The organism is Vibrio sp. 1641 (genome assembly GCF_033339995.1).
GTDB lineage: Bacteria > Pseudomonadota > Gammaproteobacteria > Enterobacterales > Vibrionaceae > Vibrio > Vibrio alginolyticus.
This window is the reverse complement of sequence record NZ_JAWOVP010000001.1, coordinates 55525-112728: the sequence shown is the minus strand read 5'-3', so window position 1 is coordinate 112728 and position 57204 is coordinate 55525. Positions and strand designations below refer to the sequence as shown.

At 44.8% G+C, this 57204-nt stretch carries 54 protein-coding genes (1 of these 54 only partly in view); 27 read left to right on the top strand and 27 right to left on the bottom strand.

The window, feature by feature from the left end; all coding sequences use genetic code 11:
• From R7Z47_RS00565 to R7Z47_RS00550, 4 genes are all read right to left on the bottom strand, one after another.
• Window positions 1–1679, bottom strand: the 5' portion of a protein-coding gene (locus R7Z47_RS00565; RefSeq protein ID WP_258485582.1) for a DUF342 domain-containing protein. Its footprint begins 1 nt before the window's first position; 1679 of the gene's 1680 nt are visible here — the first part of the coding sequence; the start codon lies at window positions 1677–1679; the stop codon is cut by the window's left edge — 2 of its three bases fall inside, at window positions 1–2.
• A gap of 251 nt (window positions 1680–1930) precedes the next feature.
• Window positions 1931–3958, bottom strand: a complete 2028-nt coding sequence (locus R7Z47_RS00560) for a tRNA(Met) cytidine acetyltransferase TmcA (RefSeq protein WP_318113042.1) — start codon at window positions 3956–3958, stop codon at window positions 1931–1933.
• A 105-nt stretch (window positions 3959–4063) separates the two neighbouring features.
• Window positions 4064–5038 (bottom strand): ParB/RepB/Spo0J family partition protein, encoded by a 975-nt coding sequence (locus R7Z47_RS00555; RefSeq protein WP_054729745.1) that lies wholly within the window; start codon window positions 5036–5038, stop codon window positions 4064–4066.
• 7 nt (window positions 5039–5045) lie between these two features.
• On the bottom strand, window positions 5046–6263 hold the full coding sequence (locus R7Z47_RS00550) for an AAA family ATPase (RefSeq protein ID WP_005374503.1): 1218 nt from the start codon (window positions 6261–6263) through the stop codon (window positions 5046–5048).
• 1238 nt (window positions 6264–7501) lie between these two features.
• Between R7Z47_RS00550 and R7Z47_RS00545 the strand changes: the two genes are divergently transcribed.
• Complete coding sequence (locus R7Z47_RS00545) at window positions 7502–9472, top strand: replication initiator protein RctB domain-containing protein (RefSeq protein ID WP_017635223.1); 1971 nt, start codon at window positions 7502–7504, stop codon at window positions 9470–9472.
• A 289-nt stretch (window positions 9473–9761) separates the two neighbouring features.
• On the opposite strand, the gene R7Z47_RS00540 is transcribed toward R7Z47_RS00545, so the two are convergent.
• From R7Z47_RS00540 to R7Z47_RS00530, 3 genes are read right to left on the bottom strand one after another with little or no spacing between them, the layout of a single operon-like run.
• Window positions 9762–10229 carry a hypothetical protein gene (locus tag R7Z47_RS00540; RefSeq protein ID WP_005374501.1) on the bottom strand — a complete coding sequence of 156 codons (468 nt, stop codon included), beginning with the start codon at window positions 10227–10229 and terminating at the stop codon, window positions 9762–9764.
• Complete coding sequence (locus R7Z47_RS00535) at window positions 10229–11161, bottom strand: ATP-binding cassette domain-containing protein (protein WP_025768714.1); 933 nt, start codon at window positions 11159–11161, stop codon at window positions 10229–10231. The genes R7Z47_RS00540 and R7Z47_RS00535 overlap by 1 nt, the downstream gene beginning before the upstream one ends.
• 2 nt (window positions 11162–11163) lie before the next feature.
• Window positions 11164–12012 carry an ABC transporter ATP-binding protein gene (locus R7Z47_RS00530; protein WP_005374497.1) on the bottom strand — a complete coding sequence of 283 codons (849 nt, stop codon included), beginning with the start codon at window positions 12010–12012 and terminating at the stop codon, window positions 11164–11166.
• A 361-nt stretch (window positions 12013–12373) separates the two neighbouring features.
• Here R7Z47_RS00530 and R7Z47_RS00525 point away from each other — a divergent pair, with 361 nt between their 5' ends.
• Window positions 12374–12571 (top strand): PA3496 family putative envelope integrity protein, encoded by a 198-nt coding sequence (locus R7Z47_RS00525; protein WP_005374493.1) that lies wholly within the window; start codon window positions 12374–12376, stop codon window positions 12569–12571.
• A gap of 238 nt (window positions 12572–12809) precedes the next feature.
• Complete coding sequence (ribA, locus tag R7Z47_RS00520) at window positions 12810–13871, top strand: GTP cyclohydrolase II (protein WP_017635221.1); 1062 nt, start codon at window positions 12810–12812, stop codon at window positions 13869–13871.
• Window positions 13872–13939: 68 nt separating this feature from the next.
• Here ribA and R7Z47_RS00515 read toward each other — a convergent pair whose 3' ends face one another.
• Window positions 13940–14695 carry a substrate-binding periplasmic protein gene (locus tag R7Z47_RS00515; protein WP_005383196.1) on the bottom strand — a complete coding sequence of 252 codons (756 nt, stop codon included), beginning with the start codon at window positions 14693–14695 and terminating at the stop codon, window positions 13940–13942.
• Between the two features lie 68 nt (window positions 14696–14763).
• On the opposite strand from R7Z47_RS00515, the gene R7Z47_RS00510 reads away from it, so the two are divergent.
• The 3 genes from R7Z47_RS00510 to R7Z47_RS00500 all read left to right on the top strand — a co-directional run bounded on the left by R7Z47_RS00510 (window position 14764) and on the right by R7Z47_RS00500 (window position 17824).
• Complete coding sequence (locus R7Z47_RS00510; RefSeq protein ID WP_053303972.1) at window positions 14764–16662, top strand: ATP-binding protein; 1899 nt, start codon at window positions 14764–14766, stop codon at window positions 16660–16662.
• A gap of 100 nt (window positions 16663–16762) precedes the next feature.
• Window positions 16763–16972: a DUF3283 family protein gene (locus tag R7Z47_RS00505; RefSeq protein WP_318129747.1), complete on the top strand. Its 210-nt coding sequence runs from the start codon at window positions 16763–16765 to the stop codon at window positions 16970–16972.
• 135 nt (window positions 16973–17107) lie between these two features.
• Entirely contained in the window at window positions 17108–17824 is a 717-nt protein-coding gene (locus R7Z47_RS00500; RefSeq protein ID WP_005374482.1) for a YebC/PmpR family DNA-binding transcriptional regulator, read from the top strand.
• Window positions 17825–17897: 73 nt separating this feature from the next.
• Here the strand turns inward: R7Z47_RS00500 and rodA are convergent, their stop codons facing one another.
• Complete coding sequence (gene rodA, locus R7Z47_RS00495; protein ID WP_318129746.1) at window positions 17898–18980, bottom strand: rod shape-determining protein RodA; 1083 nt, start codon at window positions 18978–18980, stop codon at window positions 17898–17900.
• A 393-nt stretch (window positions 18981–19373) separates the two neighbouring features.
• Here rodA and R7Z47_RS00490 point away from each other — a divergent pair, with 393 nt between their 5' ends.
• From R7Z47_RS00490 to R7Z47_RS00455, 8 genes are all read left to right on the top strand, one after another.
• Entirely contained in the window at window positions 19374–20042 is a 669-nt protein-coding gene (locus R7Z47_RS00490; RefSeq protein WP_137282926.1) for a hypothetical protein, read from the top strand.
• A gap of 9 nt (window positions 20043–20051) precedes the next feature.
• Window positions 20052–20750 (top strand): ABC transporter ATP-binding protein, encoded by a 699-nt coding sequence (locus tag R7Z47_RS00485; protein ID WP_005374479.1) that lies wholly within the window; start codon window positions 20052–20054, stop codon window positions 20748–20750.
• The gene (locus tag R7Z47_RS00480) at window positions 20738–22006 is read left to right on the top strand and encodes an ABC transporter permease (protein ID WP_262606662.1); all 1269 of its coding nucleotides are present in this window, start codon (window positions 20738–20740) and stop codon (window positions 22004–22006) included. The genes R7Z47_RS00485 and R7Z47_RS00480 overlap by 13 nt, the downstream gene beginning before the upstream one ends.
• Entirely contained in the window at window positions 21999–22784 is a 786-nt protein-coding gene (locus R7Z47_RS00475; protein WP_262606663.1) for an outer membrane lipoprotein-sorting protein, read from the top strand. The genes R7Z47_RS00480 and R7Z47_RS00475 overlap by 8 nt, the downstream gene beginning before the upstream one ends.
• Window positions 22785–22829: 45 nt before the next feature.
• Window positions 22830–24158 carry a hypothetical protein gene (locus tag R7Z47_RS00470; protein WP_262606664.1) on the top strand — a complete coding sequence of 443 codons (1329 nt, stop codon included), beginning with the start codon at window positions 22830–22832 and terminating at the stop codon, window positions 24156–24158.
• The gene (locus R7Z47_RS00465; protein ID WP_318129745.1) at window positions 24159–25181 is read left to right on the top strand and encodes a sensor histidine kinase; all 1023 of its coding nucleotides are present in this window, start codon (window positions 24159–24161) and stop codon (window positions 25179–25181) included.
• 15 nt (window positions 25182–25196) lie between these two features.
• Window positions 25197–25988, top strand: a complete 792-nt coding sequence (locus R7Z47_RS00460; RefSeq protein WP_262606665.1) for a LytR/AlgR family response regulator transcription factor — start codon at window positions 25197–25199, stop codon at window positions 25986–25988.
• A gap of 68 nt (window positions 25989–26056) precedes the next feature.
• Complete coding sequence (locus R7Z47_RS00455; RefSeq protein ID WP_171359115.1) at window positions 26057–26692, top strand: DUF2268 domain-containing putative Zn-dependent protease; 636 nt, start codon at window positions 26057–26059, stop codon at window positions 26690–26692.
• A gap of 115 nt (window positions 26693–26807) precedes the next feature.
• Here the strand turns inward: R7Z47_RS00455 and R7Z47_RS00450 are convergent, their stop codons facing one another.
• The 4 genes from R7Z47_RS00450 to R7Z47_RS00435 form a co-directional block, all read right to left on the bottom strand.
• Entirely contained in the window at window positions 26808–27302 is a 495-nt protein-coding gene (locus R7Z47_RS00450) for a peptidylprolyl isomerase (protein WP_109169412.1), read from the bottom strand.
• A 122-nt stretch (window positions 27303–27424) separates the two neighbouring features.
• Entirely contained in the window at window positions 27425–29086 is a 1662-nt protein-coding gene (locus R7Z47_RS00445) for a methyl-accepting chemotaxis protein (protein ID WP_021707578.1), read from the bottom strand.
• Between the two features lie 175 nt (window positions 29087–29261).
• The gene (locus R7Z47_RS00440; RefSeq protein WP_031780806.1) at window positions 29262–29648 is read right to left on the bottom strand and encodes a thiol-disulfide oxidoreductase DCC family protein; all 387 of its coding nucleotides are present in this window, start codon (window positions 29646–29648) and stop codon (window positions 29262–29264) included.
• Between the two features lie 24 nt (window positions 29649–29672).
• Entirely contained in the window at window positions 29673–30467 is a 795-nt protein-coding gene (locus tag R7Z47_RS00435; RefSeq protein WP_053303983.1) for a DUF4344 domain-containing metallopeptidase, read from the bottom strand.
• 862 nt (window positions 30468–31329) lie between these two features.
• On the opposite strand from R7Z47_RS00435, the gene gltS (R7Z47_RS00430) reads away from it, so the two are divergent.
• Entirely contained in the window at window positions 31330–32565 is a 1236-nt protein-coding gene (gltS, locus tag R7Z47_RS00430; protein WP_005374448.1) for a sodium/glutamate symporter, read from the top strand.
• A gap of 101 nt (window positions 32566–32666) precedes the next feature.
• Here gltS (R7Z47_RS00430) and R7Z47_RS00425 read toward each other — a convergent pair whose 3' ends face one another.
• Genes R7Z47_RS00425 through R7Z47_RS00415 form a run of 3 tightly spaced genes read right to left on the bottom strand, consistent with a single transcriptional unit; the run spans window position 32667 to window position 34722 of the window.
• Window positions 32667–33497: a hypothetical protein gene (locus tag R7Z47_RS00425; RefSeq protein WP_213869892.1), complete on the bottom strand. Its 831-nt coding sequence runs from the start codon at window positions 33495–33497 to the stop codon at window positions 32667–32669.
• A complete protein-coding gene (locus tag R7Z47_RS00420) occupies window positions 33497–34354 on the bottom strand; it encodes an ABC transporter ATP-binding protein (protein ID WP_213967955.1) in 858 nt (285 codons plus the stop codon). The genes R7Z47_RS00425 and R7Z47_RS00420 overlap by 1 nt, the downstream gene beginning before the upstream one ends.
• Window positions 34351–34722: a GntR family transcriptional regulator gene (locus R7Z47_RS00415; RefSeq protein WP_005374444.1), complete on the bottom strand. Its 372-nt coding sequence runs from the start codon at window positions 34720–34722 to the stop codon at window positions 34351–34353. The genes R7Z47_RS00420 and R7Z47_RS00415 overlap by 4 nt, the downstream gene beginning before the upstream one ends.
• A 413-nt stretch (window positions 34723–35135) precedes the next feature.
• Here R7Z47_RS00415 and gltS (R7Z47_RS00410) point away from each other — a divergent pair, with 413 nt between their 5' ends.
• Window positions 35136–36362, top strand: a complete 1227-nt coding sequence (gene gltS, locus R7Z47_RS00410; RefSeq protein ID WP_025768732.1) for a sodium/glutamate symporter — start codon at window positions 35136–35138, stop codon at window positions 36360–36362.
• 154 nt (window positions 36363–36516) lie between these two features.
• Window positions 36517–37383: a glycerol kinase gene (locus R7Z47_RS00405; protein WP_154204109.1), complete on the top strand. Its 867-nt coding sequence runs from the start codon at window positions 36517–36519 to the stop codon at window positions 37381–37383.
• A gap of 90 nt (window positions 37384–37473) precedes the next feature.
• Here the strand turns inward: R7Z47_RS00405 and nagB are convergent, their stop codons facing one another.
• Window positions 37474–38274 (bottom strand): glucosamine-6-phosphate deaminase, encoded by an 801-nt coding sequence (nagB, locus tag R7Z47_RS00400; protein ID WP_005374441.1) that lies wholly within the window; start codon window positions 38272–38274, stop codon window positions 37474–37476.
• Between the two features lie 374 nt (window positions 38275–38648).
• Here nagB and R7Z47_RS00395 point away from each other — a divergent pair, with 374 nt between their 5' ends.
• Window positions 38649–38900 carry a DUF3081 domain-containing protein gene (locus R7Z47_RS00395; protein ID WP_005374440.1) on the top strand — a complete coding sequence of 84 codons (252 nt, stop codon included), beginning with the start codon at window positions 38649–38651 and terminating at the stop codon, window positions 38898–38900.
• Between the two features lie 147 nt (window positions 38901–39047).
• On the opposite strand, the gene R7Z47_RS00390 is transcribed toward R7Z47_RS00395, so the two are convergent.
• Window positions 39048–39401: a DUF413 domain-containing protein gene (locus R7Z47_RS00390; protein WP_005374439.1), complete on the bottom strand. Its 354-nt coding sequence runs from the start codon at window positions 39399–39401 to the stop codon at window positions 39048–39050.
• 149 nt (window positions 39402–39550) lie between these two features.
• Between R7Z47_RS00390 and R7Z47_RS00385 the strand changes: the two genes are divergently transcribed.
• Window positions 39551–40444: a LysR family transcriptional regulator gene (locus R7Z47_RS00385; RefSeq protein WP_005374436.1), complete on the top strand. Its 894-nt coding sequence runs from the start codon at window positions 39551–39553 to the stop codon at window positions 40442–40444.
• 81 nt (window positions 40445–40525) lie between these two features.
• Here R7Z47_RS00385 and R7Z47_RS00380 read toward each other — a convergent pair whose 3' ends face one another.
• From R7Z47_RS00380 to R7Z47_RS00370, 3 genes are all read right to left on the bottom strand, one after another.
• Window positions 40526–41221, bottom strand: a complete 696-nt coding sequence (locus tag R7Z47_RS00380) for a pirin family protein (protein ID WP_047102489.1) — start codon at window positions 41219–41221, stop codon at window positions 40526–40528.
• A gap of 9 nt (window positions 41222–41230) precedes the next feature.
• Window positions 41231–41674, bottom strand: coding sequence for a DoxX family protein (locus tag R7Z47_RS00375; RefSeq protein ID WP_064369535.1), 444 nt, complete (start codon window positions 41672–41674; stop codon window positions 41231–41233).
• Between the two features lie 324 nt (window positions 41675–41998).
• Window positions 41999–42202 carry a hypothetical protein gene (locus tag R7Z47_RS00370; protein WP_017633816.1) on the bottom strand — a complete coding sequence of 68 codons (204 nt, stop codon included), beginning with the start codon at window positions 42200–42202 and terminating at the stop codon, window positions 41999–42001.
• Between the two features lie 194 nt (window positions 42203–42396).
• On the opposite strand from R7Z47_RS00370, the gene R7Z47_RS00365 reads away from it, so the two are divergent.
• From R7Z47_RS00365 to R7Z47_RS00355, 3 genes are all read left to right on the top strand, one after another.
• Window positions 42397–43764: an AlkA N-terminal domain-containing protein gene (locus R7Z47_RS00365; protein ID WP_318129744.1), complete on the top strand. Its 1368-nt coding sequence runs from the start codon at window positions 42397–42399 to the stop codon at window positions 43762–43764.
• Window positions 43761–44243 (top strand): methylated-DNA--[protein]-cysteine S-methyltransferase, encoded by a 483-nt coding sequence (locus R7Z47_RS00360; protein WP_115386892.1) that lies wholly within the window; start codon window positions 43761–43763, stop codon window positions 44241–44243. Before R7Z47_RS00365 ends, R7Z47_RS00360 begins: the two co-directional genes overlap by 4 nt.
• A gap of 100 nt (window positions 44244–44343) precedes the next feature.
• Window positions 44344–45162, top strand: coding sequence for a hypothetical protein (locus R7Z47_RS00355; RefSeq protein WP_213914701.1), 819 nt, complete (start codon window positions 44344–44346; stop codon window positions 45160–45162).
• A gap of 72 nt (window positions 45163–45234) precedes the next feature.
• Here the strand turns inward: R7Z47_RS00355 and R7Z47_RS00350 are convergent, their stop codons facing one another.
• The gene (locus R7Z47_RS00350) at window positions 45235–45843 is read right to left on the bottom strand and encodes a YitT family protein (protein WP_005374427.1); all 609 of its coding nucleotides are present in this window, start codon (window positions 45841–45843) and stop codon (window positions 45235–45237) included.
• Window positions 45844–46044: 201 nt separating this feature from the next.
• On the opposite strand from R7Z47_RS00350, the gene R7Z47_RS00345 reads away from it, so the two are divergent.
• Window positions 46045–46440, top strand: a complete 396-nt coding sequence (locus R7Z47_RS00345) for a GFA family protein (RefSeq protein WP_017821038.1) — start codon at window positions 46045–46047, stop codon at window positions 46438–46440.
• A 37-nt stretch (window positions 46441–46477) separates the two neighbouring features.
• On the opposite strand, the gene nhaD is transcribed toward R7Z47_RS00345, so the two are convergent.
• Window positions 46478–47908: a sodium:proton antiporter NhaD gene (gene nhaD, locus R7Z47_RS00340; protein ID WP_213914700.1), complete on the bottom strand. Its 1431-nt coding sequence runs from the start codon at window positions 47906–47908 to the stop codon at window positions 46478–46480.
• 420 nt (window positions 47909–48328) lie between these two features.
• Entirely contained in the window at window positions 48329–49354 is a 1026-nt protein-coding gene (locus R7Z47_RS00335; protein ID WP_318129743.1) for an acyltransferase, read from the bottom strand.
• Window positions 49355–49604: 250 nt separating this feature from the next.
• Here R7Z47_RS00335 and R7Z47_RS00330 point away from each other — a divergent pair, with 250 nt between their 5' ends.
• Both R7Z47_RS00330 and R7Z47_RS00325 read left to right on the top strand, forming a co-directional pair.
• Window positions 49605–50195: a TetR/AcrR family transcriptional regulator gene (locus R7Z47_RS00330; RefSeq protein ID WP_005374416.1), complete on the top strand. Its 591-nt coding sequence runs from the start codon at window positions 49605–49607 to the stop codon at window positions 50193–50195.
• A 128-nt stretch (window positions 50196–50323) separates the two neighbouring features.
• Entirely contained in the window at window positions 50324–51181 is an 858-nt protein-coding gene (locus R7Z47_RS00325; protein ID WP_017633823.1) for an alpha/beta hydrolase, read from the top strand.
• Between the two features lie 168 nt (window positions 51182–51349).
• Here the strand turns inward: R7Z47_RS00325 and R7Z47_RS00320 are convergent, their stop codons facing one another.
• Together R7Z47_RS00320 and R7Z47_RS00315 are read right to left on the bottom strand one after the other, a co-directional pair.
• Window positions 51350–53896, bottom strand: a complete 2547-nt coding sequence (locus tag R7Z47_RS00320) for a glycosyl hydrolase family 18 protein (protein ID WP_318129742.1) — start codon at window positions 53894–53896, stop codon at window positions 51350–51352.
• 369 nt (window positions 53897–54265) lie between these two features.
• Window positions 54266–54769 carry a DUF2850 domain-containing protein gene (locus R7Z47_RS00315; RefSeq protein WP_005374408.1) on the bottom strand — a complete coding sequence of 168 codons (504 nt, stop codon included), beginning with the start codon at window positions 54767–54769 and terminating at the stop codon, window positions 54266–54268.
• 328 nt (window positions 54770–55097) lie between these two features.
• On the opposite strand from R7Z47_RS00315, the gene R7Z47_RS00310 reads away from it, so the two are divergent.
• Both R7Z47_RS00310 and R7Z47_RS00305 read left to right on the top strand, forming a co-directional pair.
• Window positions 55098–55382 carry a pyrimidine/purine nucleoside phosphorylase gene (locus tag R7Z47_RS00310; RefSeq protein ID WP_005383244.1) on the top strand — a complete coding sequence of 95 codons (285 nt, stop codon included), beginning with the start codon at window positions 55098–55100 and terminating at the stop codon, window positions 55380–55382.
• 132 nt (window positions 55383–55514) lie between these two features.
• Entirely contained in the window at window positions 55515–55796 is a 282-nt protein-coding gene (locus R7Z47_RS00305; protein ID WP_005374405.1) for a hypothetical protein, read from the top strand.
• A gap of 3 nt (window positions 55797–55799) precedes the next feature.
• Here R7Z47_RS00305 and R7Z47_RS00300 read toward each other — a convergent pair whose 3' ends face one another.
• Complete coding sequence (locus tag R7Z47_RS00300) at window positions 55800–56948, bottom strand: GGDEF domain-containing protein (RefSeq protein WP_017821033.1); 1149 nt, start codon at window positions 56946–56948, stop codon at window positions 55800–55802.
• Window positions 56949–57204 lie beyond the last annotated feature (256 nt).

The following is a 57204-nucleotide window of genomic DNA, read 5'->3' as shown; positions in this document are numbered from 1 at the left end:
TAAACCGCAGCGACGTCCTCTTCTTCCAAGTTCGCCGAGACTTTAATTTCGTATTGATTGAAACGGAACGAACAACCGCCATGAGTACGCTTTGTCGTTACTTGCTCGTCGCCAAACTGCACCGTCACGCGAGTGAAGACACGCTCTTTGGCTTCGACAATATTTTCTTCTAACGCGACTTCAAAGTCATGTTCCGTTTGTTCTAGCTTTTGCTTTATCGCTTCAAGCTGCTCGTTGTTTTGTGTTTTCATCACATCAATCTGAGCTTGTTCTTCGTCGGTACGTTCGGCTTTAGGACGTTTCTTAAATTCGAGCTCTTTACGAATCACATCCATCGTGCCTTCTTGAGCGCGTTTGTATTGATCTTTGAGCTCTGCTAATCGCTCCTTAAATGCAGAATAGCGCGCGAACGCTTCTACCTTAGTGGCGGTGTCGCCTTCTACGCCCAATTGCAAGCACACCACTTTGTCACCGACTTTTGCATCTCCGCCGCTGAGCGTACCGTTCCTACCGTTCGCATCCAGCACCGTCAGATTGCGCCCACAAACAATATCGTTATTCATGCTGTGCACCGCCAATTCAATATCTTCTCCGGCTTGCAAATCACAATATTGGGCGTAGCTTGCGCGAATCGAACCTTTGGCTTTGACGTGACAACTCTTTGGCTGGCCATCACTCACGGTGTGGCCAATGATCCCTTTACCAACTTGGATGTCGTCTTGCGCTTGTACGTCAGCCGATTCAATGAAGCCGCCTACAGTAATAGAACCCGTCGCTTTAACAATCATGCCAGATTCAATGTTGCCACCGATAATCACATTCCCTTTGAATTTCACGTGGCCTGTATTCACGCCAACGCTATTGAGGCAGAGTGCGTTATCAACTTCGATGGTTTTGTCTTTAATCAGAGGCGTACCGGATACCGATGCAATCAATAGGTTTGGGTCTTGCTTGCTTATCTCAGTGCCCTTGCCTGGCTTCATTGGGCTGTCTTTTCCGGCTTGTGGAGGAATCACTCGCCCTTGAACAGTAAAACCAGGCGTACCTTTGGTCGCAGGCGTGCGGCGCATCACCTCATCGCCTACGTCAACCGCGATAGTTTCACCGAGGTTACGTAAATCAATTTTGTCGCTAGCAGATTGGCCGTCTTTGGGTTTGAGGATGCGTTTGGTGATGTCTTTAACAAGAGGAGTAAAAAGAGCGTCTTTGCCTTTGATAGGTTGCTTACCAACCGCTACAGGTTGAGAAAAAGTTTCGCCGGGTTTGAGCTGAGTGCTGACAACCAACACTTTCTTCAAAGCCAGTTTGTTGATGCCTTTCGAAACTCGCGCTTGAGCAAGGGCTTGAACAATCTCGGGGCCACGTAAACCTCGGCCTCCGTACGCGCCGACAACGTTCATACTGGCGAGCATGTCATTATTCGATAATTCAACCTCAACTTGCGCGTTGTGTTTTTCCGCAATGACGATGCCTTCGTAGGCCTCGGCTTTACGTTCTTTGGCGCAGTTAATGAATCTCACGACTTCCCCCTCAACAACAAACATCTTTTCAGCGTTCATTGCGACGAGCTGCTCGTTTAATTCATTTTGATTTAGCTCACCACCGAGGTCCACTTCTCCCGGAAGACGGGCTATCACCTTGGTCTTATCTTCAGATAACTCAAGACACAGCTTCCACATACCCTTACCACTTTGCTTCCCATCAACACTTTCAGTCTACCCAAATCCGTTTTCTGAACAAACCTCGCATTTCTTATTATAGGGCTCACGTCACTAAAGAAAGTAATCCATCAATAACGGTTAAACAGATATTAAGAGAGCATTTCGATTTAACCTAAAGCTCAATCAAAATACACGCCGAAATAAAAAGGAGCTGGATTTACAGTGTAAAATCAGCTCCTAATAATTTCATTTACAGTGTAAATTTCCCTTTAGTGTTTACAGTGTAAATCGTTCCAAATGTGTCTTACTTCGTCCCTTAACTGCTGCTCAACTTGCCTTCTTCCAGGTAAACCAAATTGCTGAGCACATTCAGTCCAACTACGGTTAAGAAAAAGCTTACTGATCATCAAGTCGGAAGCGGAGTTCAAACCTAAGTTAAGTAACCACTGCTGAAGCCAAGCAGACACGGACTCATAACTGTTACCACCATCAGCATAGCATTCAATTAGTAATAACTTAGCGGGATGAAGTGGACTCATTCCCAAAGGTTGCGGTAATAGAGCTCGAAAAATAGAGGCTTCTAATTTTGGATAGACGTCAGCCACATTGTTAGACAACATTTCTTCAAATAGCGCCTGAGATTGGTCGACCCAAGCCGTCTGTTGGGAATCACAAGGTTTGACCATCAAGACTGAATAACAACCGCTAGCAGCATCGCGCATTGACCCTAAACGAATTGCACGGAAGTTCGATTGTCGCCAGAAATAGAGCAACTCTTCCGTCGCACCGAAACTCGTGGATAAGTAAGCAATGTGTTTAGCCGCCATTTGATCAAGTTGCTGCAGCATTTTTTGACCGATGCCTCTTCCTTGCAATTCCGGATGAACCGCAATTCTCATGACTCGCAGCGTCGATAGATTCGCGACATTCGGAAATCCTAGGTGGTTTGCAATCGTAATGGGCGCTAAGTGTCCTTTAGGACGACGCTTACCAAGCTGGATTTCTTCAACCAATTCATCGTCAAGGCCCCCCTCTTCGACCGTTAATATCACCCCCACAACCGCGTTATCTTGCTTAGCAAAATAGAGCTGACTGTTGTCGTCTTGCAAAAGGTGAATCAAATCATTCGGCGAGGTCTGGTAATGAGCATTCACCAAAAGAGCGAAGCACTCGCGCAGCAAACTAGGCTGCGATATTAAATCGTCCTTATCAGCTTTAGAAAGGGAAGTTGAGTCGACCTGGTTAAGTTGATGGTGCGTTAACTCCGCATCCAACAAAAACGCGTCATAGAGCCATGATTCGAGCGCATCATTCATGCTCCAGCGGATGGGCTGTGTCATGTGCCATGTTTTCATTCCCGAACGCTGTTTCTGAAGCCAATCAACAAATTTAATCGTAAAGCCCCGGCCACAACCTTCATAACCGTGAATAGTCGTAGAAAAAACGAGTCGATGATAATGTTCGGTAATGCTTTTGAGCATAGGAACTGGAATTGCAGCCGCTTCATCGACAAGTAACAAATCACATTCAGGTCTGCTCGATAGAAGTTCGTCAGGAGCAATGAATTGAATGGCTCCCTGCCCTGATTCTAATCTGTCCTTCCTAATACGCTGCGCATTAGGAAGTAGCCGCAAAGCATGTTGGTAAACAGGCTCAACGGCTTTTATAGATGGTGCCGTAATTAAGATTCTAAGCGGCTTCTGCTTTAATAAGTTCGCACACGCAATGCCGAGGGCACTTGTTTTTCCACGCCCACGATCAGCGGTCAAAATTAATGGTCGCTTTCGATGTCCTGTCACCACCTTTTCAATTAGAGAAATGGCATGTTCTTGTTCCCTGTAGTGGCTTTCTTTTTCTGCTTGCTTGATGTCTGGAGCCGTTGGCAATGGTTTGTCTTGCTCAATAACAACGAGCTTCTCCCATTGTTTGTGCATCCATTGCTGAGAAAAATTCGCAGTTTGTCGCAGCTCAGTAATGACAATAAGAAAACCGCCGCCAACCAATGAGCCAAGCGCGGCGGTAAAACTATTGGCGTCAAAGCCATTTCGAGCATCAAACAATAGAACGTCACACTCTCTGCCTAGCAACATGTGCCCTTGTTTAGACGAAACACTGGATACGTTTTTCAAACCAAAATCACCAACAGAAAACCAACGTTGATGGCGCTGCGTTTTATGGAACTCTGACATCAACGCATTTTGCCAAGAAGCCTCGCCTTGAATGACAACACCAATCCTTTGGAAAGATTGGTGAGCTTGATGTTGAAGTGATGAAAGGAAATCAGATTGTGTCTGCATTTTGTCTATCCAACGTTGAACTGACGTAATGGTATCACATCTTTAATTTGACGCTTCTCAGATATAAAAAAACCGCCCGGAGGCGGTTGATTCAATCATCATTTGTTATTGCAGTTTGGTTTGTACAAACGCAAGAATCTCTTCCATTAAGCTGTCGTCAACTTTCTTCAAGTTCAACGCCAGGCTGCTACCTTTTCGGCTATAGCTTGCTCGACCTTTTACTAAGTCGACTTTTTCGGTCTTCTTGCCAGGTTTTGCTGGTGCAAGCTCAGCAATCCAGTTTTCGATGCTTTCCGTGACTTCTTTTGTCAGACGAGCAACGCCTTGAGCTGTGCTTCGCTGCCATAAAAAGCCTTCGCTAGAGCGACACTTATCTAACAGCTCTTGCTGCTGCTCCGGCGTTAGCGTTGAAAACTGTTTGTGCAGTTTCACGATAGTTGGACGACCGAGATCGCCAACATTCGGATACGCTTGAAGCAGTTCTAACGGTAATGCTGCGGCTTTTAAAGCACCACTTACCAACGCTTCACTGCACTGGAACATTTTTGCCAATGCTTTCTGATCCTCAGCTTCACCACTATCAAGCTTAGCCTGCATCTCTTTCCCTTTTTCGTATAAAGAGAGCGGTTTGTGAGCATTTGCCACATCAGACAAAAACTTAGCATGGTCAGTATTGATGTTGTCAGCAACATAAACCAAAAAATCTTGTTCAGCGAGGATACAAGACATGCGACGACGGCTACCATCTAAAACTTCGATCTTGCCATCTTCAGTTCTACGACCCACAGCTGGATATTGTTGGCCACGCTCTTTGAGTGTGACTAAAACATCAGATAAAGCATGTTCGTTTAAGAACGATTGCTCACGAGCGTTATCAACAAATACTGTTGTTTCTGTCGCAACTTTATTTGCAGGAATACGCACAAGTTCAAACTGAACAATATTTTCACCTGCAACTGCTAGTTCAATCGTTTGAGCTTTCTCTTTTGCCGCAGTTTGCGCCTCTTGCGGAGTCACAACACGACGCTTATTCGTTTTGCCAAATAATTTCGCGTTTAATTCAGACGTTTTCAAAGCCATTTACTTATTACCCCTGATTCAATGACGGCCAATTAGAGTGCAGGACACGCTCTAATTCCAGTGCGCTTTTATGAACAGCGTCTTGCGCGGTGGCTAGTGTCTTCTTACCGCCTTCAAAATCGCTTACTGTCAGATCAAATACTGTGCTGTAGGTATCGGCACAGGTTTCAAACGCACGGCTACGAGGAATAGTAGCCATCATAACTTGGTCACCTAGAAGATAGTTCATTTCAGTTAAAACAGAAACTTGCTTCTTATTGTCGTCCTCAAACATGGTTGGCATCAAGCGAACAAACTCAAGACCATTCCAGTCCTCCGGGAACATTTCATATACCGTAGGCAAATGCTGGAAGAAGTTTACTGTTGAAGCCCAGTCCAGACGCTTAGCCGCACAAGGAATTAGCAAGGCATTTGATGCATACATCGCATTCCATACTAATGGGTCAACGTGTGGACCGGTATCAATCATAATGATATCGAAGTCATCAGCAATTTTATCAATCAGTTGCTCTTTCAGCAGACGGACGATATCGAGTGATGGGTCTTCAGATAGCGTTTGCCATGCTTCCGCATTAAACATCGCGTCTTCTGGAAACGCTGAAATCGACTTTAAGTTCGGATATTGCGTTGGCAGCAATACGTTTTTACGTAAGAATTCACTGTCAATTTCCACACCATCAGGCACGTTACCCAACATAATGTCTACCGCAGAATAGATATTATCATGCTCTGCCATGCTGATTTGCGGGTTGAGGAATAAACGTAGCGAGCCTTGTGGGTCTAAGTCGATTAAACAAATACGGTATCGTTTATCCAAATTTAGCGCTAAACATGCCGCTAAATGAACCGCGGTCATTGATTTACCTGTACCGCCCTTTTGGTTCTGCACATTAATAATCCAAGGTTTGTTACCTGAATTCTTTTTACGCTCATGAAATTTAGGCACTTCAGCCGCATCCATGAGCATGTGTGCTTCTTCTAACGTAATTGAATAATGATTCGCGTTGTTTTTAGTAAATTGATGCCCAGCGGCTTCCATTTTACCAATCGCGTCGTCGAGCTTACGGCGAGTTAGACCAGAACGGGTTTCCATCATCGCTTTCGACATTGGTGGGAAGTAGTTATCGCTTCGCTCTTCTAAAACAATTTCAATACGGTCAGCTTGAACCTGCTGAGTCAGCTCCGCTAACTCAAGAAGGTTTTCAATCGTTTTTTCTCTTTTCATGCCAAATTCCGTTGGAAGGATTTATAATTGCAATTGTACAGCAGTAAAGACCAAAAACAACAAAAAGGTGCACGAACATTTTGAATTACCATCACATAAAAAAACACCCAAATCGACGCTTTTATGATTTATGGTCAAAAAGATAACTATTTTTAATCAAATAATCTTCTCATAAGTGGACACCTAAACTTAAAAATAAAAAGTGTTACAGCGTCACTCATTTACAATGTAAATCAATTTTCTACCGGAACGATTATAATCTTAAGCTAAATTACGGATTATGTTAGACCAACCTAATTTAAACGAAAAATAGTAAGTAATATCGGAACAATAAAGACCTGAACACCTTGATCATGTCTCCGAACAAAATAGGGCAGTTCCAGCGAAACATCTATGGAAGTATGATCAAGGTATACTTATGATCATGCTTCCGTGTTAATAAACAAATCCGAAAGCATGATCATGGCAAAATTGAGCAGAGTACGGTGTAAACACGCAAATAAAATAAGATCCATTAATCGGAAATATGATCAAGCCTTAGAATCTCTCGGAAGCATGAGTTTTCTTCTCTGATTTACGGTTGAGTGCAGACAGAATGGGGGATTGAGCAGAAATTGACGTTATAGAAGCCGGAACAATGAAATTGCTCAAGTTGCTATGATAAATCACGCTCTCATGATCATGCTTCCTGTAAATAAGCAGAGACTAGGATTTACTTCTAAATATGAGCGACTTGAATATATTTTAATCAGATGAGTGATATCTCATCAATATGGGCGCCAGAACGATAAATATATTGGCTCTTGATCATCGATCCGAGTATAAATAACATCACCAATGCACAATATAATCATCGTGAAGATCATTATTAAATACTGCATCTGTGGATAACCTGTAAAAACATCATGATCATCGTTTCAAGACTCTTTTGATCATCTTTTCATAACCTTAATGATCATGCTTACGAATAAATATGATCATGCTTTCAGGTTATTGTTGATCATACTTTCAGACTTCTTATGATCATAGTTCCGAAATACATGGAAATAATAGTCTTATAGAACAAAAGCTTAGCAAGAAATTTCAAGCCAGATCATTAGATCATATAATCAATTAAGATCAGATTAATCAAAAAGATCAGTTATTTAAAAAACAATCTTTTTTCTTTATTTATGATCTGTTTTTCTTTATTCTTCGGAACCATAGCACAACTACGGCTAGTGTGATCTGGATCTAAAATGACGGCTGATGAAAAAATTCTGATTAAAGCACCGAGAAGCCACAAAGATGGCCATCTTTTTGAGGTACATGAATCCTCTGCGGATTGGGTAGAGCAGTACCAACATTTCAAAGGGGTGACCAAAAGCATCTTAGAGTTGCTTAATCTGATCTCATTACGAGGCTTCAGCAGCAAGGATGGTTTGGTTTCAACCACAGAGATTGTGGAAGCAACAGATGGGCAACTCACACGTGCAGCTCTGCAACAACGTTTGCGCGCGGCAGTAAATATTGGTTTATTTACTCAAACTCCAGTGCGTTTTGAAGAGGGACTTGCTGGTAAAACGATGCTACATAAATTTGTGAATCCCAATCAGCTTATATCTGTGTTGGGAGCAACAAGTCTTGTTACCGACAAAGTTCGCCAGAACGAGAAACAAAAACGTTCGAAAGCATTGGCTCAGACTCAAGTAAACAAACGTTTGTTGAATGAGCACGGGTTAAACACACCTCCCACGATGAAAGATGAAGCCGATCAATTTGTTGTATCTCCAACAAATTGGGCTGGGATAATTGACCAAGCACTTGCGCCACCAAGAACTCGAAAAAGTTATCAGAAATCCATGGTGTCGATCTCTGGCACAAAAGCCGTTATTGAGACGCGATCATCCAAAAATATCATGACTGTGGATGATCTCATGACCCTGTTCGCTCTCTTCACGTTAACGGTTCAATATCATGATCATCACAAAGATCAGTATCAGCTTGATGCGGCTCACGTACCAAACAAAACGCCGCTATACATCACTGATATTTTGTCGCTCAGAGGCAAAAAAGACAGTGGCCCAGCTCGTGATTCCATTCGCGATAGCATTGATCGCATTGAATTCACTGATTTTCAGCTCCATGAACTTACTGGACGTTGGCTAAGTGAAAACATGCCAGAGGGCTTCAAAAGTGATCGTTTTCGTTTTCTTGCTCGAACCATCACAGCCTCTGAAGAGGCACCAGTGGAGGGAAGCGATGGTGAAATTCGTATCAAGCCAAACTTATATATTTTAGTTTGGGAACCTTCGTTTTATGAAGAGCTGTTAACGCGCGATTATTTCTTCTTGTTTCCGCCAGAGATCTTGAAACAACATACTTTGGTGTTTCAACTGTACTCTTTCTTCCGTAGTCGCATGGTTCGTCGTCACACGGATTGCATGCTATTGAGTGAGTTAAACCAGAAACTTGCACGTAACATTGAATGGCGACGTTTCTCCATGGATCTGATCCGAGAACTAAAGCGTTTGTCTGATGGAAAAGGGAATGATGATCTATTCGTCGTTAATTTGTGGGGTTATCACCTGACGATCGAAACCATGATCGAAAATGACAAAGTGATGGACTACCAGATCGACATCAAATGTGATGTCGAAGAGGTCTTACGTTACTCGCGAGCGCGAACGACCAACGCAGGAAAGCGTAACATGGCGCCTACGCTGCCAAATCCACTTCGTAATGAGATGGTAACCCGACAACAGCTTGAGGAGCTCTCAGGCATCATAGACGGCGAATTTGAGCCTATTCAACGCAAAGCACCGTCTCCAAGAGGAAATTTAGGGAGACGCGTGAAGCAAAGAAAGCATTTGGTAGAGATCAATGCTGATGAGATCACCATTACTCTATCTAAATACACCTCACCAGAGGCTCTAGAACGCAGTATAACGGCTTTGTCTGCGATGACAGGGCACTCGTATGCCTCAATCAAAGAAGAGTGCTCAGATTACATAGAGAAGCTCGACTGGCTAAGGGTAGGGGATGAGCCGATTCCTTATGAGACATTAAGTAAAACCGTCGAGCTGTTTAACACCCAGAACGATGTTAAGCATCTTACCATCGAGCGCTTGATTGCGGGGTTAGCGGTGCGTCGGAAAGTTTGTCGTCAAATCTTCGATGGTCACATGGATGAAATGGTATTTCGTGCCTTGGATGAAATGGCGATTTAAAAGTGTCGCTTGATGTGTATCAAGCTATAGGTGTGATGTATCGGTTTGAAATGTAACAATGTCTTTCGATGATAAAAAACAGACTTAACTCTTACAAACCACTGACATTAGAAGCCAAGCCTAATACTACTATTTATCCCGAATAGACAACCTTTTGTCCTTTCTGATGATTAATAGATTGGCTCATATTGTTACATTCATTCTGAATAGACTTCGCGAGTTTCTCCTCAGGAAACTCGCTTTTTTTTACCTAAAATTCCGCTAATTAAGCCTTGATCATTTTTCCGGACTAATGAGGCAAACCTTGATCATGCTTCTTAGGTTCATTCCAATGTAATGAACGCATCAACGCAACATGTGATTCGATTAAGCTATGGGCTTGTTCCTGCCACTTGTTTTGATCACACTGCTGATTACAAAACTCTAACGCCACAACGGTGAGATGCTGAAGTCGTCTCAAACACCAATCTTTGATCAGAATATCAGTCGAGACTTGGCATGCTGCTTGTTCAAGCTTTGCACTCGTATAAAGCAAGGTTTGATATGCTTTCTGAGGGTCTTGGTACCTTGCATGTTGAAACACGCGTAAACATCCATCCAACCAGCAAGCAATCGCTTTACTTTGAAGATCACTCAATTCGGGTCCAAACACGTCATCAGGCACCTGATATAAGATCGTTTCCAATTTTTCTACTTGATCATGTTTCCGCTGTTCGTACCACATGGCGATTTGATCTTGCCAAGTACTCAAATCCATTACGCTGCCTCAGTCCATTGTTTTACATAGTGATTTGGCCCTATTTGATCAAATTCGTCGACAATTATGCTGCTACGTTGACGAATTTCATCGGCATCTATCGAATAGTTTGGCTCATTTTTCACTAAGTTACCAAAAGGTAAGTCAGGATCAGGAACGGCAGAAATCAACAGCTTAGTATAAGGATGCTGCGGGTTCTTAAGTATTGAATGAGTGTCGCCCCATTCAACGATTTGCCCTTTGTACATTACTGCGGTTTCTTCCGCGATGTAGTGCGCAGTCGCCAGATCATGAGTGATGTATAAAAAACCAATTCCCAGTTCTTGCTTCATTCGTTGCATTAAATTCAACACTCCCAAGCGAATAGAAACATCCAGCATAGACGTAGGCTCATCGGCAAGAATGATTTGCGAACCTACCGCTAAAGCCCTTGCTAAGTTTGCTCGCTGACGTTGCCCACCACTGAGTTCGTGAGGGAACTTATTCAGTGTCTCTTCTGGTAGTTCCACCAGCTTTAGGAGCTCTTCCAAGCGGGCTGGGATGTCGCGCTCGTTTTTGACTTGTTTATGAATTTTTAAAGGACGTGTTAGGTGATGGCGAATGGTATGAGTTGGATTGAGAGAGCCAAACGGATCTTGAAACACCATTTGTACTTTACTGCGATATTCTTGTAGAGCCGATCGTGACGTGATCTCATTTATGTCAGTGCCATTGAAAAGGATCTCGCCTTGCGTTGCAGGGTAGACTTTGGTTATTAAGCGAGCGCAAGTACTCTTACCGCAGCCTGATTCTCCAACCAAAGCCAAGGTTTTTCCTGCGTACAGATCAAAAGTCACTCCTTGAAGCGCACGAAAGGTTTCCTCTTTCGCTAAACCACCGCCCACTTTGAATTCTTTAATCACATTTTTCATTTGGATGATAGGCTGGCTCATGGTTACGCTCCTTGTAACTCTGGTTGTTTGTGGACGTCATGGATGTTTGGGAAAGAAGCCCATAGCTTTTGCGTGTAGGGGTGTTGAGGATGATTGCGTATATCGTATGCTCGATTGACTTCGACGATTTCTCCGTGACGCATGATTGCAATTCGATCACATAGTTGGCTCATGAGTGCCAGGTCATGAGTGATAAAGAGGACTGAAAAACCGAACTCATCTCTAAGCTGATAAATTTGCTGTAAAATTTCTCTCTGTACCACTACATCTAATGCTGTTGTGGGTTCATCCATAATGATCAGTTTTGGATTTAGAGACAAAGCAATGGCTATCACCAAGCGCTGACGCATTCCTCCTGAAAATTGATGAGGATATTCTGCTAAGCGTTCTCGAGGAATATTGACCAAGTCCAACAACTTTTCTGCTCTATCTTTTGCTTGAGCGTTAGTGAGGCCTTGATGATGTCGTAACACATCTGCAAATTGCTCTTGTATCGTTAAGACAGGGTTGAGTGAGTTCATCGCGCTCTGGAACACCATGGCGATTTCACTCCACCTTAGAGCGGTCAGTTCAGAGTCTGAGATACTAAGGATATCTTTGCCATCAAACCATATTTTACCGCCAGAAATGAACGCTGGCGGCTTATGAAGACGATTTATTGAGAATGCGATTGTGCTTTTACCACATCCAGATTCACCGGCAAGACCAAATACTTCGCCTTTGCCGATATCAAAGCTGACGGACTTTACCGCATTAAAATCACCATTATCAGTGATGTAATCGACGCACAAATCTCGGATCTGGATGACCGGGTCATTGTGGTATGCATGACTTAAGTTAATACCATCCATATAAACACCTTACCAATCTAAAAGATAATTATTATCATTATCAGGTGTGGCGGTTTTTAGAAAGTATCAAACTATGAATCAGTGAAATGACTCGAAAGTTAGGTGAAACAGGAAGTGGTGTAATGCGTCGTTGATAAAACTAAAGAAGAGCAGAATTGAGAGCTAGATCAGCACACTTTTCGTAGGGGGAATTACTCAAATTTAATCGTAAATTTGTCCCTTGGCAAAACTTAAATGATGAATCTATTAAGGAGTTAGCGAAAGGGCGGGAGGGGTCACATTTCCCTACAGTTTTTCTTACCACCTTGTTCCGGTTTTGCTATAGATTACGCATCGAAAACATGGTGTGTTCGGAGGAAATATGTCCATTAATTCTATCGACCATGACGAGATGACCAACATCGCTCACAAATGGGAATTACCTGATGAGGAAACCGTTGTGAAGCCAGAGAAAACAGTGAAATCAGCAGAAGCCAGAAGACGCATTGAAGCGTTACGTGAGATCCGTGAAAGTGGGTTGACCATTGAAGAAGCAAGGGAGCTTGGCTTGATACACTGATCGCCTCAGGTTGGTTTAGCAACCCATAGGGTAGTCGACGGACTGCCCTTTTTATTTTTTCACTCTATTACTCTCTTATTCAAACTCTCCATTTATCTGTCTTGCGCCTCAAAAGCACGAGTTTCACACTCACGTCCCGTCCCGAAGAAGTTTGACAATCTGACCTTGTGTTACTAGATATATCAGTAGCGATATGCTTTTTGTTGATTATCGCAACCACAAAGCAAGGAGCGCAAGTATGGTTGATCAAATCCTTTTTTATGAGCCCGATGAGCCCCACGGTTTTCTCTCAAATTTTTGCCATGCCCCAGTCAATATCTCCTCCCAAACTTGGCCCACCAGCGAACATTATTACCAAGCCCAAAAGTTTCTCGATGCTCAGTTGCAAAGTAAAATTCAGCACGCAAGCACCCCTGACGAAGCGTTTGCTTTAAGCCGCAAATACGAACACTTTGTCAGAAGCGATTGGGACGATATAAAGTTGGCTGTTATGGCTTTCATCGTTAGGGAAAAGTTTCTACAAAATCCACCATTAGCGCAGCAATTAATGAGAACGGGTAACGCTTGCCTAACAGAGCATTCTCATAAAGATGCCTTTTGGGGAGACGGGGGAGATGGTAAAGGAGAAAATCATCTAGGAGAGATTCTGATGAATGTGCGGGCAGAGCTGAGACATGTTGAGCCTTACAATCTCGTGAAGTTTATCGATAAAGCCAAATTGCCCACCCAGTGGGGCACATTTATGATGTACGGCTTTATTGAAGCCGCGACAAATAAAGAGCATCTTGCTCTGGTCTATGGTGAGCCAACAAAAAGTGCAGCTCCACTTATTCGGTTGCATTCGGAGTGTCTTACAGGAGATGCTCTATTTAGCACGCGTTGTGATTGTGGTTTTCAGCTTAATAGAGCGCTACAAAACATCGTCAAAGAGGGATGTGGCGTGCTGCTTTATTTACGTCAAGAAGGGCGTGGAATCGGCTTGATTAATAAAATTCGTGCCTATCACTTACAAGATGATGGCGCAGATACCGTGGAAGCAAATGAGCGTTTAGGTTTTGCCGCTGATATGCGTGATTACGCGTTCTGTAAAGGAATGCTAGAGCATTTGGGGATTGACGCTGTGCGTCTAATGACGAATAACCCACGCAAGCTCGCCGCCTTAAAAGCGGTTGATATTAACGTCATTGAACGAGTGCCATTACAAGAAGGGAATAACCCAAGTAATCAACATTACCTGCAAACCAAGGCGAGTAAATTGGGGCACATGTTTGATCCTAAGTTTGTTAACCACACTAAGTAAGTGCTACAGATTTTACAGAAACAAAAACGCCAACGTATCATCGTTGGCGTTTTTGTTAATGATTTGATTCATTGATACTTTTGAATGATTTCATCAATTTCCCCTGAGGTTTTTAATTCAACGAGTCGTGTATTAATGTAATTTTGAGTTTCTGGTTGCATTTGAGGTGAAAAAGCTAGGTAGATTGAGTAGTCAGGAATAACCGAGCTGAAAGGCTGTATCTGAAAATTCTCTAACGGCAAATTGAGTCGCTTTAAGTTGTAAAGGACTCGGGATTCCATCTCGACAAAAGCTGTATCTCCAGGGGTTCGGCTTATCACTCGGTATGCGGCGTTGTAGTCTTTCACGCGCATTTCATTGACACTGCCATTTTCAAAGAACGGTGTTAAATTTGGATAATCAAACCCCAGCAGTAATACAATAGAACGACCATGCATCGTATCCATATTTTTGAATTCTAAAGGCTTCTCGCTACTCGACACCAGTACATGTTTTACAGTGTAAATGGGCTCCTCAGATAAATTTTCCGATTGCACCTTGCCCCAGTTCGGGCTGCCATAAGTTAACCAGTTTGGCTCAGCGCCTTCTTCCAATATGGAAATCATACGTTTAAATGGATAAGTATGATAATTCACTTGGTAATCCGACTCCGCGAAGATAGCGCTGACGATATCGGTCACAATTCCGGAGTGCATTTGTCCCTGTTGTTCAATTTGAAATGGTCGAGCTTGTTCAGCAATGACGTAATAGTTCACTTGATTTGCGGTCACATGAGAACTTACAACAATTAAGCTAAAAGCCAATCTAAGTAGAAGTCTTTTCATCGTATCCTCGATTATTATTTGTGCGTAGCTATATTTAGAGTAGCGCAAGTTTATCGGAGCGGTTTCATATGGATGAAAAAGAGCGATCTCAACGTCGTTTTAGTATCGGCAACCAACTTATGTTGGCGGTATTAACGTTGAGTTTAATCTTTACGGTCATCATTTCTACAGTGAGCTTATATCGAGTTTTTCACGAAGATTTAGCCCATTTAGATGTTGAATTAAAGCAGGTTGAGTCTAGCTATTTATCGAGCTTTTCTGCGAGTTTGTGGGTAGAGGATAGGGAGCTGTTGCTGACACAAGCTCAAGGTGCAATGCGTATGCCCTCGGTGGACTACTTACGTATTGCTAGTGAAGACGAAGTTATCATTGAATTAGGTTCGGCGCTTTCTGAGGATGTTGTCGAGAGAAGCTGGCCGATGCAGTATCGGGTCGGCGATAAAACGTATGATCTCGCGATATTAACGGTTCAATCGGATCTTAGCGCGATATATGAAGATCTTTGGCAGCAGTTCTTTTTTCTACTTACGACAGAAGCGATCAAAATTCTTGTCCTCATCATTGGTGTTCTTTGGGTGGCGTTTCGCTTGTTGGTCAATCCGTTACAATTGCTGTCTGGTGCGGTGAGCGATTTTCGTGGCGGTACAGTGCCGAGTAAAGTGACTCTCCCTAAACGATGGTGCTTTGATGAAGTGAGTGTTTTGGCAGAGAAATACAACCGAAGTGTTGAGAAAGTGAAAGAGCACCAGACTGAGTTAGAGGCTGAACGCGATAGGGCAGAAGTCGCTAATCGTAAGAAAAGTGAGTTTCTTGCCACTATGAGTCATGAGATCCGCACACCGATGAATGGCATTATTGGTGTGTCGTCGTTGCTCAATGACACCGACCTCGATCCCCAGCAAAAAGAGTTTGTAGAGATCATTGACAGTTCTTCTCACTCACTAATGACGATCATCGACGACATTTTGGACTTCTCTAAAGTTGAAGCTGGCAAAGTAGAGCTGGAATACACGAGCTATGATCTTCGCGAGCTACTTGACGATGTCATCAGTTTACATAGTGTCAAAGCCAAGCAGAAAAACTTACAGCTGCTCAGCGATATTGATCCTCACTTGCCAATCGAAGTGCAAGGTGATGCCACACGATTGAAACAAGTTCTGAACAATTTGTTGAGCAACGCGATTAAATTTACCGAGCGCGGCCATGTGAAGCTTCTTGTAGCGTTGTCTCGACTTGATGGAGAGACCGCTCATATCCGGTTTCGAGTTGTGGATTCTGGTATTGGTATTGCGAAAGAGCACCAACAAGCAATCTTCGAACGCTTCCAACAAGCTGATGGTAGTACCACCAGAAAGTATGGTGGGACAGGGCTTGGTTTGGCGATAGCTGCACAGTTGGTTAACTTGATGGGAGGGGAAATACAACTAACAAGTGAGCTTGGGCTGGGAAGCTGTTTTGAATTTTCGATTCCTGTTGCTGTAATAAATGCGCAATCGACCTATACCGACCAACTTAATGTATTAGATTTCCCGAAAGCGGAAGACAACGAAATCAGCCCTCAAGATAATGATAAACCTTGGGTATTGGTTGTTGAAGATACCATCGTCAATCAGAAGGTAGTTCGCATCATGTTAGAAAAACTGGGTGTGCGAGTGAGTGTCGCCAACCATGGCGAAGAAGCATTGCAGCTGTGTGATCAGCAGCCTTTCGATTTGATTTTTATGGACTGCCAAATGCCTGTGATGGATGGGTTTATTGCTACGGAGCGAATTCGAAAAATGGGAGAGTGGGGGAAACACGTTCCAATTATTGCGCTAAGTGCCAATGTCATTAAAGAGGATCAGCAACATTGCTTCGATGTTGGGATGAACGAGTTCGTGGCTAAACCCGTTACCAAGACTCGATTACAACAAATATTCGAACAGCATTTACCAAAAGCACTGAAAATCAGCGCTGTGCCTAAATAGTTAACTTGAAATCGATCAAGTTAAGTGCGTTTCTATTCTGTAATTGTAACTCTGTGTGATATAGTGCCCGGCTAGTATTTAAAGTACCTTGAGGCTGTGAATGCCGTTTAATCTATCCCTATTGCCGCCTGACGAAAAAAACAAAATCGAACTGGATAAGCAGGCGTCGTTTTTGGTTTGGAAGCTCAGAGAGGCCAAATCTGGTCCTGAAGCAATAGAAGAACAGTTGTCCAAGATTAACGATGCTGATGAAAAGGCGTTTTTCCAGCAATCGGTCGAAAAGTACAAACGAGTAATGGGTGTCGCTTAACGCGAACCGTGGCAATGGTTCAATCCAATGTGACGAATGAGGTAACCTCCCTATTCCTTTGCTAAGCGAAATTGAAAAGGTTTCGCTTTTTGCTAAAATCCTTCGCATTAAATTTGAATTTAGAGAGACATCCCGATGGGAAGAAGTTTTGAAGTGCGCAAAGCCTCTATGGCGAAAACTGCAGGCGCGAAAATTAAAGTTTATTCCAAATACGGTAAAGAAATTTACATGTGCGCGAAAAACGGTGGTGGTGATCCAGACATGAACTTGTCTTTGAAACACCTGATCGCAAAAGCGAAAAAAGACCAAGTTCCTGCGCACGTTATCGATAAAGCGATCGACAAAGCGAACGGTGGCGGTGGTGAAGACTACACTCCAGCACGTTACGAAGGCTTCGGCCCTGGCGGTACTAGCGTTATCGTTGACTGTCTAACAGACAACGGCAACCGTACTTTCCAAGATGTACGCCAATGCTTTGTGAAAGTCGGTGCGAAAATTGGTGTTGAGGGCTCGGTTTCTCACATGTTCGATCACCAAGCGGTATTCCAGTTCAAAGGCGACGATGATGAAATCATCCTAGAAACGCTAATGATGGAAGACGTAGACGTTACTGACGTTGAGCTAGAAGACGGTGTTATCACTGTATTCGCACCTCACACAGAATTCTTCAAAACAAAAACTGCGCTTAACGGTGCATTCCCAGATCTAACGATCGATGTTGAAGAAATCACATTCGTTCCGCAAACTCATACGCCTGTATCGGGTGAAGATGCTGAGAAGTTCCAGAAATTCCTAGATCTTCTAGATGACTGTGATGATGTTCAGCAGGTTTACCACAACGCAGAGCTGTAATTAATTCGCTCATATCGTTGTAAAAAGGCTTCCTCAGGGAAGCCTTTTTTTGATCGCTTTTTCTCAAGCAGAGCTATGCGTTACGATATTTGGAATAACACAGCGACATGATTACACCAAAACAGATACCTTGAGTTAGCATCGCCGTGCCGCCATAGCTAAAGAAGGGAAGTGGGCTACCCATTACTGGCAACAAGCCACTCACCATGCCCGTATTGATAAAAGCATACAGAAAAAAGCTCATCGCTAATGCGCCACTTACCAGCCGACTAAAAAAGTGGTCAGACTGACATGCAAGCAACATAACGCGTGCAGTAATAAACAAGTACAATGCGAGTAAGACTAAACTGCCAACAAAGCCCCATTCTTCCGCATAGGTCGAAAAAATAAAGTCCGTATGACTTTCTGGAATAAAGCCAAGTGTTCCCTGCGTTGCATTCATCCAACCTTTGCCTTTCATACCGCCTGAGCCAATCGCAATCAAAGATTGGATTATTTGGTAGCCCGACCCCAGTGGATCGGACTCAGGGTGCAAGAACTGTGTTACACGGCTCTTTTGATAGGTTTCCATAACGAAGAACCATAAAATAGGTGCTAACGTTAAAATGCTCGCAATAAACCCGCAGATTATTTTCCAGCTCATGCCAGCCAAAAACAAAACGAACAATGCATAAATGATGGTAAAAACTGCACCGTCTAAATCCGGTTGTAGCGCGATTAACCCGGCAGGAATCATTGTAATAAGTAAGCAAAACGCAATTTTCCGACTGTTTGGTCGACCTCCTTCAATATGCAGCATCCAGGCGATCATGATTGGAATGGAAAGTTTGATTAGCTCAGACGGTTGAAAGCGGGAGAAGCCGATATCGAGCCAACGTTGAGAGCCATTGGTGCTATCACCAAATAAAGCGACAGCAAGTAGCAGAGCAACCGCAATAATGTAGAGATATGGAGCTGAGCGCTGATAGCTGGACGCTGGAATCGAGGACATGACCAAGATACAAACTAATGTCAGTCCGCAGCGCGCCAAATGTTTGAAGAGCATCGCCTCATTAAAGCTACTGGCACTCCAGAGAGTGAGCGAACTTAACAGCATGATCGGAATGATCGCCATGAGTAGTGGCAAATCAACTCTTGGGAAATAACGCTTATTCATTTTCAACGACCTAATAACGCACCTATTTTGAGTGCGAAAACAACTAAAACTCGAAGAGTTCAAACTATTCCGATGCTAAGAATCTCGATTTGGAAACAACAGACACCATGCAAAGGTGTGTAAGAAAGGAGAGTGCGACACTGTCTGTTATGGGTAGCTGTGGGATGGATAAATACACTAGCCTCAGATTTTAAGCCAGTGTTTTTATTGTTACTGCCGTAAAAATGTAGCGTTACGAATGAACGGAATTGTATTTTCTGTTTAAGTGAATGTCATTCATCCTCTCTCAATACCATTCACTCCGCATAATTGCCATTGGTCGCATGCAAAAGCAGCGTGCGATCTTCTCCCTTAATCTGAAACCATCAAATCACGTTCAACTAAGGACAGTACATGATGGTTTCTCAATCTCGCTCAATCAAAGCTCTTAAACTGGCAAGTACCTTTATCGCCGCATTTGCACTCAGCAGCAATCTGGCTCTGGCTAACCCAAGCGAGCGCACACTCAGTCAATTCAACCAAGCAGCACAGGGTGACTCTGGCTTAGTTGATACTGTTTATGGCGAACTATCCAAACAACTCGAAGAGCAGGGCGCAACGCCGGTGACCTTGGTTTACTTGGGCAGTGCGGAGACGTTGCAAGGTCGTGAGGCGTTTATGCCTTGGAACAAGATCAAGTTCACCGAGCGCGGTCTTGCCACAATCCAAAAAGGCTTGGATTTAATGGCGAATCAGCCAGTACCACTGCAAGAGCAACAACGCTTACAAGGCTTGCCGGAATACCAGCTAGCTACCGCCATGGCAGCTACTACGTTTACCTCTCTGCCAGACATGTTCAATCACTTTGAGCGTGGCTACGAGCTGTACCTTTCATTGCTCGATGAGCCGAGTTTTAGCCAACAACCTTTCGCGGCTACTTCGTGGATTTACCGTTATGCCATTGAAGCGGCACTGCGCGCTGAAGATGTTCAACAAGCCAAAACATGGTTAGCGCAAATGGAGCAATTGGGCGACAGCAATCTAGAAACGCAAACCGCGAAAGCGCTGCTAGCGAAGTATTAGGGAGGCGTCATGATCGTTTTTAATCAACTTAGTCGCGATTACGCCCTTGGCAGCCAAACGGTGCGTGCATTGCGAGACGTGTCTGGTGAAGTGTTTGCCGGCGAAATGGTGGCATTGTGCGGGCCGTCTGGCTCAGGCAAAAGCACCTTACTTAACGTGCTTGGCATGCTGGATACTCAATACCAAGGTCAGGTGACATTTGCAGGCAGCCCATACCCAACTGGGCAAATGCAGGCTGCGAAAATGCGTCGTGAAAAGCTTGGCTTTGTGTTCCAAAAATTCAACCTTGTGCCTGTGATGACGGCATTGGAGAACGTGGCTTATCCGCTGCATCTCAACGGCTTTTCAAAAGCAGAACAAACCGAGCTCGCCACACAAATGTTAGAACACGTTGGCTTGGGCGAGTTTATTCATCACATGCCCGATAACCTATCAGGCGGTCAGCAACAACGCGTGGCAATTGCGCGCGCCTTAGTGCACAAACCAGCGTTGGTGATTGCTGATGAGCCAACCGCAAGTCTTGATAGCCAAACTGCCAACAAGGTCATCGACATTATGAAAGGGCTCGGACACGAGCTAGGCACCACTTTTATTGTCGCCACACACGACCCTCGTATGGCATCCCGCTGTGACCGCACCATTGAGTTGGTGGACGGCAAAATTACCCAAACGCACGCAAGTGTGGAGGAGGTTTCATGGGCAAGCTAATTCCTGTTTCCGTTCGCCTTGCTTGGTTGAACCTGCAACGCAATCGCCGTCGCAGTTTATTGTCGATGCTGATCATTGCCATTGCGGTGTTTGCGTTAACCAGTGCGGGTGGTTTTGGTCTGTACACCTACGACAGTTTGAAAGAATCGACAGCGCGTGACACGGGGCATCTGACGTTAACCACGCCGGGTTATTTCGCCAAAGAAGAAGAGATGCCACTGAGTAACGGGTTAACTCACGCCGACGACATCACCAAGCAATTGATTGGGTTGAATGAAGTGCGAGGCGTGCAGCCACGAGTTGAGTTCAGCGGTTTGATTTCCAACGGCAACAAGTCATCGATCTTTATCGGCATTGGTGTTAACGAGCGCGAATTCGATATGAAAGGACCGTTTTTGGATGTGCGTGAAGGGCAGACGCTGTCCAACATTCATGCATCGCGTTATGACCCTGCAGAGCCAGAGGTGATGCTCGGCGTTGATTTGGCGAACAACCTAAGCGTGCACGTTGGCGATTGGATCACCTTGCTGGCGACCACAACCGACGGTGCATTGAATGCGTATGACTTCAAAGTGCGTGGCATCTATTCAACCGGCGTGCCTGAGCTTGATAAACGCCAGCTGTACGTGGACATCAACAGTGCGCAATCGTTGTTGGGCTCAGACAAAGTCAGTGCGTTATCTGTCTTCCTGTTCGATACCAGTTTAACGAGCCAAGTCGAGCAACAAGTGGTTTCGGTTTTGAGTAAGCAAAAGCAGAACTTTGGTGACCAAGATATTGAGATTACGCCTTGGCAAGAACGTGCGTTCTTCTATCTCAAAGTGAAAGATTTGTACGACCGCATCTTCGGCATTATGGGGGCAGTGATGGCGTTGGTGGTCTTTGTCGCCCTGTTCAACACCATGACCATGTCGGTCACCGAGCGTACCCGTGAAATAGGCACCTTGTCAGCACTTGGTAGCTACCCTCGCGAAATTATTGCTGGGTTCTTGCGCGAAGCAGGGTTACTTGCCGTGATTGGCAGCTTAATCGGTGCTTTGTTTACGGCGCTAGTCACCGTCTTACTGATGGTTGTGGATGTGCAAATGCCGCCACCGCCAGGACGCACAGAAGGTTACCCATTAACGATTTACTTCTCTTGGGAGCTGGTAGCTATAGCAGGATTTGCAGTATTGATGATTTGTTTGGTTGCGGCGTTTTTCTCGGCACGCAAAGGGGTGAACAAGCCAATTACGGAGGCACTGATTTATGTTTAATTTCAAATCACTATTACCAATTGCATTGCTGATGGTAACTGGCGTTGCAAGCATGAATGTCAGTGCGAATGAAACAGCACTAGATGCACAGCAAGTTGCGCAATTGATGGAAAAAGCCGACAGCTACCGCTTGCAAGATGATTCCTCCAAAGTGGTGTCTCTGGTGCGCTTATATCAAGACCAAGAGTTAGATAAAACCCGCCTTTACCACGTGTACACGCGTCCAAATCGTGAATCGCTGGTGGTATTCAAATCGGCGGTTGAAGCAGGGCAAAAGATGTTGATGATGGGCGACAACTATTGGCTACAAATGCCTAAGAGTCGCCGTCCGATTCGCATTACGCCAATGCAAAAGCTGCTTGGTGAAGCGTCTATCGGCGACATCTCAACGCTGACGTGGAGCCAAGATTATCAAGGTGAATGGAAAGCGACAGAAACTGTCTCGGTAAACGGGGAAAGTGTCGTGGCTTATCACCTTGCTTTAACCGCGAAAACCAAAGGGGCGAGCTATCAGAAGATCGACTTGTGGTTGTCTGAGCAAGATGCGTTTCCAATTAAAGCTGATCTTTACTTGCGCTCTGGCAAACTCGCCAAGCAAGCGCAATACGGACGTGCAAGCGACAACGGTGAAGACTACGTCAGTGAGATGACCTTGCTTGATAGCATTCAGCCGAGCAAAAAGACCGTTATCGAGTACCAAGAAATCGTGCCTTGGCAGCTGGATAACAAGTTCTACAACCCAAGTTATTTGCCAAAAGCCAACACGACTCAGCTTTAGTCTGAGCTTCGTAAAGAGAACCATAAAAACGAGCAAGGAAGTCACATGAAACCGCACCAGCCTAACCTTAACAAAAGCACCAGTTTGTTGATTGCTGCGTCCTTGTGTGTGGGCACAGCAGCCCCAGTTTTTGCCAATGATGAGCTGAGTTTTGAGTGGGATTGGGCTGTCAGTTACGAAACGGCTAAGCAGCGTGATAGCGCATTTATGCAGGCGCAGGGCAGTTCTCGTGATTCACTTAATGCACTGTTGGATGTGCAGGTGAATTATCAAAACTTCAGTGGCTTGTTTGCTTTGTATAGCCAAGGATTGTACCTCAACCAACAAGGAGAGAGTGACTGGTGGAGTGAAGCAGATAATCAACTGTTGATTCGAGAGCTGGCTTGGCTAGGAGAGTGGCAAGTCGGTGACACCACTCTTGATGTGAGTTTGGGTAAGTTGCGCGTGGATTGGGGCGTGGGTTATGGCTACCGACCTTTGGATCTGTTTAAGCCTTATCGACAAAATCCTGTTGGCTTAGTAGCAGAAGAGGGCGCGGGTGTGTTTTCACTTTCACACTACGATATGGCAGGCGAGTGGACGGTGATTGCGACGGATTCAAGCTGGGGGCAACAAAATCAAAGTGCACTTGATCAAGCCGCAGAGCAGCAAGGTGTTGGTATTCGTCGTTATGCGCTGGTGGGTGACACCGAGTATCAACTTATTGGTTATTACGATGATGTGCGCCGAGGTTTGCTCGGAGCCAGTGCCATTGCCGTGTGGGATGAATCCATCGCCATGCACGGCTCCATGCTGTGGCAAAAGCAAAGTGTCGGCTATCAGTTTCAGCAGGGTGATCTTTACCAACCCGTTTCGGTTGAGGAGCAGGGCAACGCATTCCAAGCCTTAATTGGATTGAACTGGGCAAACCAAGCCGGACACAACGTGATTGCCGAATATTGGTACGACAGCCGAGCATGGTCGAAAAGCGAATGGCAACAAGCAATAGAGCGTGGCGAACTACTCTCTGAAACCATTAATCCCCAAACGTCTCTACTTGCAACAAGCTACGCCCAAGGGTTTCAGCACGCCAATATCGTTCAGCATAACGTAATGCTGCACTGGAGTTGGGATGTGGAAGCGTGGGCTGCATGGAACGGTAAAGCGGATATGGGCTGGCTAAGTGATGTAACCCCCACGTTGGATGTGATGTTGTCGCCCCAAGATGGTGGTGTGATTGTCACGCAGTGGCTTAACTACCAATGGATTGATACTGGCGATCAAAGTGTAGAAGTGGAAGTTGCCGCACGCTTTTTAACCGGAGACGACCAATCTGCTTACGCACAAATCAATGATAAGCATATGATTGTATTTAACATCAAAGGAAAATTCTAAATGTGTTCAGCAAAATCAGTGGTGAAAAGTGGATGGCCGCGTAGCTTATTAGTGACGACGGCATTTTGTCTCTTTATCGCAGCAATGACGCTCTCGGTTTGGGGCGGTCCATTTTACATTCATGTAGCGGTTAGCTTTGGATTTGGCTATTCGGCTATTTTCTTCTCATGGCTTGTCGACCGCCTATTTCCTACCATTCCTCGTTTGGCGGAAGTGGCTATCTCGCTGACGGCTTGCCTATTGTTTGGTGTGGTGAACGCCCAGCTTTGGCTTGGGGAATACTTCGGTATCTCAAGTATGCTGTCGGTTGATCTGATGGGATTGTTATTCAGTGCCATGTGCTTTTTCTATTTCTACTCACGAGAGCAACATGCAATCGCTCAGCGAGAGTTGGAAGCCATCAAACGCGAGAAAGCAGAGCAAGATCGTGCGCTGTTGCTGAGTCAGCTTAAGCAGATGCAAAGCCAGATTGAACCACATTTCCTATTTAATACCTTGGCGAATATCAGCGCGCTCATGTCGCAAGATGTCGATAAAGCTAAGCTGATGCTAGAACAGTTAACAGCGCTGCTGCGAGCAACGCTCAAAAGCTCACGTGAAGAGCAAACTACCATAGACAATGAAACGGCGTTAATTGAGGCGTACTTAGGCATTCAGCAAACCCGTTTAGGTGATCGACTCAGTTACAAGATTGAGGTGGAAGAAGGGCTAGGCAGAACCGAATTACCGCCGATGATGCTCCAACCTTTAATCGAAAACGCCATCATCCATGGTATTGAGCCGAAGCGAGAAGGCGGCGAAGTCAGTTTGCTCATCAAGCGCGAACAACAGAACTTGAAGATCGAAGTCAGAGACACGGGTGTTGGCTTGAATCACGTTAGTGGGCACATGGGCTCTGGCGTCGGTTTAAGTAATCTCAAGCAGCGAGTTGAAGCTTTGTTCGCAGGGCAAGGAGAGGTTTCTATCAGTGAGTCTGCTCAGGGTGGCGTTTGTGTTCGCCTGAGTTGGCCAATGGAATCGTAATCAAGGAAGAAAGGAATGAATACAGGGTTTAGTGCCATTATTGCTGATGATGAACCGCTATTGAGGCGTCATCTTGATAAAAGCCTAGCTGAAGTGTGGCCAGAGCTAGAGGTGATAGCCAAAGTCGCCGATGGTGAACAAGCGTTGCAAGCCATTGAGCAAAGCCAACCTGACATTGCGTTTCTTGATATTCGTATGCCAGTTTTGGATGGTATGACATTAGCGCAAAAACTCAATCAACTCGCCAACCCACCGTTGATTGTGTTTGTCACCGCGTACGATGATTACGCTATAAAAGCTTTTGAGCAAAATGCCGCCGATTATTTGCTCAAGCCTATCTCGGATGAGCGCCTGCTGACGACGTGTGAAAGAGTGAAAGCACGCCTTGCTAAGCGAGAGCAAGAAAGCAGTAATGTGCAGATGAGCAGCCTATTAGAGCAGTTGCAGCAATTATCTGCGCCACAAACGCCACAATATCTTCAGTGGATCAAAGCGACGCAAGGGGAAGACATTCATCTGATCGCCACGTCTGATGTGTTGTATTTCAAAGCGGAAGAAAAATACGTTTCTGTGTATGCCCAACAAGGACAAGGCAAAGTGCAGGAGTATTTGATTCGTACATCGTTGAAAGAGTTGATAGGGCAGCTTAACCCAGAACAGTTCTGGCAAGTGCACCGTTCAAGCGTGGTGCAAGTGTGCAAAATTAGCAAAGTAAACAAAGACTTTGCAGGCAGAATGTTTGTTCACGTTGGAGAAACTAAGCTTCCGGTGAGTCGTGCATCTCAAAGTTTGTTCAAAGGGATGTAATCGCTAGAACTGCTCACTCTTTACACTGTAAACTCGCTGCTCTTAACCCACATTATCAAGGAAGATAAATGAGTTATCGCGTAACCCTGTTAAATGCGACGGGAGAACTGTCTCCAATCTCTGAGTATTTGCATCAGAAACTTGATGATCTGAGCTCACAACTTTCTAGTTACTTTGATTTGAGTAACATTGACCTCACCATTAGCCCGTTTGATCGCAATGACGTACCGCAGACGGGGATTGGTGGCTATTGCTTAAGTGCCTATCGTGTAGAGATTTTGCTTGATACCCAACGTACTGATATTAAAAACGTTATTGAGAAAGAACTAGCTGCGGTGTTAGCGCATGAGTTGCATCACCTGTTCCGTATGCGAGCGGGAGAAAGTGGCGTTGCACTTGGTGATGTACTAATTATGGAAGGGTTAGCTTGTCACTTCGAACGTAAGGTGAATGGCGGCGTCACTCCGAGCTTGTTTGAGCAAATCAAAGATCAAGATTGGCGCCCTTTCTACGCTGAGATGAAAGACAAATTGACCAGCTTAGATTACAACTTCGACGCTTACTTTCTTGGCAGCGATGAAAGTCGCTGGCCGAAATACATGGGGTATTGGGTTGGGTACAACCTTGTTGCTGAATATCTGGCTGATTTTCAAGGCTCTGAGCTTGATTTGGTTGGAGCCAAAGCTGAGCTTTTCTATCAATAACTTCGTTATAAGCCCAACTAATCGGCTGAGTCATAAAAACAAAAAGCGCCTAAGTCATCAGACGTTAGGCGCTTTTGTCGTTATAGCGACGACTTCTCCGAAGAGATGAATGGGCTTATTCGCTGACTGTCACTTTCTCAATAATGATTGGATCGCATGGCACATCATCGTGACCAAGCTTAGAGGTCGTTTTTACTTTCGCGATGCGGTTTACGACATCCATACCCGCGGTCACTTTACCAAATACCGCGTAACCCCAGCCTAGGTTAGTGGTTGCGGTGTGGTCTAGGAAATCGTTGTCTTCCAGGTTAATGAAGAACTGTGCCGTTGCAGAGTGCGGTGCATCGGTACGCGCCATTGCGATAGTGCCAACAAGGTTCTTTAGACCACGGTTTGCTTCGTTTGCGATTGGGGCGCGTGTTGGCTTTTCTGCCATGTCTTCGGTATGACCGCCACCTTGGATCATAAAGCCGTCGATAACGCGGTGGAAAATGGTGCCGTCGTAAAAGCCATCTTCACAGTATTTTTTGAAGTTCTTTGAGCTAACTGGTGCTCGTTCTAGGTTCAGTTCAATCTCGATGTCACCGAAATTGGTGGTCATGGTAATCATCTGGTTTTGCCCTTGTGGGTGCTTAGTTGGCGGCATTATAGCTAAGTCGCTTGAGGATAGCAGAAATAAAAACAGCGACGTTAAGGCGTCGCTGTTTCTACTATTAAGTATGGTTAAGGAAGTTAAACCGTGAAGCGTCCCACCAAGTCGTACAGCTCGTTAGCTTTGTGGTTAAGGTTACCACTGCCTGCACGGTTTTGGTTGGCAAGGTGCGCCGATTGGCTGCTTTGTTGAGAGATGACTTCGATGCGTTGTGAAATCTCTTGCCCAACTTGGCTTTGTTCTTCGGTTGCCGTTGCGATCAAGGTGTTCATGTCCATGATGTTAGCAATTGCGGCTTGGATTTCTTGCAGTGCGGCAGAGGCTGCTCGTGCTTCCTCAACCGTTGCTTCACCACGCGCTTGGCTTGAGCCCATGGCTTTCACTGCCGCATCCGAGCCAGACTTCAATTGCTCAATCATTTGGTGAATTTCGCCTGTGCTGTCTTGAGTGCGACTCGCCAGTTTACGAACCTCATCGGCAACGACTGCGAAGCCGCGACCTTGTTCGCCTGCACGGGCTGCTTCAATGGCTGCGTTCAGTGCCAATAGGTTAGTTTGCTCGGCTATATCCTGAATCACTTCCAGAGAAGAAGAAATGTTCTGTACATCGCTTTCTAAACGAGAAATCACCGTGCTGGCTTCCGACACCTCTAGCGCGAGTGCTTCGACAGAGTTCGCTGCTGAATCAACAATGTGTTTTGCTTGTTGTGAGTTTTCATCGGCGTCTCTGGCTGATTGCGCTGCTTGGTTAGCGTTGTTTGAAATCTCGTGCGCCGTTGCTGTCATCTCGGTCATTGCCGCTGCGACTTGTTCGGTCTCTTCACGTTGACCAGAAGCTAACTCGTCCACTTGCGATGCACGCTGTGACATCTCGTTGGTCTCTGAAACCACTTCTTGTCCTACGTGGCTAACGCTCTTAATGATGCCTTGCAGGCTTTCAACGAAGATATTGAAGTTACGGCTAAGTTGGGTGAACTCCGGCACGCTCGATTCTTCCATGCGCGCGGTTAAATCTGCATCGCCTTGCGCGAAAGAGTGAATTGAAGCATCAAACTGCTCAATAGGTTTCATGATGCTGCGGTTAACAAACACGGCAAAGACTGCAACTATCGCTGTAATCGAGGCACAAAACAGGGCTATCGCAGTTAGTGTGGTGTTGAGATCTTCGTGTGCGGCTTTTTCCATGTCTGCCACAATGGCGTCGATATCGTCCGTGTAGAACCCCGTTCCCAACATCAAGTCCCATTCAGGAATAAAGACTGAGTAGCTCAGTTTCGGTAGTGCTTCACTCTGACCGAGTTTCGGGAAGTAATAAGTCGTGAACTCACCAGTTTTGGCATTTTTTAGCAAATCCTGAATCAGGTAATTGCCTTTCTTGTCCTGCAAGTTATAGAAGTTTTCCCCGATGCCTTTGGTGTTTTTACCCACCACGACGCGAACGCCTTTTGAATCATAACCAAAGATGTAGCCGGATTGACCAAACTCTAGTTGTTTCAAGATAGGCAGAGCCTCTTCCAGTGGGGCATTTTGTGCGAGTAGCGGCTCGACAGCGGAACGCGCCATTTGTACGTAACTTTTGAGTTCGGCTTTTTTCATCTCCATCATTCGACTTCGAGTTTGCTCAATCTCGTGCTCGTTGTAGGCCGTGGTTTGTACGTAGGTGAACCACATCATGCCTATTGCCATAGTTAGAATTGGAATTATTGAAAGGATATATAGTCGTTTTCTGATCGTCAGATTCATAGAGACGTCCTTCTCTCGGCGCAGCGTTACAAGTGACAAGCTGAATAAGCTTGCCTGATAAAAATGTTAATACTTATTGTTGTAATGCTTAGAGATTAACCGAGTTACTCAATCAGAAGTACTGGAAATTTGTAAATCTAGACGAAGGTCGTAGCATTTTTAAGCGGGATCACAATTAACGTGAACACGACCCACTATTGCAACGAGAAGTCCCCGTTAACCAATATGAGACGCGATACCTATTCTTTGCGAATTTGAGGTAAAGCCAGTCAGCAACAGGTTTAACGAGGCGCCAACGCAGTGGAGCGTAGAGCCAACCGCGACCAACTAATTGCCACGCACGATGAGTCACGTCCAACCCAAGCAGAAGTTCCCCCTTTTCGTTGAGGGCGTGCAAAATGGTGTTGGCTTGTTCAGGATCTATCTGAGGATAATCTGCGAATGCATCACTATAGATATCGACGGTTTTGATTTGCTGCTTGGCATCGCGTTGTTTTAGCGCCTTCATCTCTTTGGCACAAAGCGGGCAGGTTCCGTCATAAAATATGGTGAGTTTTGTCATTGCGGTTTTCTTGTTTGAGATTTTCTAATCGCTTTTACGTGGCGAATTTTCTTTTGGTTCATTGTTTTGCAAGTAATGCAGCCAATTGTCGCGAATGTTGCCGTAATTGAATTGGCAGAACTCTTTGCGATCACGCAGGTAGTCTTTTTCTACTTCATCGAGTAAGGCTTTGTATTGCTCAGGATCACTACCGTACACCAAACATAACGTTGAAAAGTAACGCTGCAAATCAAAGCTGTGTTCGTCAATGTACTCGCCAAAATCGTAGTAGTCCGGTCTGTCGTCGGATTCGAATGCGAACATGTCGGCGGCGCTAATGGCCATATCTGCGCCATCTTCTAGGAAGTCAATCATTAAAATAGTGGCAAAATTATCGACCGCATCTTCTTCTTTTCCGAGAACAGGGATGCTTTGATCTTCGATGTAAGCATGTCCAGCTTCATGAAGTAAAGTGTGCAATAACGTATCTAGCGCCCCTGTTTTTGGGGATTTTCCGAAGCGTTCTTCATACTGATTATTGGAGAAGTAATTGAGCGACTCCAAATAAAAAGTGTAAGGAACGTATATTGTGTGTGTATCAGGATCATACATTGGACCATCTTCTCCGCCGTAAACCAGCGTGAGAGCTTGATCAAATGGAAAGTAGGCCTGAGACAGCTCAACAAAGATGGTGTTTACATCGCTGCTTTGAATAGATTGTTGGGCGATTTTTTCATGAGTTGTCTCTATGGGAGAATATTGAATACGAATGTTTTCAGCTGCTGTAGCTGATGAGACGATGCTGAGTAATAGCGCAGCGCAAAGCGAATGAATGTTCATGTGGGACTCTTGTTATTGAATAACTTGTATAAAAAATTATACATGTTTTTGCCTGATGCATAGTTGGGGTTGTACTCATCAGCCAAAGTCGGGGCATCGGTCTCGAAAAGCAATCATGATAACATCGCATATTTCGGCGGCTTGGTTCTCTAGGGCGTTTATCAAGACCTCTTGGATAAGAACGGCGGTGAAGTTATTGGCTATGCATCGTTTTCTAAGAAGCTTACTGAGTAGCTGTGCTTCGATCTTTATCTGTGAAAATAATAATAGGCAGTTAATCATTGCAAGGTTTAACCATGTGGTTGGTGAATGTCACTGAATTGAAGAAAATTATCAGCGATATGTTATAATCCTGCTCCGTTGTGACGAAAACGTTTGTTGCAGCCTGAGAGTTTCCTTGGATTCGGCTCGTTTATACACCATGAGCCAGAGTTGAAAAGCTACGACAGGAACAGGCAAACCCAATTGTTTTGAACGCGCTCTCGGCGTTTAGCGGTTACAACGGGAAGGAACTTTGTTTGATAGTAATTGACACATTCTGTTTAAGTAAGGGAGCCCGAAGTGGTTCAGAAAGTGTCACCCAGAATTTACTCACAACACGACACCCCAAGCGATAACGCACAGGTATTGCGAGGGGCCATTTGAAGGAGCTGTATCAGCTCCTTTCACATTTAAGGGCTTGCTAACAGCGTAAAAACTGACACATCGCTTAAGGAGCGCCCCTTAAACTAGCCTAAGGCGCATCTACACCAACTTTTTGAGTATTTTCGAAACAATAAAGCGAGAAAATTTGCTATTGAACGAAGGTTAAACTAACACTCATTCATTACGGAGAATGAAGAGAACAATAATAAGAGGCGATATGAATCATTTAATATCTGTAGGTGCACTGGAGTCCTTCTTGGTCGCAATCAGTGTGCTTTTCCTGGGGCATTTTATTAATGCTAAGCTACCGATTTTAAAGAAATTCAACATACCTGAGCCGATTGTAGGTGGTCTTATTGTGGCCTGCATGATTACTGCTCTTCATTTCAACGGCATCGACTTAGAGTTCGACTTGCCATTACAAAATACGTTTATGTTAATGTTTTTTGCGACGGTTGGTTTGGCCGCAAATTACACTCAGTTGATGAAAGGAGGTGCGAAGGTTTTTATCTTCTTAGCTGTCGCATCGTTTTACATCATCATACAAAACGGCGTTGGCGTTTCACTCGCGGCGGCGCTCGGTTTAGATCCTTTGATGGGGTTAATTGCTGGCTCGATTACTCTGTCAGGTGGTCATGGTACAGGTGCTGCGTGGTCACAAACCTTTCAAGACGTGTATGGATTGGATAACGTCTTAGAAATTGCAATGGCATCAGCGACTTTTGGTTTGATCATCGGCGGTATCATTGGTAGCCCTGTAGCGCAGCGCCTCGTAGAAAAAAACAGCATTGAATCGGAGTATGGTCGTGGTGGTCGAGATGCCAAAACTCACGAAAAATTCCCTGAGTTGGTGACCTACAACGAATATGAAGAAGATAAAGTAACGGCGAAAAAAGTGGTGGAGAAACTCTTCTTCCTACTGATCTGTGTTACTGGGGCCAAGTATGTCGAGCAATGGGTAAGCACGTATGAAATCTCATGGCTGATGATTCCAGACTTCGTATATGCGCTATTCATTGGTGTGATCATTACGAATTTCTTGGAAGTGACCAAGATTCGTAAGTTAGATGCCGAAACGGTCGATATGTTAGGTACGGTATCGCTATCTCTGTTCTTAGCGATGGCTCTGATGAGCTTGAAGTTATGGAATATCTTCGATCTAGCGATTCCATTCTTGGTTATTTTAGCTGTGCAGTCTGTCGTCTTAGCAATCTTTACGTACTATGTTACGTTCAAAGTGATGGGAAGCAACTACGATGCTGCTGTTATTGCAGGGGGGCACTGCGGTTTTGGCTTGGGTGCAACCCCAACAGCCGTAATGAACATGGGCTCTATCGTTAACCGTTTTGGCCCGTCGCCGCAGGCATTTATGGTGGTGCCAATTGTGGGGGCTTTCTTTATCGACATCGTTAACTTAATCATTTTACAAGGTTACATTTCATTCCTTGGTTAAATTTAAGTTCATGATCTCCTAAGGTCGAAATAAAAACGGTCACAACACAGGTTGTGACCGTTTTTTTATGGCTCGATTTTGGCCGTTTATCGGACGACGGATTATTGAATGGTTCGGCTGAACTTGAGACTAGCTGTCCAACCAAGAACGCCGATGAAAGCGTAAATGCCAACGTTTAACCAGCCCGCCTGAGGAATGGCATTAAATGGGCTTGGTGCAGCAATGGCGTGCAGTGGAAGGTAAAGCACTTCGGAGAAGAACTGATCTAGGCCGTAATAGCCAAATAGTGCGATTGGCATCCAACGCAGCGCATAAATGGCGATAAACAAAATGACCAGTGGTGAGTTCACTTTTTGTGAAATAGCCATCGCAGTTAATGCCAGCGGTAACAGCAGAATACCGGCGAAAAACATTCTGATTAAAAACTCTCCCCAATGCAGCAGCACGTAACCTAACGAGGCTTGGCGGTACAATAAAGCCAATTGGTGATCAGTAGAGATGTTCAGCAACCACAACATTAAATTTGCAGCGAGTACGAGCACCGAGCAGACGAGCGGAATCACCAATAAGCCAAATCCTAGCTTCACTAAATGGGTTTTTATGTCACTGACAGGCATACTGCGCCAAAACATAATGCTGCCTTCCGCCCGTTCTTTGCGTAGCGTTCTTGGGAAGTACTGAACGGCTAACAAGATAGACAGCAGCCCTGCTCCTCCGGTAATCAACATATTGACATCATCGCCAAGCTCTTTGTGAATGTCACTGACATCGCCACCAAAGCTCATTTGGAAAAACATATTGTGTTGTAGAGTGTCGTTACTCATTAAACTCACAAAGAGAATAACTCCACACGCCAACACAAACAGTGGAATACGTAAAACAAGAGGGTTTTCTAACCACTCTTTTTGCAACATCGCGACAACTGAACGCATTACGCTGCCTCCTTCTGCAATGCTAAAAATAGATCCGCTAACTTCACCCCATGGATGGAGCCCATTGTTTCTGCTTGTTGGGCATACTGGGCTTTGAGTAACCATTTCGTTGAACCGAGGCCTTTTTGTGACGAGAGTGGGTTCATCGCTTCAATTTGTGTGCGGTGCTCGTCGTTGGCTTCAAGAATGAAATAGTCTTCACTGATACTGTCCATCGAGGTTTGCAGAACGGGGCGACCATGCTTAAGAATCAGAACATCTGTCAGCAAGTGCTCAATCTCTGATACTTCATGACTGGCGATGATCAACACGCGATCGCCGTCGTGAAACCATTCCAATAAGTGACGATAAAACGTCTCGCGATACACGAGATCTAACCCGAGTGTCGGTTCATCCAATATGAGGATTTGGGTGTTGGTTGCGATCACAATCGCGAGGTGTAATTGCACCTTCATCCCTTTGGATAAAGATTTGATACGCGCACGAGGTTTGATGTCCGTTTGACGAAGTAGCGTATCTGCTTGGGCGCGATTGAACCCTGGATGCACGCCCTCGGTATAGTTAAGCAGTTGAGCAACGGTCATCCAATCTGGCAGAACGTTGACATCCGAGATGTAGGATAAGCTCTGCATTATCTTGTCGCGTTGCATAATAGGTTCAAATCCGTTGATACGAATAGTGCCCTGATATTCATGTGCACCGAGTAGGGCATTAATAAGCGTTGATTTACCTGCGCCATTATGGCCGAGTAAGCCAAGTACTTGTCCTGCATGTAGGTCGAAACTCACTTCATGCAGTGCTTCTCCTTGTTGCTGATATTGCTTGGAGACGTTGTTTACACTGACTAATGCGCTCATTGGTCACCTTTCAAGTGTGGTTTTAGTTGTTGAATGAATTCGTCGAGTGACATATCCAGACGCTGTATTGTGTCGGCTATCTGCGGAATTTGTTGCTGAAGAAAACGTGCCTTCTCGTCTGCGAGTAATTTGAGCTTTGCTCCTGAAGCGACAAACATACCTTGACCGCGTTTTTTCTCCACTAGCCCGTCATCAACAAGCAATTGATAGCCTTTCATAACGGTGAGGTGGTTAATTTTCATATCTGCAGAGATGCTACGGACGGAGGGCAGAGCATCGCCTTCTTGCCAGACACCTTGCAGTATTTGCTGCGTGATCTGGTCTGCCAACTGTCGAAATATCGGTTGGCGATCATGCCAATTAGTCATGAGTGAATCTCTTGGTTGAGATGGTGTTATATATATGTATAACACCTAGTGCGTTAGAGAGAAAGTAATAATTTAAAACCTAGTGTATCCGCCTGTCTTATTCGCTCTAAATATCCACCTATGTGGTCGTTGTTTTGAGGTTTTGTTTTATATGGAAATTAATTGCTTCTCATAAGTTGAGAAGTGTTGTTTTTCTCTTCCCATCAATACACTTATCGCCTGTTCTAAATGAATATTCTCACTGAATGATAATTAGCATAATTTTAGGTCTGCCTATTTCTTACTTGATGAGAATCAATGGTCAAAGAGGCCTAGAAAACAAAAGTTTCGAGAGGCAATCTGACTGGCTTAGGCACCTATCTCACGTTGAGCGCGTGCTCAATGAATGAGAAAGAGTAGAGTAAAGAGGTCTCATGAATCAGGTAATATCTATCGGCCCACAGGAGTCGTTCCTCGTCGCAATTTGCGTGTTGTTTTTAGGGCAGTTCATCAATACCAAGTTACCAACCTTAAAAAAATTTAATATTCCAGAGCCAATTGTTGGTGGTCTAGTGGTCGCTTGCGTCATCACGACGATGCACTTAAACGGTGTGGATGTTTCCTTTGATTTACCACTGCAAAACGTCTTTATGCTGATGTTTTTTGCAACCGTTGGCTTAGCGGCAAATTACACCCAACTGATTAAAGGCGGTGCGAAGGTTTTCATCTTCCTAGTTGTGGCATCGGTCTACATTCTTATCCAAAATGCGGTCGGCGTGTCCTTAGCAACAGCGTTGGGGTTAGATCCACTCATGGGGTTGATCGCCGGATCCATTACGCTTTCTGGCGGACATGGAACTGGAGCTGCGTGGTCGCAAACTTTTCAAGAAATGTATGGTTTGCATAATGTTCTAGAGGTGGCAATGGCTTCTGCTACATTTGGCTTGGTGATGGGCGGGATTATTGGCAGCCCTGTTGCACAAAAGCTACTAAACAAACACAACTTGGAATCGGAATACGGACGCACCAATCAAAGTCATCAGAGTTTCCCTGAACTGGTGACGTACAACGAACATGAGGAAGATCGTGTCACAGCGAAAAGAGTCGTTGAAAGCTTGTCCATCATTCTACTTTGCGTGACAGGCGCGAAGTATCTGGAGAGTTGGGTAAGCAGTTTTGACATCAAGTGGCTAATGATTCCCGATTTTGTGTATGCGCTGTTTATTGGTGTTGTTATCACTAACATCATGGAAGTGACGAAGGCGCGCAAGGTTGATTTAGAAACCGTTGATATTCTTGGCACGGTTGCACTATCTCTATTTCTTGCCATGGCCTTGATGAGTTTGAAATTGTGGAATATTTTCGATCTTGCGATCCCATTCCTTATTATTCTTGCTATTCAGTCGGCAGTGTTGGCGATGTTCACTTACTACGTAACATTCCGCATGATGGGAGGCAACTACGATGCGGCGGTGATCGCTAGCGGACACTGCGGTTTTGGGTTAGGTGCTACACCGACTGCGGTCATGAATATGGGCTCCATCGTGAGTCGATATGGCCCATCACCACAAGCATTTATGGTGGTTCCAATTGTCGGTGCATTCTTCATCGACATTGTGAATTTAGTGATTTTGCAAGGATGCATCGCTTTTATTAAATAACATTCGCTTTTTTACCGAAATAACAAAACCAGCATCTATACGCTGGCTTTGCTATTTGTAACACGAAATCTTGTTTGCCTGACTTCAAGCCGTGAAATCAATGCGTTACTATGACGATATAGTGTTCAATTTTGCAGCAGCATGAGGTACCCACATGTCTGAAAAAATATCGACGTCGGCATTAGCGAAAATGCGCAAGGTAGAAGCTAAGCTGCTGTTTGCCGATCTCAAACGTGCAGGCTACATCGTTCGCCAAGATGAAAAGTGGATTTTGACCGAAGAAGGGGCAAAGTTTGGCGGTGAGTATGTGGATCACCCTAAATTTGGCCAGTTCATCGTCTGGCCGACCAACTTACATATTGAGCTGACTCCCAGCTCAGGGAAAACATTGAGCGCTACACAACTGGGTGAAAAGCTGAAATTGAATGCGAAGCGCATGAACCAGCTTTTGAGTGAACTGGGTTGGTTGACCAAATCCGAAGAGGGATGGAGTGTCACAGAAGCTGGTGTGCGCGCTGGTGGGCAGCAAAGAGCCGATAAAGAAACACAAAATACCTTTGTCGTATGGCACGATGTGGTGCTGCGTAACAAGCGTCTTAAGCAGTCTGTCATTGAGTTTTTAGGGCAAGACGCGGAGTCACATTCTACGGATAAATCGTACTCAAGCTTTCGCCAAAAATTTGAAGCCAAGCACCGAACATTAGATGGGCATTACGTACGCTCTAAGGGTGAGTTGCTCATTGACAACTGGCTGTACTTGGCTGGTGTAGTGCACGCTTATGAGCGTCAGCTGCCGATTGACCAAGATGTCACTAGCGATTTTTACTTACCAGGCGGTAAAGTCTATTTGCAATTTTGGGGAAGTGACGATGGGGAGATGGCTCAGGCCGACCGTGAGACCATTCGTACTGTTTATGAGCAGCATCATTTCAATCTTATCGAAGTCGAACCGAGTGAACTAGACAAGTTGGATGAAGTGCTTCCTAAGCGTCTTCGTCAGTTTGGTATTAAAGCTTATTGACGACTTAAGCCCGCTGTTCAGATAAGAAAAAACCCGTGTTCAACACGGGTTTTGTATTTTTAGTGTATTTCTAGGCTGCAATCCTATGGGTTAAAAGCCTTTGATGTTTTCTGCTTCTAGCTCAGAGAAGTACTTCACTGTCTTCACTTTCAGTTCTTGTTGAGCTGGTTCGTCGCATACGATCACCGCTTTAGGGTGAAGCTGAAGAGCAGAAACTGTCCATAGATGGTTTACACAACCTTCCACGGCTGCTTCAAGTGCCTGAGCTTTGTTATGACCAGTGACCAAGATCATCACTTCTTCTGAGTCTAGAAGCGTACCAACACCGATAGTCAGCGCGTATTTAGGCACTTGGTTGATATCGCCGTCAAAGAAGCGAGAGTTCGCAATGCGAGTGTCTTCAGTGAGGGTCTTGATGCGAGTACGAGAAGAAAGAGATGACGCTGGCTCGTTGAACGCGATGTGACCGTCGTTACCCACGCCGCCCATGAACAGGTTGATCTTGCCGTAAGACTTAATTTTGTCTTCGTAACGCTTACATTCTGCGTCGTGATCGTCTGTGTTACCGTTCAGTAGGTTGATATTTTCTTCTTGAATATCAATGTGATTAAAGAAGTTGTTGTACATGAACGAGCGGTAAGATTCTGGGTGATCCGCAGGGATGCCAATGTACTCATCCATGTTAAAAGTCACGACGTTTTTGAAGCTGACTTCGCCGGCTTGGTAAAGCTCGATTAGGGCTTTGTAGGTTGCTAGAGGAGTGCCACCAGTTGGTAGACCCAGAACGAATGGACGCTCAGCAGTAGGTTTAAAGTCGTTGATACGCTTAGCGATATGCGCAGCTGCCCACTTACCTACTTGTGCTGCTCGAGTTAACGGGATAAGTCTCATTTTGTGCCCCTAGTTATTGGAATTGACGATGTACTGAAACATTAATTCGCATTATAAAATAAGTAATGGCGAACTGCTATTGTTTTAGGTCAAAATTTTGCTTTTTCTTTAACCAATGTTGGTTTTGTCGACGATTTTTATATCTAAATGCTTTTATAAGACGATTTTTTACAAAGAAATTGCATTATGAAACTGACGAATCAATAGATAAAATTTATGATCTAAATTAAGTTCTGCCTTCGCACTTAACCTTGTTTTTTAACAACCTACAGAGTGCGAAATCGCACACGAACTTCAAATATTATGGGTTAGATATGGCATGGCGCTCATTCTTTAACCATAATTGAAATGTGTAAACCAGTGAGGAATTCGGTATGAAAAATGAGTTAGATCCGAGCAAAGTACTACAGGCTTACGAATGTGTGATGAACAACGGTACACCAACCGAATTTGGTAAAATGTATGAAGGTGTAGAAGCGTTTTCTGACTACGATGGGTACAACGTTTTCTTGAGAGGGAATGGTGTTGAGCTAAAAATTGGCTTCCACAACACCTATCACTTGGAATATGACCAAGAGCATTTGAAAGAGAGCTTTCTGAAAAAGATTGCGACGCTCGCCAAGTAAACGGTCATCACCCAAATATTAAAAAAGCCCTTGGGAGAATGCCCCCTTGGGCTTTAGGAGAAGAAATGAGCTTGTCTTGCTCGCTCAGTAAAGTCAAACGAGCTTTCGCCTACTGCTAGAAAAAGGCGAGAACTAGGTTATTGGTTATTAATCGTCTTCAACCAAACTCTCTTCAATGTATTCTTCTGTGGCGTCAGGCTTGTTACGACCATTTAGCGTATGGAAGCGCTTGCGACCACGAGCAAGTTGGGTGTACTTTAGCCACGTACGCTCAAGTTTTGTTTTTGCTTTGCCCGGGTTTTCTAACACCTTGATGAAGTGTTTCTCTTCGCTGTTTTCAGGTGTTAATTCGCCTGACTCTAAGCCAAGCATTGTATCCCCATAAATTGTTAGGATTTCCTCTTCTGAAAGAGTAAAATCGCCAGACTTTGCAAAGCCGCGTGGGAATTTTACGTTATCGTAAAAACGTTTTTTGCCATGACGGAATTCAGTGTCAGACATGTCAACAGCCTCTGTAACCGTTATTGATGAATGTAGTGAACTTACGGCGAAAATTAGGCTTAAATCTAACAAAAGAAAAACAAAACTTTTTTGTCGTCATGATTTTAATTAGTTGTTAATCTGGTTTTATATTAACCAGGAGATGGTTTATGGATGTAAAAGTCTTTCGAACATTTTTAGAGCTGGCAAGAGTTCGTCACTTCGGACGTGCTGCTGAGAACCTTTATATTACCCAAGCCGCTGTGAGCGCACGTATCAAACAATTGGAAAGTTACTTCGATACGCAATTGTTTATTCGTGATCGAAATAACATAAAGTTGACCTCTGCAGGTGAGCGCTTAATCAGCTATGCCGAGGTAATGGTCACTACATTGCAACAAGCGAAGCTAGAATTATCGCTTGAAGATGGCAAAGCGCTGCAACTAACGTTAGGTGGCACGCCAAACATTTGGGACGCTTATTTACAGAATTGTTTAAGTGTCGTCACAGATTCGTTTGGTGGTTATGGCTTCATGGCAGAAGTGATGGGACGTGAGATGCTCAGTCGTAGCTTGCTAGAGCGCACGTTAGATATGGCATTTGCGTTCGATCAGATCAAAGCTGATGAGCTTAACTGTAAAAAAGTGGCAGATGTTGTTCTCGTTCTGGTATCAACTGAGAAAGATTCTTTAGACACCGTTTTCGAAAACAAATATGTGTACGTTGACTGGGGGACGCGTTTCTCCTCGGAGCATTCTGAACGTCACCCTAAGATTCCGGCTCCATATTTACGCACTTCAACAGCGCGTATCGCATTGGACTTTATTTTAGAGAAGGGTGGAGCCGCGTACTTACCAATCTCTCTCGTGGAGCCATTTATCGCTAATGGGCAGCTTCACAAGGTGTCTGGAGTAGAAGATTGGTGTCGCCCTATCTATTTGAGCTATCGTAAAGCTAGCTCGTCTGTAGACGCGATTAAGCAAGTGGAAGAAATTGTCAAAGAGATCGATCCACTGACCGCTTACAGTTTTCAGCAAATTGGTTCTGGCACTTCCGACGAATAGCGTTGAATGAAAAGTCAGAAAAACGAAAAAGCCGCCTTGAGAAATCAAGGCGGCTTTGTTTTTATCTCGATGAATCGATAGTTATGGTAAGTCAAACAACAGGGCTGTTGTGCTTTCGTTTGATGTATTGCGCAAAACAACCTTACTTTGGTGTTCAATCTTCGCGCCGTCGCCAGCCGTCAAAGTGGTATTGTCGACACTAAGGCTGCCTGTCACTTGATGGATGAATAGATTTCGGCCCGACTCAATCTCAAAGTTTAGTTCGCTACTTGGCTCAAGAATTAACTGATGCAAAGTCGCATCTTGCTTAATAAGTAGCGTGCCGTTTTCTCCAGTTGGAGTTGCGATAGTCGTTAACCCAGGATTGCGCCCAAAATCTTTTTGCTGATAACCTGGTTTGGTTCCAAATGCGTTTGGTTGAATCCAAATCTGTAGAAACCGCAGCGTATCTTGGTTCGACGCATTGTACTCACTGTGGTAAATCCCTTTCCCTGCCGACATGAGTTGGAATTCACCTGCAGGTAGTGTTTTGACGTTACCTTCACTGTCTTTGTGTGCGATAACACCTTCCAACACATAGCTGATGATCTCCATATCACGGTGGCCATGTGTATCAAAACCCGCGCCAGGCTTGACTACATCGTCATTAATGACTCTCAGCTCAGAAAAGCCCATATGTTGAGGATCGTAGTAGCTACCAAAAGAAAACGTATGTTTGCTATCAAGCCAGCCAAAGTTTGCTCGACCTCGGTCTGCTGCATGTCTTACCGTAATCATAAGGCCTCCTTAAGAGAGCTTTTTGTTTAAAAAGTTATCTAACGCTGCTTTACCTGCGCCAGAGAACGCCAGAGAAACGCTCGCTGCCAGTAATGCCAAGCCAAACTCGTAACCGTTGTTTGCCATGAACAGGCCATTTTCAAAGTGGACAGAGAATATCGCTACCACCATCGTGAACGCCAAAGCAACCGCTGCTGGTCGAGTTAGCAGACCAAGTAAAATGAACAAGCCGCCAAAGAACTCTGCGCTGCCCGCAAGTAACGCCATGAGCAAGCCAGGACCTAAACCGATAGATGCCATCCACTGACCTGTGCCTTCTAGCCCGTAGCCACCAAACCAGCCAAATAGTTTTTGTGCGCCGTGCGCCATAAAGATAATGCCGATTGGAACGCGAAGTGATAGTGCGCTGTAACCTGCGTTTGATGTGGTAATTTTCTGTAATAGTGCTTTCATGATTCTGTCCTCTGACTCTTTTCAATGAGTGGGAAGCGTGTGCTCCCGTGCTGTTGAGAACAGTTTAGGTAGAGGCGAACATAAAAATAACGGGAGGATTTTGATAAACTCATTCTAAAAAATTGAATAAGTGGTTTTTATTATTTTAAATCAATATCTTGTAAAGTTTTTTGGGTTTATATTTGCCTATTATGTTCTGTTTAAAATCAAGGTCTGTCATTATTTTCGATAAACATTTTTGCTGTTAAACAAAAAAAGAGCACATGTACTGTGCTCTATTGCTTTCGCTTTTAACAAGGGAGAAAGGTGTGTTAAAGAAAACCGTCAGAGGTTCATTAAGCTCTCTAATGACTCCTCTACATTGTTGTAGTGATAAGTCCGAATATTACGTCCATCCGTCGCATTAATCTGAATTTCTGAGATCTCGTTATCTGAGTCTCGTTCGATAATTCCAATAGAATGATCTACGGATTTACTGGTAATAACCTTTTGGTTTCTTAATACAATTACGCAAGTATGTAAGTCCATGCCAATTCCCTTTAGCCGACGTTGTTGTGATGTTCTGGATCTAACTTTAGTGTACAAAAGCGCTAATGCCAATAAATCTCAATATTGAGTTCCGAAAATGGCTAATTGTGGGCACTTAAGCAAGCTACAATAACACTATATTGAACGATGCCTATGAACAATAAATGACAAAAGGCATGAGCAAGGAAAGCACTATGTTTATTCACCCTCATACCTCACTGACCTTCGAGCAGTGTCACAAGGCGCGAGTCGCGCGAGACAGCCGTTTTGATGGGCGATTTTATGTGGCGGTAAAAACAACGGGAATCTTTTGTCGTCCGATTTGCCCGGCAAATTTGCCTAAAGAAGAAAATGTTGAGTATTTCGCTGATAAGACGCAAGCCCTTCAAGCAGGGTACCGTCCGTGTTTACGTTGTCGACCTGACAGCGCGCCTGGATCTTGGGCATGGAAAGGTGTCGAGACGACCTTTCAACGAGCGATTTCGTTAATTGATAGAGGGGAGTTGCATCACCATTCGGTGTCTGAGTTGGCTGAGCGTGTTGGGATTTCTGACCGTTACTTACGTATGTTGTTTGAGCAGTATCTAGGTATGTCACCCAAGCAGTATGCGCAATATCAGCAACTAATGTTCGCCAAACAGTTGCTTCACTCCAGCTCTATGTCGGTCACCGACGTGGGGTTTGCATCAGGTTTTAACAGTACGCGCCGCTTTAACGATGCTTTTCAAAAGTTTCTCAAACTAACGCCTTCTCAAGTACGCCGTAAAGAGTTTGATGGTGCGGGTTGCAATCGAATTGCCTTACCTTATCGAGGTGAGTTGAATTGGTCGCACATGTTGGGCTTCTATCGTTTGCGAGCGGTTGAGGGGGTTGAGCTGGTGAGTGATGAGAGTTATCAGCGCAACGTTTTTTTGGATAACAGCAAAGCCTGGTTTAAAGCGACAAAAGGTGAAGGATACTTAGAACTGGCGTTTGAAATTGAAGACGTAACGAAGCTGCAAAACTTGGTGTCTGACATTCGTCGTATGTTCGATCTTGACGCTGATATTTGTACTGTTGAGCAGCATTTGGAGTATGTTGCGCCTGGGCTCGTGTCGAGTAAAGGTATTCGTATTCCTGGTGTATGGAATGCATGGGAAGCAGGGGTTAGAGCGATTTTAGGCCAGCAAGTGTCGGTTAAAGCTGCGATTGGTCAACTTAACTTATTGGTGGCCACACTTAGTGGAGAGTCAGAAAAACGTTTTTTCCCGACTCCCAGTGATATTGCGAACGCCGACGTGAGCTTTTTGCGCATGCCGCAAAGCCGTAAAGAGACGCTAGTGCGCTTCGCCCAGTTTATGCAGGACAACTCAGAAGCTGACCCCCAGCAGTGGCTAGCTTTGAAAGGCATTGGACCTTGGACCGTCAGTTATGCTCAACTGCGAGGGCAATCTCAACCCGATTGCTTTCTAGATAAAGACTTAGTGGTGAAAAAGGCGATGCAGCGTTACCCATCACTGAATACGCACACTGCGGCCCCTTGGGGAAGCTACGCGACGTTTCACTTATGGAATCAATCATGAAAACATTTTATACCGAAATTCAGAGTCCACTAGGAACGGTGACTATCCAATCGAACGCTGAGGGCTTGCTTGGCATTTGGTTTGAAACATGCACCACTAAGCCTAGTGAGCTGGGAGTGCGAGACGAGCAGCATCCGGTTTTGCGCCAAGCTGTCACCCAACTGGATGAATACTTTGCTGGTCTGCGCAACGAATTCGACTTGCCCCTTGCAGCGACAGGCACTGATTTTCAAAATCAAGTTTGGCAGGCACTAACGACCATTCCATATGGGGAAACGTGGAGCTATCAAGATCTTGCGAATGCGATAGGTAACCCTAAAGCTGTGCGTGCTGTTGGGTTAGCAAATGGGAAGAATCCGATTTCTATCGTGGTACCTTGTCATCGCGTTATTGGCAAAAGCGGAAAACTGACTGGATATGCAGGTGGAGTGGAGCGCAAGCAACGTTTGCTCGCGCTGGAGCAAGGTACACCGCTTTAAGTGAAGCGATTCTCATATTGGGATTAAGCGTGCTACACAGGGGTAACGATAGTGTAGGGTTTCATATTCGTTATACGAACAGAAAAAGGACAATAAGGACATGCCTTTCAAAACGGATTTTGATGCCTTCATGAGTGAGTGTTGGCAGCATCATGAGGACAATCCCGAACAAATTTATGCTCAGCTAGAAACGGCTCTGAGCGAGGTGGAAGACGTTACCCAAATCGAGCGAATATTCGCATTGATGCTGCATACCGCTATTGGGCATCTCCAGTGCCCAGAACAGTTTCTTACTTGTTTAGATCACTTTGATGAACGCAAGGTTGCCGAGAGTTTGGCATTTCAACGCAGTATTGCCGTTGCGCGCTACTTCGTAGATGGCACTGACAATATGGAATTATTGGAAGAGCAAGAACAACGCCGAGTTTACGCTTTGATTTCGAATGAACTTTCTGCACTTGTTCAGCTTGAACTGGCGAGTCAATGGTTGGTGAAGGCAGCGTTAGGAATGACGCCGAACGATGCAGAAGGGCCATTAGCGCGCGCTATCGCGATCACTGCGAACAACTTAGCATGTCAGTACGAAGCGCTGGCTGAGCGCACGTGCATGGAAAAATCGAAGATGTTAGAAGCAGCGACACTCGCGCTAGACTATTGGAAAGTGGCAGGGGGGTGGATGCAAGAAGAGCGCGCAGAGTATCGCTTAGCGATGAGCTTGCTTAAAGCGGATAAACCGCAAGAAGCCAAAGTGCATGCTGAGCGCTGTGAGGCTATTTGTCAGCAAAATGGTAGCGACGCGTTTGAGCTGTTCCACGCACATGACTTGTTGATGCAAGTACACTTCCATCTTAGCCAGAAATATAAAGCTAAATTGGATGAAGAGATGCAGCAGCACTGCAAAACGAGCTCGTTGACGTGATCTTAGCGTTGAATGAAAAAAGCCCCGAGCGACTGGCTGGGGGCTTTAAGGTTGTTGACTATGCAGCGATGATTATGCTGCTTGCGCTTTTGCTTGGTATCGTCCTGGTTTATGGTTCATCGCCAAAATCAAGTTCGTTGCGATGGCACCTAGAACAGATAGAGCGATAAGGTGCACATCTACAATGAACAGTGACATCACCACGATGGCACAATCTAACGCCATTTGAACTTTACCCGCTCGAACTCCAAAACGTTCCTGAAGGTACAACGCGAGAATGTTAAAGCCACCCAAACTCATTTTGTGACGGAAAATTACCAACATGCCGATTCCAATCAGTCCACCACCCAAAAGTGCCGCATAGAAAGGTTCGATTCGTGAAATCTCAATCACATGATGCAGATGATCGACCGCAAAAGAGACAATCGAAACCGCAATAAAGGTATTGATAGTGAAGCGCCAACCCATGCGCATCACAGATAAAATATAAAAAGGGAGGTTAAGAGCGAAAAATATCTGACCAAAACTGAAGTCACTCACTTTGGTTAGGAAGATCGCCAAACCAGCCGTACCGCCAGTGAGCAATCCTACTTTGCTAAAAAATATCACCCCAAGTGACACCAACGCACTGCCGAGCGTCAGAGCCAAGAGGTTCTCTCTTAGGCTATGATCTTTGTCCATAAATTAATTTCCTTGGTTTAAAAACCGCGCCGGAGATAACACGTCTCACGGACGCGATAGACAGTCGCCAAAATAGCAACTAACAAATCGGCCAATAAAATGTCGCGAAAAGTGATGGATGTCGAGTTTTTGGACGAGATTATGATGATATTAACCTGTTTAACATAATGTACACAGATAGAAAAACAACAAGGAAAAGTTATGATTAAGAAAGTTGGCAACACCCAAATCAACACATTACATCGACTGAGTTGTCACTGTGGAAAAGTTGAGTTGGAACTGGCGTTACCCAATGGTATTGAGAAACCGAGACGGTGTGACTGTTCTATGTGTCGACGTCGTGGCGCGATTGTCGCGTCTGTACCTTTGAACGGTATTCGTATTGTGCAAGGCGAAGACGTCTTGAAGCAGTATCAATTTAATACACACACTGCGAAGCACTTTTTCTGTGGCGAGTGCGGAATTTATACGCACCATCAGCGTCGTTCTGACCCGAGTGAGTATGGCTATAATGTCGGCTGCTTAGAGGGCGTCAACCCATATGAGTTGGGAGCGATTGAAGTGATGGATGGCGTTAACCATCCATCCGACCGCTAGGTTGTGTTGCAAGTTAAGCACCTGATTGTCGGTGCTTTTAAGTAAATAAACCGCTATTCATCCACAAGTGTACCGCAATACTGGCGGCATAACCCAAGGCGATGACGGGAGCCCACTTTAAGTGGCCAAAGAAGGTGTATTGCCCACGCGCGGCTCCCATTAAAGCGACGCCTGCCGCGGATCCGATGGAAAGCAAACTGCCCCCGACACCTGCGGTTAATGTGACCAGTAGCCAGTTGCCCATCGACATGTTTGGTTCCATGGTCAGTACAGCAAACATAACCGGAATGTTATCGACGATTGCAGATAGGACACCAACCATTACGTTTGCCCAGACTGGGTTCCATTGCGTGTACATGACGTTTGAAACCAGTTCGAGGTAGCCAAGTAAACTTAAACCGCCAACACACATCACAACACCATAGAAGAACAACAAGGTGTCCCATTCGGCTCGAGACACACGATGAAACACATCAAACGGAACCACTGAGCCTAAGCGCTTCAATGCATGATCATCGCCATTGGCAATTGCCATAGCTGCTTTTTTTGCGAGTGAGTGTTTGAGAGTTTGGCGCAAAAAATATCCGAAAAACTGTAAGTACGCCAAGCCCATCATCATGCCCATAACGGGTGGGAAGTGCAGCACAGCATGGAAAGAGACCGCAGTGGCAATAGTCAGAATGAATAATGCGACAATACGCCTTGCCCCGCGTTTTAGCTCAACGTGTTGGTGAATCGTATTCGGTTTTGTGTTTGGAACAAACAGTGACATCAAAAACGCGGGAACCAAGTAGTTCACCAATGACGGTACAAACAACGGAATGAACTCAGCAAAGCTGACATGACCGGCTTGCCACACCATCAGGGTTGTAATATCCCCAAATGGGCTGAATGCACCGCCAGCGTTGGCTGCGATAACAATGTTGATACAAGCAAGATTGACGAACTTAGGATTATCACCAGAGACTTTCATCACTACAGCGCACATCAATAGGGCCGTAGTTAAGTTATCGGCAATCGGTGAAATGACAAAAGCGAGAAACCCCGTCAGCCAGAACAACTTTTTGAATCCAAAACCTTTACCGACCATCCACGCTTGTAAGGCGTCGAAGAGTTTGCGTTCTTCCATTGCGTTGATGTAGGTCATCGCCACGAGCAAAAACAGCAGCAACTCGGCATATTCCAACAAGTTGTGTTCTAGTGCGGATTTGGCGATTTCAGGCTGGTTGTGTTGAGCAAAGGTGTAGCCAATCAGAATCCAAATTAATCCTGCAGCGAGCAGCACTGGCTTGGATTTTCTCATTTTCAGATACTCTTCCAACATAACCAGTATGTAAGCGATCGAAAAGATAATCAGAGCCGCGTAACCGACACCAGAATTAACAAGGTTCAGTTCATTGGTTGATGCAGCAAAGGTGGCGCTAGAGAACAACAAACAGCAGAAAGCCACAATTGGATAGATTGGCATAGACATTTCTCCTTTGTCTGGTTGGAGAAATATTAGCCACAAATGAATGAGTTAGTTGTGAGAGAGCTCGAATTAACAGTAGGAGTTAGGAAATGATAGTGTGCGCCACTATTTTCTGAGTGACGCAATGCTTGCTGCGCCGAATAAAACCGCAGCGGCATATAAACCGTAAGTTAACCAGTGACTAATCTCTAAAAAAGGAACGAGTCCTTGACCTGCCCACATACAGCCTCCGTTTAATGAGCAATGTTGTAATAGTCGAGTCAATTTAAAGGAAATGAACAATGTTTTTTGTGAGTGAAAGCAAATTCTGAAGGATTAGAAAGTCAAAAATTGGTCAGTGAGAGAGAAATCTCATTTTTAACTGGCTAGCTCTAATCCTTTTGAGTTAAAGCTAGCTATATCTAGAGCTGAATGCATTTAGCGTAGGAGCCATTTTTTCAACGGTGAAGCGTCGATTGCTTTCACAAGCAGTATGGTTGCAACAATCGTTGCAGGATAAATAAACACATCTTTCGCGAGGTGTTGCAGCCCGATAAATCCAGCGACATTCATCATGACAATTATGATAAGCAGATGGCTAACATATATCCCTAACACGCTAGGAGATAGTTTGAAGATCCAAGGCATGTCGCCAAAATGAGGGTGAGCCAAAAACCACATAAAGACACCTAAAGCCCAGATAACGGTACCGAATAGGAAGTCGTGCGAGTTGAAAGCGATGTCATGTTGCATCAGCCAGTAAGCTTCACCAAAATGCAGTGCCATGCCAAGAATAATGCATCGAACCGTATTGTTTCGCGACCACCGCCACTGCGCTTCTCGTGCGAAATAACCCAGAACAACTAGCAACGTGCTGAAAAAAGGCCCATTACGAGTAAAGAAAGGCGCTGGCAGGTCGGTAATGGTCGCGTAACTGCCAGCAAAGACCCCGTATATGTATAGCAATACTGCAGTTGGCAGTATCATTTGCGCCATATTGATATGCACGAGAAAGGCAATTAACGCTACGGCAATGACCAGAGCCGGAATAAACCACAGATGAACGAGTCCGCCTTCGATGAGTGAATTGATCGGGGTTGACATTAAGTACCCCCAATAACCTTGCCTTTCGGCGAGATACCCTGCCTCAGCGACTGTCTGCCATTGGAATGGCATCAGTAAACTGATCATGCTCCAAATGAGCCAAACCTTCATTAACGGTTTGGCGTAGTTCTTAAGAGTATCGATAGGTGAGTGACTCAACTTCGGCTGGATTAGATAACCCGAGATGAGAAAGAACAGCGGAACAGCAAAACGAGCCAGTTGGTTGAGCATATAGCCAACCCATGGTATCCCATTCCACTGCCAGTACGTCAGTGCCATCTGGCAATGCAAACCCACAATCGCAAGCATCGCAATGATACGTGCAAACTCTAAGCTGGCTATTTTTTGTTTCTTTGCCATTACATTGTTTACCTAAATAAAAAACTTAGGTGAAAATAGCAGGTTGTTACTGAAGTAATACGTGAAAAAGTCAACAGACTTGCGCTTACATTGAAGCTGTTTCGAAAATTAAGACTTACTTCAAACTTCTTAATTATTAACCTATTAACGCAATCAATACCTGATTCGTGAGTCGAAAATAGCACTGAATAATGGTTAGACCAGTTAACTCGAGATTGCAAAAAAGAACGATCGTGCTAAAAATAAGATTATGCAAAAAGGAAAAGTGACAAAAGAGTTTATTCTGCAGCGGGCTTTTGAGATCGCCAGCGAAGACGGATTAGAAAGTCTTACGATTGGAGAGTTAGCCAAGCAATGCGGTATGTCGAAAAGTGGTCTGTTTGCCCACTTTAATTCGAAGTTGAATTTACAGCTATCGGTGCTTGATCACGCCAATAAAGTGTTCGCTGATCGGGTTATTGAGCCTGCTCGAGAACTCGGGGATGGCAATATCGAGCGTAAAATTCGAGGGTTGCTCGACTCTTGGATGACTTGGAATCACGCATTCCAAGGAAGTTGTATGTTTCTTGACGCTTGGAATGATACGGCAGATAAAGATTGCCCGCTTCAGGCCGGACTGCGTAAATCCATAGACACTTGGCTGAGTTATTTGGAGATCCAAATAGCGAAAGGCAAAGAGAAGCAAGAATTTGCAGCAGACTTAGATACACGCCAAGCAACGTTTGATTTGTACGGTCTCTATTTGAGTGCGCATGTTTTTTACTCAATTAAAGGTGAGCAAGAAAGCTTGCGTCTGTTTTGGCAAGGGATCGACAACTTATTTTCTCGCTGGAAAGGCTAATATCGGTTATTCGCTTCCCAGATTCGTAGACATAAAATCACAAAGAGCGGCTGAGTTCGCTCTTTCTTATCAGCGTAAAAAGCACGACCGTTCTATTTTGTGCAAAGCTGATAGTTAAGGACATGATTATGAGTGAAAAAATTTACTTTAATACATCGCAACGTTTCAGTATTAAGCGCAGTTTGGTGAACATTAGTACTCGGTTACACCATACACTGGCCCCGTCACATGCAAAGAAGACCGCGCGCAAGCTTCTTCTGACACCTGCTCGTACGCAACCTAAAAATATTGAACCTCAAGGGCTTATCAAAGGTGAAATTAAAGGGCATGCAGGCATCATCAAAACCTATACTTTGGGATCTGGACCTATTTGGGTGCTAACTCATGGTTGGTCTGGAACGGCAAGTCAGTTTTATCCACTGATGGAACATATTGCGTCGAAAGGGTTTACTGCTTTGGCGTACGATCATCCGGCACATGGTGAGAGTGAGGGGCAGTATGGGCACATTCCGGGGTTTGTCAGAGGATTAGAAGATGTGTTGGATACGGTCGAGGATATTGTTGGCCTAGTTGGGCACAGCATGGGCACCGCTTCTGCTCTTGAGTGTAGGCACAGTAAGTTAGAAAACAAGCCTTTGCTGCTTATTGCTCCGGTATTAAATTACGTAGAGAACTTATTCGGTAGCATTGCACGTTCCGGTTACTCGATGAAGCTTTTTAATGCTGTGGTTTCAGAAGTTGAAGACCAATTTGGTTATCCGTTACAGTCCATTGATCCGATGAAGCGTTTGTCTGAGCGTCCGTCTCACACCATTATTATTCATGATGAGCAAGACAAGTTCACCAAATACAGTGTCTCGGCAAAAGCGGCTGAAGAGATTAAAAACGTTGAGTTAGTGACAACACAAGGTCAGGGGCATGGTCGAGTGATGAAGTGTGAGCAAGTCTTCAGTAGTTTTGACCGTTTGCTCGATAGTGCTTGGTAACCCTTACTTTTACTGATTGATTCGCTCCGTTTTGCGCTAATTCGGTTTGAAAGTAACACCTCAGACTTTTTCGTCTCTGGTGTTGCTCTCCTCGTTAAGAGGTTAAATCCAAAAAGGACAGCCGAAGCTGTCCTTTGTTTATTTAGCAGAACGTCTGCAAGGCTGAAATTAGTTACAGTTAGCTACGCCAACTTCTTTCCAAACGCCCCATTCGCCAGATTGGCTAGGATCGTCACCCTGAGTCCACCATTTCGCTTCCCACGTTTTACCTGCGTGAGTCACTTGGTTACCACCTGTGTACACTGCGCTCGCATCCCATGCGTTGTCACAAGTACCAGGGTTCGGATCGGTTGTGTGCTGTGCAACAACCACTGTCGCGCTTGCCGATGAAGACGCTTTACCGTCGCTCACACTTACAGTGAAGCTTAAGCTTGTGTCTTGCGGGTATTCCGCAGCAGTGAACGTGACTTTGGAGCCTTCAACCGTTGCATTCAGACCTTGAGGTAGAGTCCAGTTGAATGTCAGGGTATCGTTGTCTGCATCGCTAGACGCAGATGCATCTACAACCACAACGTCACCAGCGTTTGCTGTTGCTGGAGCAACAACTTGCGCTATTGGTGCGCTGTTCACTGGGTCAACAACACCTGCTGGTTTCACTGTTACTACAACGAGGTCAGATGCCGTTGCACCTTCGTTATCAGACACCGTCAGCTTGAAAGTTAATTGCTCTTCAACAATAACTTCTGCTGCATCAAAGCTTGCTTTCGCTGTGTTTGCACCTGTTAGTACCACTGCTGTGCCAGATACTTGTTCCCAAGCGTAGCTTGCGATGGTGCCGTCAGAGTCTTTTGACAGGCTGCCATCTAGAACCACATTTGCAGGACCTGTTACCGATTGATCTGCGCCAGCGGCTGCGGTTGGTTTACGGTTTGGTTGAGGTACTACACCACCAGCCATACCTTCGTGCATCGCGTTTAAAATGTCGCCGTTATCCGCGTCAATTTCCCAAGAGAATAGACCAGCAAGACCAAGAGACTTCGCGTAGCTACCTTTTGCTAGCACTGAACGGTGGTCATCAAATGTGATCAACTCGCCCGTAGTACGGTTCCATACCCATGGTGCTTCTGCTTGTGCATCGTAGCCGTACTCGAAGCCGTTAATGCCAGTGTTGTTTGCACCTAACATGAATGACTTAATGCCTTTGTAGTCAATTACGCCATCTTCCCAAACACCTTGTGCTGTGCTGCCCTTCAGTTTACCTGTAGCAGTACCTGTCATTGGGTCGTTTGGATCGGTTAGCGTATCTGGAGTTACGCCTTCCCAGCCACGACCGTACATTGCTGTACCAAGTACTAGCTTGTTCGCAGGAACGCCTTGAGCAAGAAGAAGTTGGATGCCGTTATCTGCTGTGTAAGCAGGACCTTTGTACGGTTCGCCGTTCTCATCAACGCCACTACCGTCACACTGACCAGGACGCATGAATGAACCACAGTAAAGCGCAGTCTGGTGACCAGGAACGTTGTTCCAACCGCCGTAGAAGTCGTAAGTCATTGCGAAGATGTAATCCATGTACTGAACCGCATCTGCGTAGTCTACGTCTTCAATCTTGTCGTAACCGACACCGATAGCGGACGTTAGCTCGTAAGTACGGCCTGTCTCAGCTTCTAATTCATCAAGCATTACGCGCAGTTCACGCATCAGTGCGATGTATGCTGGGCCATCGTTTACAGGGTCGCCCTTATCGGCTGCTGCACCGCCGCCGCCAGGGAATTCCCAGTCGATATCAACACCGTCGTAGAATTTCCAAGTTTTCAGGAACTTCTTAACTGATGCGACGAATGTGTCTCGGTTTTTCTTGTCCACGAAATCGAAGAATGGGTCAGACAGTGTCCAACCACCGATCGATGGGATGATTTTTAGATCAGGGTTACGTTGTTTCAATGCCATTAGCATTGCGTAGTTACCCTTGATAGGCGTGCTGTATTCATGACCAGCTTGTGGGAAGCTCTTCTGATAAGCAGCCCAAGGGTCATGGATAACGACTTCATAATCAGGCACACCTGTACAAGCAGTTTGTAGCGCGTTGAAACTGTTGCCGCCAACAGACTTCACAGACTCATTTGGGCCACAAATTGGGATAAAACCGTAAAGGATGTGAGTCAAGTTGTCGACCGGCATATTATCGACGGTGTAGTCACGGCCATAGATGCCCCATTCAACAAAATACGTACCCATCACGACGCTTGGATCGGTATTGTAGGTTTTGTTGTTTGGATCAACATTCATCGTTAGTGGCTTCAGGTGAGAACCATCGGTATCTGCAATCGTGATTTCAGCTGGTGCGCTTTTCGCACAACCTGTCGCATCACATGCTTCGATTTCCATTTGGTATAAGCCACCTTGGCCGTATTCAAACGAAGCTGTCGTTTGGCTACCAGTGATAGGGCCGCTTGCTACTTTTACACCATCAAAATAGACGTTGTAAGTGTCACCAGGTGTGCCACTCCACTGGTTAAATTTAACAGTGATCTTCGCTTGCTCATGGTATTTCACCATGTCGTAGTAGCCTGACGTGGTTTCCATCGCGAGTTCAATTTTAGAAAACTGAAGGTTGTTGGAACCGTACATATCGATACTTGGTGCGGTTGGAGCCGCAACTGCAGCACCTGATATCGCTAAAGCAACTCCAGCTGCACATAGGTTAAATCGAATCATAACTTCTCTCTCAATCCTTGGATTCATGTTCTACCTAGAACATAGGCTGCTCTTGCACCAGATAAGATGATTGGATTTACTCCACGTGCAAAAGCATCACACTCAGCATTTCAGAGAGTTTTTTTTCGTCAAAAAAAATTAAGACGGTTTTCGAGGCACTTGAGAGAACTTAACTAAAACTCGCACTCTGTTACACAGAAAGTGTCAGACTGAGTCAATAATTTATAAAATCTCAGCAGAAACTAAAATTATTGTTTACTCAGTAACGAGTTAGTTAAATGCGATGAAGGCCTTATTTTGTTGTTTATTAAGGTTTTGTTTCATTGATATAGAAAGAGAATTGAAAGGAAAAATAGCCGTGAAGACGTACTAGTCACGGCTGAAGTGTTCACTCAACGCGGCACGACGTTTAGAGGCTGCGCCGGTTTCTGAGCCCTGAACGGTATGCTCAAATCCTTTACGAATGAATCGCTGATCTGGAATAAGAGGTTCAATACGGCGTATTTGAGGTGAAAGATGAGAGCCTGAGATCTGATACGCTGTCTTTCCTAATCCGGTATTCAACGTGATGACCTTGCCATCGAATTCAAATTCCGTCGTAATGAGTCGATGGTTTCGGTATACCCCATCTTCAGTGAAAACGAGACGTTCTGTTTGGTAGGGTGGCGCGCCAATCTCAATCCATTCGCCGTACACCTTTTCCGGATCAATGTGGTCTTGATAGGAAAGGTGGATTTGATAGCCAAAAAACGTCAACAGACCCATCCCAAAGCAGACAAATGTACTCTTGAGGATTTTGGATTGGTGGCGAGCCAAAAATGAAAGTTTTGGTTCTTGTCGTGCTTTTCGCCTTCGGCGAGTCGAGTCCGTCATAGATCTAATTTTCTCCACTTTTTTAACATGGTGGAAACCTTCCTTTTTAAAAACAAACAATCCCGCCATTGAGACGACGAAACTATGATCTAATGTCCACTTTTACATTCAGATACACATCTTATTGATGGTTTTGTTGTTTGCTCACATTCATTACTTCGCAGGTTTTCTTGCTCGGTTTAGGTCGCCTGATTAATCCTCGCGAAAAAAGGTTCTCGCTCAGTAGCAAAGGATGTGCGTTATTACGTTGAGTTTAATGGCTTTCAAAGCTTGAGTAACGGAAAGAAACAAGGTAAAAAAGAGCGGACTTTTGATAAGGAAACCAATAATGAATATTAAGGAAAATAGCTATTTTGCTGGTAGTGTAAAATCACTAGGCTTTAACCAGAAAGATCAGGATGTTAGCGTTGGTGTGATGCTTCCTGGTGAGTACACGTTTGGTACTCAAGCACCAGAGCGTATGACGGTTGTAAAAGGTGCGCTTGTGGTCAAGCGTGTTGGCGAGAGCGATTGGACGACTTATCAAAGTGGTGAGTTTTTTGAAGTGGAAGGTAATTCTTCATTTGAGCTTCAAGTGAAAGAAGCGACTGCGTATTTATGTGAGTACTTCTAGCGTTCATTTGTTGCTCGTCATAAAACCACCTTCGGGTGGTTTTTTCGTCTATGTGCTTCACTTATAACGCATCTTTTTGGTTATTTGGGTATATACTTAATAAAAATGTACCCATCGACCAGGGAGGAAGTGATGGCAGTACAACGCAAGCATTCTGATCTCCCTCCTCGTTACGAGGATAAAGATCTCACCAATGAGCAAAGACAGCGCTTTACCGAAGTTGCCAACGCCGCTCATAAGAGACGTGAATTTTATCGACGTGCTCTAGGAAAGAGCTTAATGGGCAAAATGAAGGGCCGTGCGTTTAAAGATCACCCCACTCGTCAGCAAGACAAGCCGAACAGAACGTTGCAAGTAGTGTGGTTAATCGTATTCCTCGTTGTGGGGCTTTGGGTGATGCATGTGTTCGCTTAGTCATTAGCAAGCTTCTGGTACCGCTGGTGCATCAGATGTTGACTGTTCTTCCGTATTGCAGTGCTCATAAAAGGCGTACTGGTTTTTACCAGTATGTTTAGCTGCGTACATTGCTTTGTCTGCACATCGAGTCAATTCAGACAAATCCTTTGCATCTTGCTTATAGATAGCAGCACCTACACTCATCGTTAACTCGTTAATCATATCGTAGCTTCGGTAACCTGTCGGAAACAGATTTACGATCCGTTTTAGGATGCTGTCTAGGTCATCTTTACTTTTTACATCGTAAAGCATGATTACAAACTCGTCGCCCGCAAATCGAGCGATGGAGTAGTCGTGTTTATCTGTTTTTCTGTCTTTGTTGCGAATGTTATTTTTTAATCGAGTTGCGAAGGCTTGAAGTACTTGGTCACCAATATCGTGCCCGTAGGTGTCGTTGATGTGCTTGAAGTTATCGATATCGAGAAAAACCAATGCGGTGATGCTGTCATCAGATGAGTGCTTGATTTCATCGAGCTTTGCGCGCGCCCAAGTCTCAAAGCTCCAGCGATTGGCAAGCCCAGTGAGCTGGTCAAAATATGCTAACTCCTCAATCCCCTCACGATACAGTGTTTGAATGTAATTGAGGACTTTCGTGTAGTAATACGAGAACGTGTGACACACAAACGCGGTCGCTATCAGGGTCAGCATCAATCTCCGCTCTATGATTTCTGTGGCTGTTGGCAGTCGATCTAAAAAAGCGACCCCAAAAAAGATCAGTAAAATGTAGGTGCCACTGAACAGCAGACCGACCTTAAACTCATTAATTAATACCAGAGTGGCGACAATAGGATATAGCCATAGCACCTTGCCTGACGGAGCGTCGTTATACAGAAGTAACAATAACCCTTCGAACATTAAGACAGCACTTAGCCATAAGTCGGCGTATTGATGGTGCCGCTGGACTTTTATTACATAACTGATTGCTAAGCATGCCAAGGCACACAAAGCATGGAAAAAGCTTAAGCCCCAGTTATTCTCAAGTGATTGAGCAATGGAACCATAAGTTAAACAGGCAGCGGCGATACTGGAGCATAAAAAGACAATTTTCTTTTTTCTTGTTGAGCGGATGTCCGCCATTTCTTCTAAGCGCGCCCCAGCCAATGTCGACATTACGTATCCTTGCTTAATTAACGTGTACGCTTATTCTAGGCGGTATTTTCGCGATAAATAGAACAACAAAGTTTCCAAATGTGATATCAGTCATTTTTAGTGCAAAGCCATCAGTGTGATTTGGTGCGAGTGTTCAAAGAGGAATGGTAGCGCATGCAGGTTTTCATGACGGTTCTTCATGGCTCTATATGGTTGGACTGATAACTCAAAGTAATGTATCTAGTTAGACGCATTACTATTGATTATCCTGATTCTG

Bases quoted from the DNA above. Each gene is read 5' to 3' on its own strand.
- R7Z47_RS00560 (WP_318113042.1), bottom strand. From the start codon at position 3,958: ATGCAGACACAATCTGATTTCCTTTCATCACTTCAACATCAAGCTCAC.
- R7Z47_RS00555 (WP_054729745.1), bottom strand. From the start codon at position 5,038: ATGGCTTTGAAAACGTCTGAATTAAACGCGAAATTATTTGGCAAAACG.
- R7Z47_RS00550 (WP_005374503.1), bottom strand. From the start codon at position 6,263: ATGAAAAGAGAAAAAACGATTGAAAACCTTCTTGAGTTAGCGGAGCTG.
- R7Z47_RS00545 (WP_017635223.1), top strand. From the start codon at position 7,502: ATGACGGCTGATGAAAAAATTCTGATTAAAGCACCGAGAAGCCACAAA.
- R7Z47_RS00540 (WP_005374501.1), bottom strand. From the start codon at position 10,229: ATGGATTTGAGTACTTGGCAAGATCAAATCGCCATGTGGTACGAACAG.
- R7Z47_RS00535 (WP_025768714.1), bottom strand. From the start codon at position 11,161: ATGAGCCAGCCTATCATCCAAATGAAAAATGTGATTAAAGAATTCAAA.
- R7Z47_RS00530 (WP_005374497.1), bottom strand. From the start codon at position 12,012: ATGGATGGTATTAACTTAAGTCATGCATACCACAATGACCCGGTCATC.
- R7Z47_RS00525 (WP_005374493.1), top strand. From the start codon at position 12,374: ATGTCCATTAATTCTATCGACCATGACGAGATGACCAACATCGCTCAC.
- ribA (WP_017635221.1), top strand. From the start codon at position 12,810: ATGGTTGATCAAATCCTTTTTTATGAGCCCGATGAGCCCCACGGTTTT.
- R7Z47_RS00515 (WP_005383196.1), bottom strand. From the start codon at position 14,695: ATGAAAAGACTTCTACTTAGATTGGCTTTTAGCTTAATTGTTGTAAGT.
- R7Z47_RS00510 (WP_053303972.1), top strand. From the start codon at position 14,764: ATGGATGAAAAAGAGCGATCTCAACGTCGTTTTAGTATCGGCAACCAA.
- R7Z47_RS00505 (WP_318129747.1), top strand. From the start codon at position 16,763: ATGCCGTTTAATCTATCCCTATTGCCGCCTGACGAAAAAAACAAAATC.
- R7Z47_RS00500 (WP_005374482.1), top strand. From the start codon at position 17,108: ATGGGAAGAAGTTTTGAAGTGCGCAAAGCCTCTATGGCGAAAACTGCA.
- rodA (WP_318129746.1), bottom strand. From the start codon at position 18,980: ATGAATAAGCGTTATTTCCCAAGAGTTGATTTGCCACTACTCATGGCG.
- R7Z47_RS00490 (WP_137282926.1), top strand. From the start codon at position 19,374: ATGATGGTTTCTCAATCTCGCTCAATCAAAGCTCTTAAACTGGCAAGT.
- R7Z47_RS00485 (WP_005374479.1), top strand. From the start codon at position 20,052: ATGATCGTTTTTAATCAACTTAGTCGCGATTACGCCCTTGGCAGCCAA.
- R7Z47_RS00480 (WP_262606662.1), top strand. From the start codon at position 20,738: ATGGGCAAGCTAATTCCTGTTTCCGTTCGCCTTGCTTGGTTGAACCTG.
- R7Z47_RS00475 (WP_262606663.1), top strand. From the start codon at position 21,999: ATGTTTAATTTCAAATCACTATTACCAATTGCATTGCTGATGGTAACT.
- R7Z47_RS00470 (WP_262606664.1), top strand. From the start codon at position 22,830: ATGAAACCGCACCAGCCTAACCTTAACAAAAGCACCAGTTTGTTGATT.
- R7Z47_RS00465 (WP_318129745.1), top strand. From the start codon at position 24,159: ATGTGTTCAGCAAAATCAGTGGTGAAAAGTGGATGGCCGCGTAGCTTA.
- R7Z47_RS00460 (WP_262606665.1), top strand. From the start codon at position 25,197: ATGAATACAGGGTTTAGTGCCATTATTGCTGATGATGAACCGCTATTG.
- R7Z47_RS00455 (WP_171359115.1), top strand. From the start codon at position 26,057: ATGAGTTATCGCGTAACCCTGTTAAATGCGACGGGAGAACTGTCTCCA.
- R7Z47_RS00450 (WP_109169412.1), bottom strand. From the start codon at position 27,302: ATGATTACCATGACCACCAATTTCGGTGACATCGAGATTGAACTGAAC.
- R7Z47_RS00445 (WP_021707578.1), bottom strand. From the start codon at position 29,086: ATGAATCTGACGATCAGAAAACGACTATATATCCTTTCAATAATTCCA.
- R7Z47_RS00440 (WP_031780806.1), bottom strand. From the start codon at position 29,648: ATGACAAAACTCACCATATTTTATGACGGAACCTGCCCGCTTTGTGCC.
- R7Z47_RS00435 (WP_053303983.1), bottom strand. From the start codon at position 30,467: ATGAACATTCATTCGCTTTGCGCTGCGCTATTACTCAGCATCGTCTCA.
- gltS (WP_005374448.1), top strand. From the start codon at position 31,330: ATGAATCATTTAATATCTGTAGGTGCACTGGAGTCCTTCTTGGTCGCA.
- R7Z47_RS00425 (WP_213869892.1), bottom strand. From the start codon at position 33,497: ATGCGTTCAGTTGTCGCGATGTTGCAAAAAGAGTGGTTAGAAAACCCT.
- R7Z47_RS00420 (WP_213967955.1), bottom strand. From the start codon at position 34,354: ATGAGCGCATTAGTCAGTGTAAACAACGTCTCCAAGCAATATCAGCAA.
- R7Z47_RS00415 (WP_005374444.1), bottom strand. From the start codon at position 34,722: ATGACTAATTGGCATGATCGCCAACCGATATTTCGACAGTTGGCAGAC.
- gltS (WP_025768732.1), top strand. From the start codon at position 35,136: ATGAATCAGGTAATATCTATCGGCCCACAGGAGTCGTTCCTCGTCGCA.
- R7Z47_RS00405 (WP_154204109.1), top strand. From the start codon at position 36,517: ATGTCTGAAAAAATATCGACGTCGGCATTAGCGAAAATGCGCAAGGTA.
- nagB (WP_005374441.1), bottom strand. From the start codon at position 38,274: ATGAGACTTATCCCGTTAACTCGAGCAGCACAAGTAGGTAAGTGGGCA.
- R7Z47_RS00395 (WP_005374440.1), top strand. From the start codon at position 38,649: ATGAAAAATGAGTTAGATCCGAGCAAAGTACTACAGGCTTACGAATGT.
- R7Z47_RS00390 (WP_005374439.1), bottom strand. From the start codon at position 39,401: ATGTCTGACACTGAATTCCGTCATGGCAAAAAACGTTTTTACGATAAC.
- R7Z47_RS00385 (WP_005374436.1), top strand. From the start codon at position 39,551: ATGGATGTAAAAGTCTTTCGAACATTTTTAGAGCTGGCAAGAGTTCGT.
- R7Z47_RS00380 (WP_047102489.1), bottom strand. From the start codon at position 41,221: ATGATTACGGTAAGACATGCAGCAGACCGAGGTCGAGCAAACTTTGGC.
- R7Z47_RS00375 (WP_064369535.1), bottom strand. From the start codon at position 41,674: ATGAAAGCACTATTACAGAAAATTACCACATCAAACGCAGGTTACAGC.
- R7Z47_RS00370 (WP_017633816.1), bottom strand. From the start codon at position 42,202: ATGGACTTACATACTTGCGTAATTGTATTAAGAAACCAAAAGGTTATT.
- R7Z47_RS00365 (WP_318129744.1), top strand. From the start codon at position 42,397: ATGTTTATTCACCCTCATACCTCACTGACCTTCGAGCAGTGTCACAAG.
- R7Z47_RS00360 (WP_115386892.1), top strand. From the start codon at position 43,761: ATGAAAACATTTTATACCGAAATTCAGAGTCCACTAGGAACGGTGACT.
- R7Z47_RS00355 (WP_213914701.1), top strand. From the start codon at position 44,344: ATGCCTTTCAAAACGGATTTTGATGCCTTCATGAGTGAGTGTTGGCAG.
- R7Z47_RS00350 (WP_005374427.1), bottom strand. From the start codon at position 45,843: ATGGACAAAGATCATAGCCTAAGAGAGAACCTCTTGGCTCTGACGCTC.
- R7Z47_RS00345 (WP_017821038.1), top strand. From the start codon at position 46,045: ATGATTAAGAAAGTTGGCAACACCCAAATCAACACATTACATCGACTG.
- nhaD (WP_213914700.1), bottom strand. From the start codon at position 47,908: ATGCCAATCTATCCAATTGTGGCTTTCTGCTGTTTGTTGTTCTCTAGC.
- R7Z47_RS00335 (WP_318129743.1), bottom strand. From the start codon at position 49,354: ATGGCAAAGAAACAAAAAATAGCCAGCTTAGAGTTTGCACGTATCATT.
- R7Z47_RS00330 (WP_005374416.1), top strand. From the start codon at position 49,605: ATGCAAAAAGGAAAAGTGACAAAAGAGTTTATTCTGCAGCGGGCTTTT.
- R7Z47_RS00325 (WP_017633823.1), top strand. From the start codon at position 50,324: ATGAGTGAAAAAATTTACTTTAATACATCGCAACGTTTCAGTATTAAG.
- R7Z47_RS00320 (WP_318129742.1), bottom strand. From the start codon at position 53,896: ATGATTCGATTTAACCTATGTGCAGCTGGAGTTGCTTTAGCGATATCA.
- R7Z47_RS00315 (WP_005374408.1), bottom strand. From the start codon at position 54,769: ATGACGGACTCGACTCGCCGAAGGCGAAAAGCACGACAAGAACCAAAA.
- R7Z47_RS00310 (WP_005383244.1), top strand. From the start codon at position 55,098: ATGAATATTAAGGAAAATAGCTATTTTGCTGGTAGTGTAAAATCACTA.
- R7Z47_RS00305 (WP_005374405.1), top strand. From the start codon at position 55,515: ATGGCAGTACAACGCAAGCATTCTGATCTCCCTCCTCGTTACGAGGAT.
- R7Z47_RS00300 (WP_017821033.1), bottom strand. From the start codon at position 56,948: ATGTCGACATTGGCTGGGGCGCGCTTAGAAGAAATGGCGGACATCCGC.